This is a genomic window from Roseovarius sp. 10, from assembly GCF_033100315.1.
Taxonomy (GTDB): domain Bacteria; phylum Pseudomonadota; class Alphaproteobacteria; order Rhodobacterales; family Rhodobacteraceae; genus M30B80.
The window spans coordinates 120,988-176,806 of sequence record NZ_JAWLVH010000003.1 but is presented as its reverse complement, the minus strand read 5'-3'; the positions used below and the strand labels follow the sequence as shown (position 1 = coordinate 176,806).

Annotated in this window: 52 protein-coding genes (2 of these 52 running past the window's edge); 21 read left to right on the top strand and 31 right to left on the bottom strand. The window is 56.2% G+C overall.

All coding sequences use genetic code 11. The features are described 5' to 3' along the window. Positions 1-583, bottom strand: partial view of a sugar transporter gene (locus tag RYZ18_RS11300; RefSeq protein WP_317656897.1) — the 5' portion only. 560 nt of this gene lie to the left of the window's left edge; 583 of the gene's 1,143 nt are visible here — the first part of the coding sequence; it begins with the start codon at positions 581-583; the stop codon falls past the left edge of the window. A gap of 31 nt (positions 584-614) precedes the next feature. Here RYZ18_RS11300 and RYZ18_RS11295 point away from each other — a divergent pair, with 31 nt between their 5' ends. Then, positions 615-1,400: an ABC transporter permease gene (locus RYZ18_RS11295; RefSeq protein ID WP_317656895.1), complete on the top strand. Its 786-nt coding sequence runs from the start codon at positions 615-617 to the stop codon at positions 1,398-1,400. Here RYZ18_RS11295 and RYZ18_RS11290 read toward each other — a convergent pair. From RYZ18_RS11290 to RYZ18_RS11275, 4 genes are all read right to left on the bottom strand, one after another. Continuing rightward, entirely contained in the window at positions 1,379-2,428 is a 1,050-nt protein-coding gene (locus tag RYZ18_RS11290) for a glycosyltransferase (RefSeq protein ID WP_317656893.1), read from the bottom strand. The genes RYZ18_RS11295 and RYZ18_RS11290 overlap by 22 nt on opposite strands. Positions 2,429-2,498: 70 nt before the next feature. Further along, positions 2,499-2,969 carry a 23S rRNA (pseudouridine(1915)-N(3))-methyltransferase RlmH gene (gene rlmH / locus RYZ18_RS11285; RefSeq protein ID WP_317656891.1) on the bottom strand — a complete coding sequence of 157 codons (471 nt, stop codon included), beginning with the start codon at positions 2,967-2,969 and terminating at the stop codon, positions 2,499-2,501. 6 nt (positions 2,970-2,975) lie between these two features. Then, complete coding sequence (rsfS, locus tag RYZ18_RS11280; RefSeq protein WP_317656889.1) at positions 2,976-3,371, bottom strand: ribosome silencing factor; 396 nt, start codon at positions 3,369-3,371, stop codon at positions 2,976-2,978. A gap of 191 nt (positions 3,372-3,562) precedes the next feature. Further along, complete coding sequence (locus RYZ18_RS11275; protein ID WP_317656887.1) at positions 3,563-4,762, bottom strand: TsoY family (seleno)protein; 1,200 nt, start codon at positions 4,760-4,762, stop codon at positions 3,563-3,565. Positions 4,763-4,978: 216 nt separating this feature from the next. Between RYZ18_RS11275 and smc the strand changes: the two genes are divergently transcribed. Next, positions 4,979-8,443: a chromosome segregation protein SMC gene (gene smc / locus RYZ18_RS11270; protein ID WP_317656885.1), complete on the top strand. Its 3,465-nt coding sequence runs from the start codon at positions 4,979-4,981 to the stop codon at positions 8,441-8,443. Here the strand turns inward: smc and cbiB are convergent. The 3 genes from cbiB to RYZ18_RS11255 are packed head-to-tail and all read right to left on the bottom strand — an operon-like array spanning position 8,440 to position 11,339. Beyond that, entirely contained in the window at positions 8,440-9,369 is a 930-nt protein-coding gene (gene cbiB, locus RYZ18_RS11265) for an adenosylcobinamide-phosphate synthase CbiB (protein WP_317656884.1), read from the bottom strand. The two genes, smc and cbiB, sit on opposite strands and share 4 nt — an antisense overlap. Beyond that, positions 9,366-10,325 carry a threonine-phosphate decarboxylase gene (locus tag RYZ18_RS11260; protein ID WP_317656882.1) on the bottom strand — a complete coding sequence of 320 codons (960 nt, stop codon included), beginning with the start codon at positions 10,323-10,325 and terminating at the stop codon, positions 9,366-9,368. The genes cbiB and RYZ18_RS11260 overlap by 4 nt, the downstream gene beginning before the upstream one ends. A gap of 33 nt (positions 10,326-10,358) precedes the next feature. After that, positions 10,359-11,339, bottom strand: a complete 981-nt coding sequence (locus RYZ18_RS11255; RefSeq protein WP_317656880.1) for a glutathione S-transferase family protein — start codon at positions 11,337-11,339, stop codon at positions 10,359-10,361. 204 nt (positions 11,340-11,543) lie between these two features. Between RYZ18_RS11255 and RYZ18_RS11250 the strand changes: the two genes are divergently transcribed. The 4 genes from RYZ18_RS11250 (at position 11,544) to RYZ18_RS11235 (ending at position 14,882) form a co-directional block, all read left to right on the top strand. After that, positions 11,544-11,888: a hypothetical protein gene (locus tag RYZ18_RS11250; protein ID WP_317656878.1), complete on the top strand. Its 345-nt coding sequence runs from the start codon at positions 11,544-11,546 to the stop codon at positions 11,886-11,888. A 154-nt stretch (positions 11,889-12,042) separates the two neighbouring features. Continuing rightward, positions 12,043-13,044: an N-acetyltransferase DgcN gene (gene dgcN / locus RYZ18_RS11245; protein WP_317656877.1), complete on the top strand. Its 1,002-nt coding sequence runs from the start codon at positions 12,043-12,045 to the stop codon at positions 13,042-13,044. Further along, complete coding sequence (gene dgcA / locus RYZ18_RS11240) at positions 13,041-14,015, top strand: N-acetyl-D-Glu racemase DgcA (RefSeq protein ID WP_317656876.1); 975 nt, start codon at positions 13,041-13,043, stop codon at positions 14,013-14,015. The genes dgcN and dgcA overlap by 4 nt, the downstream gene beginning before the upstream one ends. Positions 14,016-14,021: 6 nt before the next feature. Next, positions 14,022-14,882: a D-amino-acid transaminase gene (locus RYZ18_RS11235; protein ID WP_317656875.1), complete on the top strand. Its 861-nt coding sequence runs from the start codon at positions 14,022-14,024 to the stop codon at positions 14,880-14,882. A 60-nt stretch (positions 14,883-14,942) separates the two neighbouring features. On the opposite strand, the gene RYZ18_RS11230 is transcribed toward RYZ18_RS11235, so the two are convergent. From RYZ18_RS11230 to RYZ18_RS11200, 7 genes are all read right to left on the bottom strand, one after another. Then, positions 14,943-16,055, bottom strand: coding sequence for a calcium-binding protein (locus tag RYZ18_RS11230; RefSeq protein WP_317656874.1), 1,113 nt, complete (start codon positions 16,053-16,055; stop codon positions 14,943-14,945). A 137-nt stretch (positions 16,056-16,192) separates the two neighbouring features. After that, positions 16,193-17,884, bottom strand: coding sequence for a DNA polymerase Y family protein (locus RYZ18_RS11225; protein ID WP_317656873.1), 1,692 nt, complete (start codon positions 17,882-17,884; stop codon positions 16,193-16,195). A gap of 71 nt (positions 17,885-17,955) precedes the next feature. Further along, positions 17,956-19,296 (bottom strand): lytic murein transglycosylase, encoded by a 1,341-nt coding sequence (locus tag RYZ18_RS11220; protein ID WP_317656872.1) that lies wholly within the window; start codon positions 19,294-19,296, stop codon positions 17,956-17,958. Between the two features lie 47 nt (positions 19,297-19,343). Further along, positions 19,344-21,602: a ribonuclease R gene (gene rnr / locus RYZ18_RS11215; protein ID WP_317656871.1), complete on the bottom strand. Its 2,259-nt coding sequence runs from the start codon at positions 21,600-21,602 to the stop codon at positions 19,344-19,346. A 44-nt stretch (positions 21,603-21,646) separates the two neighbouring features. Beyond that, positions 21,647-22,813, bottom strand: a complete 1,167-nt coding sequence (locus RYZ18_RS11210; RefSeq protein ID WP_317656870.1) for a CCA tRNA nucleotidyltransferase — start codon at positions 22,811-22,813, stop codon at positions 21,647-21,649. After that, positions 22,810-23,418, bottom strand: coding sequence for a CoA pyrophosphatase (locus tag RYZ18_RS11205; protein WP_411567112.1), 609 nt, complete (start codon positions 23,416-23,418; stop codon positions 22,810-22,812). The genes RYZ18_RS11210 and RYZ18_RS11205 overlap by 4 nt, the downstream gene beginning before the upstream one ends. 7 nt (positions 23,419-23,425) lie before the next feature. Beyond that, the gene (locus tag RYZ18_RS11200; RefSeq protein ID WP_317656868.1) at positions 23,426-24,427 is read right to left on the bottom strand and encodes an Hsp33 family molecular chaperone HslO; all 1,002 of its coding nucleotides are present in this window, start codon (positions 24,425-24,427) and stop codon (positions 23,426-23,428) included. A gap of 262 nt (positions 24,428-24,689) precedes the next feature. Here RYZ18_RS11200 and RYZ18_RS11195 point away from each other — a divergent pair, with 262 nt between their 5' ends. Together RYZ18_RS11195 and galE are read left to right on the top strand one after the other, a co-directional pair. Beyond that, positions 24,690-25,946 (top strand): glycosyltransferase family 4 protein, encoded by a 1,257-nt coding sequence (locus RYZ18_RS11195; protein WP_317656866.1) that lies wholly within the window; start codon positions 24,690-24,692, stop codon positions 25,944-25,946. Positions 25,947-26,021: 75 nt separating this feature from the next. Further along, a complete protein-coding gene (gene galE, locus RYZ18_RS11190; protein WP_317656864.1) occupies positions 26,022-27,035 on the top strand; it encodes a UDP-glucose 4-epimerase GalE in 1,014 nt (337 codons plus the stop codon). On the opposite strand, the gene RYZ18_RS11185 is transcribed toward galE, so the two are convergent. Then, positions 27,032-28,252, bottom strand: a complete 1,221-nt coding sequence (locus RYZ18_RS11185) for an argininosuccinate synthase (RefSeq protein WP_317656862.1) — start codon at positions 28,250-28,252, stop codon at positions 27,032-27,034. The two genes, galE and RYZ18_RS11185, sit on opposite strands and share 4 nt — an antisense overlap. A 131-nt stretch (positions 28,253-28,383) precedes the next feature. On the opposite strand from RYZ18_RS11185, the gene ilvA reads away from it, so the two are divergent. After that, complete coding sequence (gene ilvA / locus RYZ18_RS11180; protein WP_317656861.1) at positions 28,384-29,622, top strand: threonine ammonia-lyase IlvA; 1,239 nt, start codon at positions 28,384-28,386, stop codon at positions 29,620-29,622. A gap of 10 nt (positions 29,623-29,632) precedes the next feature. On the opposite strand, the gene RYZ18_RS11175 is transcribed toward ilvA, so the two are convergent. Continuing rightward, positions 29,633-30,031: an Hpt domain-containing protein gene (locus tag RYZ18_RS11175; protein ID WP_317656859.1), complete on the bottom strand. Its 399-nt coding sequence runs from the start codon at positions 30,029-30,031 to the stop codon at positions 29,633-29,635. Between the two features lie 154 nt (positions 30,032-30,185). Between RYZ18_RS11175 and RYZ18_RS11170 the strand changes: the two genes are divergently transcribed. Beyond that, positions 30,186-31,499, top strand: a complete 1,314-nt coding sequence (locus RYZ18_RS11170) for a SpoIIE family protein phosphatase (protein WP_317656857.1) — start codon at positions 30,186-30,188, stop codon at positions 31,497-31,499. Here the strand turns inward: RYZ18_RS11170 and RYZ18_RS11165 are convergent. Then, on the bottom strand, positions 31,487-31,936 hold the full coding sequence (locus tag RYZ18_RS11165) for an NUDIX hydrolase (RefSeq protein ID WP_317656856.1): 450 nt from the start codon (positions 31,934-31,936) through the stop codon (positions 31,487-31,489). The genes RYZ18_RS11170 and RYZ18_RS11165 overlap by 13 nt on opposite strands. A gap of 157 nt (positions 31,937-32,093) precedes the next feature. Here RYZ18_RS11165 and RYZ18_RS11160 point away from each other — a divergent pair, with 157 nt between their 5' ends. Next, on the top strand, positions 32,094-33,065 hold the full coding sequence (locus tag RYZ18_RS11160; protein WP_317656855.1) for an SIS domain-containing protein: 972 nt from the start codon (positions 32,094-32,096) through the stop codon (positions 33,063-33,065). Between the two features lie 4 nt (positions 33,066-33,069). Here RYZ18_RS11160 and RYZ18_RS11155 read toward each other — a convergent pair whose 3' ends face one another. The 3 genes from RYZ18_RS11155 to RYZ18_RS11145 all read right to left on the bottom strand — a co-directional run bounded on the left by RYZ18_RS11155 (position 33,070) and on the right by RYZ18_RS11145 (position 36,085). Next, positions 33,070-34,374, bottom strand: a complete 1,305-nt coding sequence (locus tag RYZ18_RS11155; protein WP_317656854.1) for a UDP-glucose dehydrogenase family protein — start codon at positions 34,372-34,374, stop codon at positions 33,070-33,072. Positions 34,375-34,411: 37 nt separating this feature from the next. Beyond that, complete coding sequence (locus RYZ18_RS11150) at positions 34,412-35,431, bottom strand: NAD-dependent epimerase/dehydratase family protein (RefSeq protein ID WP_317656853.1); 1,020 nt, start codon at positions 35,429-35,431, stop codon at positions 34,412-34,414. An 81-nt stretch (positions 35,432-35,512) separates the two neighbouring features. Next, positions 35,513-36,085, bottom strand: a complete 573-nt coding sequence (locus tag RYZ18_RS11145; RefSeq protein WP_317656852.1) for a DNA-3-methyladenine glycosylase I — start codon at positions 36,083-36,085, stop codon at positions 35,513-35,515. A gap of 66 nt (positions 36,086-36,151) precedes the next feature. Between RYZ18_RS11145 and RYZ18_RS11140 the strand changes: the two genes are divergently transcribed. The 3 genes from RYZ18_RS11140 to phbB all read left to right on the top strand — a co-directional run bounded on the left by RYZ18_RS11140 (position 36,152) and on the right by phbB (position 39,224). After that, entirely contained in the window at positions 36,152-37,024 is an 873-nt protein-coding gene (locus tag RYZ18_RS11140; protein ID WP_317656851.1) for an EAL domain-containing protein, read from the top strand. Between the two features lie 159 nt (positions 37,025-37,183). After that, positions 37,184-38,359 carry an acetyl-CoA C-acetyltransferase gene (locus RYZ18_RS11135; protein ID WP_317656850.1) on the top strand — a complete coding sequence of 392 codons (1,176 nt, stop codon included), beginning with the start codon at positions 37,184-37,186 and terminating at the stop codon, positions 38,357-38,359. A 142-nt stretch (positions 38,360-38,501) separates the two neighbouring features. Next, on the top strand, positions 38,502-39,224 hold the full coding sequence (gene phbB, locus RYZ18_RS11130; RefSeq protein ID WP_317656849.1) for an acetoacetyl-CoA reductase: 723 nt from the start codon (positions 38,502-38,504) through the stop codon (positions 39,222-39,224). Between the two features lie 58 nt (positions 39,225-39,282). Here the strand turns inward: phbB and RYZ18_RS11125 are convergent, their stop codons facing one another. The 3 genes from RYZ18_RS11125 to RYZ18_RS11115 form a co-directional block, all read right to left on the bottom strand. Then, positions 39,283-39,447, bottom strand: a complete 165-nt coding sequence (locus RYZ18_RS11125; protein ID WP_317656848.1) for a YdcH family protein — start codon at positions 39,445-39,447, stop codon at positions 39,283-39,285. A 116-nt stretch (positions 39,448-39,563) separates the two neighbouring features. Further along, positions 39,564-40,331, bottom strand: a complete 768-nt coding sequence (locus tag RYZ18_RS11120) for a tRNA1(Val) (adenine(37)-N6)-methyltransferase (protein ID WP_317656847.1) — start codon at positions 40,329-40,331, stop codon at positions 39,564-39,566. Continuing rightward, positions 40,328-40,543 carry a DUF2007 domain-containing protein gene (locus RYZ18_RS11115; RefSeq protein WP_317656846.1) on the bottom strand — a complete coding sequence of 72 codons (216 nt, stop codon included), beginning with the start codon at positions 40,541-40,543 and terminating at the stop codon, positions 40,328-40,330. The genes RYZ18_RS11120 and RYZ18_RS11115 overlap by 4 nt, the downstream gene beginning before the upstream one ends. 68 nt (positions 40,544-40,611) lie before the next feature. Here RYZ18_RS11115 and RYZ18_RS11110 point away from each other — a divergent pair, with 68 nt between their 5' ends. Continuing rightward, positions 40,612-41,613 carry a polyprenyl synthetase family protein gene (locus RYZ18_RS11110; RefSeq protein ID WP_317656844.1) on the top strand — a complete coding sequence of 334 codons (1,002 nt, stop codon included), beginning with the start codon at positions 40,612-40,614 and terminating at the stop codon, positions 41,611-41,613. 3 nt (positions 41,614-41,616) lie between these two features. Here RYZ18_RS11110 and RYZ18_RS11105 read toward each other — a convergent pair whose 3' ends face one another. From RYZ18_RS11105 to RYZ18_RS11095, 3 genes are all read right to left on the bottom strand, one after another. Further along, positions 41,617-42,441, bottom strand: coding sequence for a 4-(cytidine 5'-diphospho)-2-C-methyl-D-erythritol kinase (locus RYZ18_RS11105; protein ID WP_317656842.1), 825 nt, complete (start codon positions 42,439-42,441; stop codon positions 41,617-41,619). After that, entirely contained in the window at positions 42,438-44,129 is a 1,692-nt protein-coding gene (locus tag RYZ18_RS11100; RefSeq protein ID WP_317656840.1) for a tetratricopeptide repeat protein, read from the bottom strand. Before RYZ18_RS11100 ends, RYZ18_RS11105 begins: the two co-directional genes overlap by 4 nt. A 110-nt stretch (positions 44,130-44,239) precedes the next feature. Next, the gene (locus RYZ18_RS11095; RefSeq protein WP_317656839.1) at positions 44,240-45,892 is read right to left on the bottom strand and encodes an electron transfer flavoprotein-ubiquinone oxidoreductase; all 1,653 of its coding nucleotides are present in this window, start codon (positions 45,890-45,892) and stop codon (positions 44,240-44,242) included. 181 nt (positions 45,893-46,073) lie between these two features. Between RYZ18_RS11095 and RYZ18_RS11090 the strand changes: the two genes are divergently transcribed. After that, complete coding sequence (locus RYZ18_RS11090; RefSeq protein ID WP_317656838.1) at positions 46,074-46,391, top strand: DUF2834 domain-containing protein; 318 nt, start codon at positions 46,074-46,076, stop codon at positions 46,389-46,391. 3 nt (positions 46,392-46,394) lie between these two features. Here RYZ18_RS11090 and RYZ18_RS11085 read toward each other — a convergent pair whose 3' ends face one another. Beyond that, a complete protein-coding gene (locus tag RYZ18_RS11085; RefSeq protein ID WP_317656836.1) occupies positions 46,395-47,381 on the bottom strand; it encodes a quinone oxidoreductase family protein in 987 nt (328 codons plus the stop codon). Between the two features lie 137 nt (positions 47,382-47,518). On the opposite strand from RYZ18_RS11085, the gene lysA reads away from it, so the two are divergent. Both lysA and RYZ18_RS11075 read left to right on the top strand, forming a co-directional pair. After that, entirely contained in the window at positions 47,519-48,784 is a 1,266-nt protein-coding gene (gene lysA, locus RYZ18_RS11080; RefSeq protein WP_317656834.1) for a diaminopimelate decarboxylase, read from the top strand. A gap of 39 nt (positions 48,785-48,823) precedes the next feature. Beyond that, positions 48,824-51,268, top strand: a complete 2,445-nt coding sequence (locus RYZ18_RS11075) for a DUF4175 domain-containing protein (RefSeq protein WP_317656833.1) — start codon at positions 48,824-48,826, stop codon at positions 51,266-51,268. Here RYZ18_RS11075 and RYZ18_RS11070 read toward each other — a convergent pair. After that, positions 51,262-51,987 (bottom strand): zinc-ribbon domain-containing protein, encoded by a 726-nt coding sequence (locus tag RYZ18_RS11070; RefSeq protein WP_317656832.1) that lies wholly within the window; start codon positions 51,985-51,987, stop codon positions 51,262-51,264. The two genes, RYZ18_RS11075 and RYZ18_RS11070, sit on opposite strands and share 7 nt — an antisense overlap. Positions 51,988-52,186: 199 nt before the next feature. Here RYZ18_RS11070 and RYZ18_RS11065 point away from each other — a divergent pair, with 199 nt between their 5' ends. The 3 genes from RYZ18_RS11065 to RYZ18_RS11055 are packed head-to-tail and all read left to right on the top strand — an operon-like array spanning position 52,187 to position 54,467. Continuing rightward, complete coding sequence (locus RYZ18_RS11065; RefSeq protein ID WP_317656831.1) at positions 52,187-52,867, top strand: cell division ATP-binding protein FtsE; 681 nt, start codon at positions 52,187-52,189, stop codon at positions 52,865-52,867. A 14-nt stretch (positions 52,868-52,881) separates the two neighbouring features. Beyond that, positions 52,882-53,757: a cell division protein FtsX gene (locus tag RYZ18_RS11060; RefSeq protein WP_411567121.1), complete on the top strand. Its 876-nt coding sequence runs from the start codon at positions 52,882-52,884 to the stop codon at positions 53,755-53,757. Next, positions 53,754-54,467: a lysophospholipid acyltransferase family protein gene (locus RYZ18_RS11055; protein WP_317656829.1), complete on the top strand. Its 714-nt coding sequence runs from the start codon at positions 53,754-53,756 to the stop codon at positions 54,465-54,467. The genes RYZ18_RS11060 and RYZ18_RS11055 overlap by 4 nt, the downstream gene beginning before the upstream one ends. Here RYZ18_RS11055 and RYZ18_RS11050 read toward each other — a convergent pair. Both RYZ18_RS11050 and RYZ18_RS11045 read right to left on the bottom strand, forming a co-directional pair. Next, entirely contained in the window at positions 54,464-55,426 is a 963-nt protein-coding gene (locus tag RYZ18_RS11050) for an acetyl-CoA carboxylase carboxyltransferase subunit alpha (protein WP_317657295.1), read from the bottom strand. The two genes, RYZ18_RS11055 and RYZ18_RS11050, sit on opposite strands and share 4 nt — an antisense overlap. Before the next feature lie 99 nt (positions 55,427-55,525). After that, positions 55,526-55,819 carry the 3' portion of an L-malyl-CoA/beta-methylmalyl-CoA lyase gene (locus RYZ18_RS11045; protein WP_317656828.1) on the bottom strand. It continues 666 nt past the right edge of the window, so the window shows 294 of its 960 coding nt (coding positions 667-960); the start codon falls outside the window, past its right edge; the stop codon is at positions 55,526-55,528.

Here is a 55,819-nt window from a genome sequence, read left to right as displayed (position 1 = left end):
GGTTCTCGCGTGCCGCCAAATTCAATTCATTGATCAAAGTCTCACTTTTGGAAATGACCGCCTCAGACAGCGCCAAGGCCATTTCGGGCGAAAAAGCGCGCAGACGAAATTCGATCAGGCCAGAGGCGCGGTCATAGGACAGGCTTGTCATCCGCCGCCAATAGCGAAGCAGATCGGTGGCCTTGGCCTCGGGGTTTAGACTGAAGAGCGGATCACGGCTGTAAGCGGCGCTGTAATGGGCGATCATGTCCAACTCTTGATCCAGACGCATGGCTAGATCGCCGCTGCGGATGAATTCATAAAGAATATCGGCATCGCCCCGCGGTGCGGTCAGCCCGCCCAATTGCACCAACCCGCCAAGTCCCGTGCTTTGCAGGCTGCTGCCTTCTTCTTGGCGCACAGTAAAGCCTGCAATCACCTGATATTGCGGGGTGGCAAAGACCCAAAGATAGATCGCCAAGAGGCTAAGGGGTAAGACCACCCCAAAAAGGCCGCCTGCTGCGGCGATCAGATGCCGCGGTCGCATCTGTGCGGGGCGTGCCGTGGGGCGCACTTGGATGATGCGTTTGGGCTGATCTACCATTGCTTCACCATTTTGCGCCACACTGCGCGCTATGAGAAAGCCGCAAACGATATCGAACCGTTTCCCTGCTCTTCGGGTGATCCTTGCTTTGATGCTGCGCGAGATGTCTACGCGCTATGGTCAAAGCGCGGGGGGCTACTTGTGGGCGGTGGTCGAGCCTTTGGGCGCAATCTTCATCCTTGCTGCAGGCTATGGAATGATCTTGTCGGCCCCGCCCTTGGGGGTGTCTCATATTTTGTTTTTGGCCAGCGGGTTTTTGCCCTTCTCTCTGTTTCAGTCGATGCAGCTCACCGTGGCGCGCAGTTTGATTTTTTCTCGCCCCTTGCTGAATTATCCAGTGGTGGGATGGTGCCACGCGGTGGTCGCGCGCGGCCTGTTGAACGGGCTGACAGGGTTGTTGATTGCGGCAATTGTGTTGGGGGTGGTTTTGGGCATCAGCACCGCCCGCGCAACGCCAGATGCGCAATTGATCCTTGCGGCGTTGGGTTTGTCCTTGGTGTTGGGTGCGGGGGTGGGGGTGTTGAATGCCGCCCTGATCGGGCTTTGGCCCGTTTGGGAGCAAATTTGGTCGGTCGCAACGCGGCCCTTGTTCTTTGTTTCGGCGGTGTTCTTTTTGCCCGAAACCCTGCCAAACTGGGCGCAGGATATCTTGTGGTTCAACCCGTTGATCCATGTGGTGGGCTTGATGCGCGATGGTCTTTATGGGTTCTACAGCCCCGCCATTACCCCGCTCTATGCCTGTGCCGCGGGGGTGATCCCTCTTGCCGTGGGGCTTTTGGTGCTGACGCGGTATCATCATGTGATTTTATCGCGCTGATATCGCGCAATCAGCCGCGCGGGATCACGCGATAAGTTGTGCAAAAGCCCATCCCAAATGGCTAAGGCCAAGAGCGTCAGATAGGCCCCGCGATTGCCCACTTGGCGGCGTGCCTTGAGGATCCATTTGGGCAGGATCACGAGAAGAACAGCCCAGAACCAAATCCCCGCCGCCTGACGATATAGGATCATCAGGTTCCGATGATAAAAATAGGCTTTCCAGACTGGGTAAAACCCGCCGCCCGCGCCTGAAAATGTTTTGCAGGCATGGCGAAAGCGGATTTGCGGTAAAAAGACACCCGAAAACCCCGCTTTGGTCGCGGTGAGGGTATAAATTCCATCTTCGCCTGAAACAAAGAGTTTGGGGTTTGGTGTCCCAATTTTGGTGACAATCGCACGGCTTACAAACAGCCCAACAAAGGACGTCACATCAATCGGGTGGGGTGCGGTTTGGTGATAGGCGCTATGCGGGATATGAAAGCCCGCCCGCCCATATCGCGCAGTTGCCCAAAACCTACCCCAATCCCAGAACGGGTTTTGAGAGGGGCGGTTCATTTCCATAATCGTGCCATCAGGCGCATAAACTGCGGCGGCAATCATATCTGCGCCGCGGTGATCCGTGCTGTGAAACGCTGCAATGGCACCTGTTTCTGGCCATGCGTCATCATCCATGATCAATAGCCAATCGGGATCAAGGGCGGACATCGCAAATTTGATGGCTGTGGCAAAGGCCCCCGCCCCGCCTTGATTCCGCGCCATTCGAATTGGCAGAACACGGGGGTCGGGATTCGCGCAAAGCATCGACCAAGTTTGATCGCTTGAGGCATTATCGACCACAACTATGGCGGCCAGATCACGAGATGTGCTTTCCAGAAGTGCATCAAGTGCGCGCGATAAAGACGCGAGGCGATTATGCGTTGCAATCACCGCCACCAACCGACCCTTAGGCGGTGCATTCCCGTCTGGCCTTGGGCGCTGGCCCGTGGGTGCAGGGCTGCCCAAATGCAACATGGGTGTCAGGCAGGTCATCGCCAATCTTGGCCTCTCGCGCGAAATCTCAATCGCAGCCAAGTTCGGATATTTTGCTTAAAGAAAGGTTTCAGACGCGGTGATAAGGCGCGCCCGCAAGGATTGATGCGGCACGGTAAAGCTGTTCAGACAGCATCACCCGCACCAACATGTGCGGCCAAACCATACGGCCGAAGGAAATACGCCGTGCGGCTTCGCCGCGTAGGTTTGGCTCAATGCCATCTGCCCCGCCAATGATCAGCGCCAAATCGCTTGTTCCTTGATCACGCACTTGACCAAGACCTGTGGCGAATTCTGGAGAGCTTAGGGTCTCGCCCCGCTCGTCTAGCGCCCAGATCATCGCGGATTTTGGTAAAGCACGGCGCAGCAAGTCGCCTTCGGCTTTCATGCCCTGATTCTTTTTATCTTCCACCTCAATGACATCGCCTAAAGTCAGGCCAAGTGCGCGGCCTGTGCGATCAAATCGCGTGAGGTATTCGGTAATCAGATCATGTTCGGGGCCTTGCCGCAGGCGGCCGACACAACAGATGGACACGCGCATGGCCGATTAGGCCTGCGCAGTGCCATTGGGCAGCCACATCTTTTCGATCTGGTAGAAATCCCGCACTTCGGGGCGGAAGACATGTACGATCACATCGCCCGTGTCGATTAAAACCCAATCACCTGCGTCTTTGCCCTCGGTTTTGGACAAAAGCCCGTAATCTTGCTTGAGGCGATCCACCAAATTGGTCGCTATAGCGGCCACTTGCCGTGTCGAACGCCCCGAAGCCACGACCATATAATCGGCCATTGAGGATTTCCCCGCCAGCTCGATTGTGATTACGTTTTCAGCTTTGTCATCGCTCAGAGAGTCAAGCACTTGGTCTAGCAAATCCTTGCCACCAATGCGGGGTGCATGCGTGTCGGCATGCGGCGCAATCTCTGCGGTGTCAGTTACCGCCATTCTCGGTCCAGTCAGGACGAAGGCCCTCCGTTTCATGGCGTCAGTCTAAGATGGGCAACCATCTGGCGCTGACGAATAGGGCAAGGATACCACTGCTTTGGGATGATCTCAATGCAAAGGATAATATGGGATTTATACAAATGAAACGGGCCGCGATGTGCATCGCGGCCCGTAACCTCGTGGGGTGTGTTTTATTCAGCAGGCGCAAGTGCTGCGGCGCTGTTCTTTGCGAAATGCTTGCGCGCAAGGATCAGAACCAAGGCGATCATTCCGAATTGCAGGCCTAGGGCCAATGCGCTGAGCACCCAATAGGCTGCGTCAAATTTTGCGATCATGCCTGTGGCGACCAGACCTTTGTTGATCCAAAAATGACCCAAGACAGACATTGCAACGCCGGGGCAAACAAGGGCGTATGAGCCTGCAGAGGCTTCGGTGCCATTGATGAAGCGGCCAAGATAGCCCACGCTGGCCAAGGCCATGATGCCAAAGAGTGCGATCAGAACTTCAATCGACAGCATGCGTGTCAGGAAGGTAAATGTTTCACCCGCACCGCCATGGATGTCGAAATGAACGTGCAGGCCATGCGAGATCCGCATCATCGCAATCGAAACAACAGTGATCAGCGGAATGATGACCATCAGCGTGGGGGCGGCCTCAACATTCAGACCGTTCTCCATGATTGAGCGCAGACCCAATATCGCGGCGACAAAAGCGATCAACAGCGCCGCTGTGATGAAGAAGGTTCCCAGAATAATCGAGACCCCTGCCGTCAGTTGTAGGTTCGACATTGCGGCGGGGGCAGCAAGGCCAACACCGATCATAGACAGCGCAAATGCGGGCAGAACTTGGGCAAAGGAGTTGTTCGCGGCACATTTGAAACCGCCATTGGCAAAGCGCGCCTTGAGGAAATCAGCGATCATGCGGAATGCCAGAATGCCGATCATCAGGAAGGCGGCCATGGCTGCGGGGAATAGATATTCCACAATGCTCCATAGCCCTGGGACAAAGGTAAGACCCAGAAGAAAGCCAACATTAACCGTCATCGCCAAGGCAAGAGGCAGCGCCAAAACTTGGCTCCCTGCGTTTGAAGCGGCAAAATCTGAATAAGACGCTGCTGCGCGGAACGCAGAGAAGCGCCCAAGGTTCCAGATCAACAGTTTGATGTTCAAGAACCCAAAAACTGCGACCCCCGCCATGGCGCCCAAGACCATAGCCTGCTGCAAAATTGACCCTGTCGTCAAAACCGCAAAGTTGTTTTCGAAGATCGGAACGGGTTGGTCAGGATGCGGCACCCAAAACATCAGCCACATAAAAAACGTAACGGCCAATCCCCCCGCACCGAGCGAAGCAAGGAAGTAGAGCGGTGAATATCGATTTTGAGCGAGTGACATTGTTAGTCCCCTTTGATGAACTTTGTTAACTAATTTCTGAACTAGTCGGTTTAGTTTAGCAACGGATGAAATGTCGCAGGGCAGAGAATTGGCTAAATTTGACTATATCTTGTGGAAAACTGGTTAAACTTATCCACATCGTGGGGTTCGTGATTGACTCTGCGATGGCAGCGGCGAGACAGTAACACTGGATAAGAATCACCGAAGGGTCTGCCTGTGCGGTTTTCCAGATTACGCTTGAACGGCTTTAAAAGCTTTGTTGACCCGACCGAATTGGTAATTTCGGACGGTCTTACGGGCGTGGTTGGCCCCAATGGCTGTGGCAAGTCTAATCTTCTGGAAGCGTTGCGGTGGGTCATGGGCGAGAATCGCGCCTCGGCGATGCGCGGCGGCGGTATGGAAGATGTGATTTTCGCGGGGGCGGCAACACGGCCTGCGCGTAACTTCGCAGAAGTATCCCTTAGCATCGATAATCAAGACCGTCTCGCACCCGCAGGGTTTAACGAGGATGACACCCTTGAGGTCGTGCGCCGTATCACCCGCGATGCAGGATCTGCCTACAAGGCCAATGGCAAAGACACGCGTGCGCGTGATGTGCAGATGCTGTTTGCGGATGCCTCAACAGGCGCGCATAGCCCCGCCTTGGTGCGGCAGGGTCAGATTTCGGAGTTGATCAACGCAAAACCACGCGCAAGACGGCGGGTTCTTGAGGAGGCTGCGGGTATCTCGGGCCTCTATCAGCGCCGTCATGAGGCCGAGCTAAAGCTGAAGGGTGCAGAAACCAATCTCACCCGTGTTGATGATGTGATTGAACAACTGGCGGGGCAATTATCCTCGCTTGCTCGGCAGGCGCGTCAAGCCGCGCGGTATCGCGAGGTTGGGACAGAGCTGCGCCAAGCCGAAGGGATGCTGTTATATTTGCGTTGGCGAGAGGCAGATCAGGCCCGCGCGCGCGCTGAGGAAACCTTGCGCTTGGCCGTGCAATCTGCGGCGCAGGCTGAGGCGGCCGCGGTCAAGGCCGCCCAAGCGCGTGAGGAGGCCGAAGCCGCCCTTCCCCCTAAACGGGAGGAGGAGGCAATCGCTGCCGCAATTTTGCAGCGGCTGACTGTAGAGCGCGAAACGCTGCAAGCCGAAGATTTCCGTGTTCGCCAAGCGATTGAAGGATTGGAAGCACGGATTGAACAACTGACCCGTGACATTGGTCGCGAAGACAGTCTTAACACGGATGCAAGCGAAACAGTGGCCAAGCTGATGGAGGAGCGCGAAGCCCTCTTTGAGGCACGTAAAGGCCATGATGAGGCGTTGAAGGCCGCGTCACTTGCAGCCGCTGATGCCGCTGAGGTTTTGGCCGATTGTGAAACGGGCCTCAGTCAGCTGACAGAAGACGCAGCGCGTCTTGCAGCGCGCCATCAATCCGCAGAGCGCATTGTTTCTGACGCCCGCGCCGCCCTTGAGCGGAACCGCGCCGAGGCGGAAAAGGCACGGCTTGCGGCGGCGGAAGCCGAGGCGCGCTTGGCCGAGGTGAGCCACGATGTAGACACAGCACAAACCGCTTTGGCCAGTGCGACAGAGCAGGCAAACCAAGCTGAGGCTGCATTGGCACAGGCCGAAGCAGATCGCGCCACCGCCCAAAGCGAAGAGGGCGAGGCCCGCGCCGCTTTGGCTGAGGCCAATGGCACGCTGAGCACGCTTGAGTCCGAAGTGCGCGCATTGCGCCGCCTGCTTGAGCGTGAACAGGGCGCGGCGGAGCAATTGCTGGATCATGTGAAGGTGGATGTGGGTTTTGAGGCCGCCGTTGGGGCGGCCTTGGCCGATGATCTCAAGGCCCCGATCCGCGCAGATTGTCTGGCAACACGGCTGACAGGGTGGCTTGGTCTGGATCAATATGCCAATCCCCAACCCTTGCCCCAAGGGGCGATTTGTTTGGCCGATGTCACCCGCGCGCCGCGCGTATTGGCGCGGCGTTTGTCGCAGGTCGGTATTGTCGATGCCGCAGATGGGGCGCGGTTGCAAAAGGATCTTTTGCCAGGTCAGCGCTTGGTCAGCCGCGAGGGCGATCTCTGGCGGTGGGACGGCTATAGCCTTGCATCTGAGGACAGCTCAAGCGCGGCTGCACGGCGCTTGCAGCAGGTTAATCAACTGGAAAAGTTGGATCGGGAATTGACTGCGGCCAAGGATGCCGCCGATGCAGCCCGCAGCCGCCATGACGAAATTTCAGCACGTCTCACTGCCGCAAGCGAGGCAGATAAAACTGCCCGCCAATCGCGCCGTGATGCCGATAGCGCCATGGCCGAAGCCAGTCGCCTCTTGTCGCGCGCCGAAGCAGAGCGCAATATTTTGGCAGGTCGTCTTGAAACATTGACCCAAGCCGTCAGCCGCCATGGCGAGGAAGCCGCAAGTGCCGAGCGGCAATTGGTTGAAGCTGAGGCGGGGCAAAAAGCCCTTGAAGACCTCACGACAATGCGCGCGCGGGTTGAAAGCGCGAAATCGACAGTCGAGGCTGCGCGCCTGACGATGTTGGCCAAACGCACGGCGCATGATGAGATCAAACGCGAAGGCGAAGCGCGGGAACGCCGCATTGATCAAATTGCAAGCGAAGTAGATGGGTGGCAAAAGCGTCTTGATACCGCAAAGTCCCGCATGGCGGAGCTGAATACCCGCCGCATTGAGGCTGAGGCTCAATTGCAAGATGCGAAGAACAAACCCGACCATCTTGCGGGCCAGCGCGCAGAATTGGCGCAAAAGATCAAAGATGCCGAGGCGCGCAAGGCGGCTGCCGCAGATGCGTTGAGCGTTGCAGAAGGTATTGCGCGCACCGCGACATCAGCCGAGCGCGATGCCGAACGCAGCGCCTCGGATGCCCGCGAAGCCCGCGCGGCTGCCGAAGCGCGGCGCGATGGTGCGGCAGAATCCGTTGCCCATGCAGCGGAGCGCATCCATGAGGAGATAGAAGTCACCCCTGATGCGTTGTTAGAGCAATTAGAGACAGACCCGACCGATATGGCCTCGGCTGAAAAGCTTGAAGGTGATGTTATGCGCCTGCGCCGTCAGCGCGATGCGCTTGGTGCGGTTAACCTTCGGGCTGAGGAGGATGCGCGCGAAGTCCAAACCGAGCATGACACGTTGCTGTCAGAAAAGCAGGATCTTGAAGCGGCCATTTCAAAGCTACGTTCGGGGATTGCGGCCTTGAACAAAGAAGGGCGCGAGCGTCTTTTGGCAGCCTTTGATGAGGTCAACCGCAATTTTGGACAGTTGTTTAGCCACCTGTTTGGCGGTGGTGAAGCGCGGCTTGTTTTGGTCGAAAGCGATGATCCTCTCGAAGCGGGGCTTGAGATCCTGTGCCAACCGCCGGGCAAGAAACTCTCGACCTTGTCACTGTTGTCGGGGGGAGAACAAACCCTTACCGCGCTTGCGCTTATCTTTGCGGTCTTCTTGGCCAATCCTGCGCCAATCTGTGTGTTGGACGAGGTGGATGCGCCTTTGGACGATGCCAACGTGACCCGTTTCTGCGATATGTTGGACGAGATGACCCGCCGCACCAAAACGCGCTTCTTGATCATCACGCACCATGCTGTGACGATGGCGCGGATGGATCGCTTGTTCGGCGTCACAATGGCCGAGCAAGGTGTCAGCCAATTGGTCAGTGTTGATCTGAAAAAGGCTGAGGCTTTGGTCGCCTAGGCGGCCAAGACCGCCAGAAGCACGACAGCCATCACAAATGCGGCCCATGATTTCCAAAGGATCGTAACCGCGTTCGAAATATCGCTGCGTGTGGCCTCTGCCCGTCCTGCGGCGTTCAGGCTTGGGTGATCGCTGAGATGCCCATGATAACTGCGCGGGCCTGCCAATGTGATATCAAGCGCGCCTGCCATTGCGGCTTCGGGCCATCCTGCGTTGGGGCTTGGGTGCTTTGAGGCGTCCTCTCGCATCACCGCCCAAGCCGCAGGTTTGCCGCAAACAGCGGCAATCAGTGCCCCGCTGAGACGGGCAGGGATGTAGTTGAGGATGTCGTCAAACTTGGCGGCAGCAAACCCAAATTCCTCATGTCGCGGGGTGCGGTGGCCAATCATGCTGTCGGCTGTGTTCACGAGTTTATAGAGCAACACGCCAGGTAGCCCGAGGATGAGAAACCAAAAGGCAGGGGCAATCACCCCGTCTGAAAAATTTTCAGCCGCAGATTCAATCGCGGCACGGCTGATTTCGCTTTCACCCAATTCAGCCGTGTCCCGCCCTACGATATCGCTGAGCGCGCGGCGGGCTTCGGGCAGCGACAGGCCCAAAGCATCGCGCACGGCCAAGACATGGGATATGAGGCTGCGCTGTGCGATGAGGATGGCTGCAAGCAGGATTGAGATCACCTCCCCAAAGGGCAAGAGGGCGATTGTGGCCCCAAGCCCCAAAGCGCCAAGGGACAAAAGCGCCATAACCGTCACGCCTGCGCTGCGTGCAGCCGCGTTTTCGGTGTTGTAGCGGCGATCTGCCCCAGCAATGATCCGCCCCATCACCACGGCAGGATGGGGGATACGCTGCCACAGCATGCGTGGTTCGCCAAATAGGGCATCAAGGCCAAGCGCCAGAACCAAGAGGGCAGCGGTTTCCGTGATCATGCCAATGCCTTTTCCAACCTTGTCCAGTCCTCGGGTGCATGGGGTAAGCCCAGTCTGATCATAGAGGTGGAATAGGGAAAGATGCGTGTCCAGATGTGATGCTGCGCAAGCTTGGATTGCAGGGCCGCAGCGTTGCCAACATGGAACAGTCTAAACAGGCTTGTGCCGCACGGATCATTTGCGCCCGCCGCCGCCATCAGCGCATCAAGCCGCGCCGCATCTTGCGCCAATCTACGGCGGGTGTCCTCGGCCCATGCGGGATCACGCAAGGCCCGCGCCCCGATCACAAGGGCGGGGCCTGAAACAGACCATGGGCCCATTACCGCCCGCAAACGGGCAATCGTGTCGGGCGCGGCGATGACAAAGCCAAGGCGCAGACCTGCAAGGCCCCAGAATTTCCCAAAGCTTTTAAGCACAATATCGCGACTGCTTTCTGCGATTTTGGGCAGGTGGCTGGCCTCAGGTATCACATCGCAGAAACTTTCATCATAGATGCGGATTTTGTCACCGACTGGTGCAGGCGCGAGGCGACCATCGGGGTTGTTGGGGTGGACATAGATCTCAAGCGCGGCGCTGCCTTGGGTTATCGTCCAACCTGCACCCTCGAAACTGGCCGCCCATTCATTATAGGTGGGCATGGTGATTTGCGCGGATTTGTCCAAATCCCCAAAAATCGTGGGCAATCGCGCAATTGCCGCAGAGGCGCCATGTGTTGGCAGAATATCAAGATATGCGGGAACCGACCAAAATGCGCGCGCGGCGGCAATCAGCGCAGCCTCAGCCCCCTGATCGGGCAGGGCGTGCCATGCATCGGCAGGCAGGTCACCGATTGGATAGGGGGAGGGATTGATCCCTGTTGAAAGATCAAGCCAATCTGCGCGCGCCCCACCATATTGGGCAGCGGCGGCATCAATTCCGCCCCCATGGTCGCGGCTATGTTGCGTTTTGGTCGTCATGCCGCCTTAGATAGGCGATTTGTCCCGCCCCGCCTAGAGGTGGTCGCGCTCATGTGGGGCGTTGAAATCCAGCACAGGGTTAATCGGCAGGATGCGTGCGGGATTAATCATATCGTGGCTGTAATGGTAATGGCGGACGATATGATCAAAATGCACCGTATCTGCCACACCCGCCCATTGATATAGCTCGCGCGTGTAGCCCCAAAGATTGGGGTAATCGATGATCCGCTTGCGGTTGCACTTGAAATGCAGGTGATAAACCAGATCAAAGCGGATCAACGTGGTAAACAGTCGCCAATCCGCCTCAGTGATACGTGCGCCGATCAGATAGCGGTTGCGACTGAGGCGATCCTCTAACCAATCGAGCGCGTGAAACAGGGTCTGCACAGCGTCATCATAGGCCGCCTGTGAGGTCGCGAACCCTGATTTGTAGACGCCGTTATTCACCTCGTCATAAATGCGCGCATTCACTTGGTCGATCTCTTGGTGCAGTTCTTCGGGGTAGAAATCCTGCGTGACGCCTGTGATCCCGTTAAAGGCCGAATTGAACATTCGGATAATTTCCGAACTCTCATTCGAGACGATTTTCTCGCGCTCTTTGTCCCACAGGATTGGAACTGTAACGCGGCCCGTCATGTCGGGCGTGTCTTTGAGATAGACATCACGGGCGAAAGGCAGGCCGTAGAGTGTGTCCCCCGTAGCCCCGTCAAAATCTGTCGAAAATGTCCACCCATCGCCCAGCATATCGGGGTGCACAACGCTGACGCTGATATGGTCAGTCAGGCCCTTGATGGCGCGGAAGATCATGGCGCGATTGGCCCAAGGGCACGCATGCGAAACATAAAGGTGATAGCGCCCCGATTCTGCCTTGAAGCCGCCTTCACCCGAGGGGCCTGCACTGCCATCTTCGGTCACCCAGTTGCGAAACGAGGCCACACTGCGCTGGAATGCGCCGCCTGATTTTTTGGTGTCATACCAAACATCTTGCCATGTGCCATCGACCAAAAGACCCATTGGTTCCACCTCGTCTCGCTGTTTCCTGTTGTCTCAGACCTAATGCGTGTGGCCTTTTCGTCCAACCCTAGGTCATGCAGAGGCACTCTGCGTATATGCACAGAACCCATGTTGCAAATTGGCAACGAATTTGCAGGTTGGTTAACCCGATGTTGACCAAAACCAACCATGATCCATGTTACAGTGGGAATTGATAGGTGTGTTATGAACGATTTCTTGCCCAAAGATGTCGTAGATGGCCTGCGCCACGCGAAGATGCGCGATCTCAAGCGCCGTGCGACCCGTTCGGTTCAGATCGGGGATGATGTTTATGCAATCCTAGAATTCACGCCCTCAGGTTTCGCGGTTGACGCGGAAACCACCCCGCATTTGCGCGGTTTGGTGGATGTTTATGAAGGCTCTCGTCACCAGTGTCAGGCCTTGATTATCGCCTCAGAACAAGATGGCGATTTGATGCGCTATGAATTCAAGCGCAACACCGCTGCCTCTGATCGCGCCGCTTTGGATTTTGAAGAAGTGACGCCACAGGTTTCGGGATACTTGACCTGATTCGACTGAATTGGCGCAATAAGCCACCGATTGTGGCCTGCTTTTCAAGAAATTCGTGCGAAAATTGCGCGCAGGTCGCGTGATTTTGCGAAAGAATTTCTGACGGCTTGGATTATCCTGTGACAAAGCTTCACCTCTTTGTCGGAGTGCCAAGATGATCAAGACCCCTTACCTTTTGTTTTTGGGCGATGCGCCCGACCCTTTGGCGGCCAAAGTGGCGCGAGGTATTCGTGATTGGCGTCCTGAGAACGCAATAGGCCAATTCCGCATGGAAGGGTGTCAGGCCGATATGCGCTTGCCTGATATGACTTTGGCCGAGGCGCGCGCCGCTGGTGCGGAAACCCTCGTGATTGGCGTTGCCAATCGTGGCGGGGTGATCTCGCCCGCGTGGAAAAAGGTTTTGATCGCGGCTCTAGAAGAAGGGTTTGATCTGGCCTCTGGGTTGCACAATCTGTTGCGTGATGAGCCTGATTTGGTCGCCGTTGCCAAGGCGACAGGGCGCAGTCTGCATGATGTGCGGGTGCCAAATGTGCAATATCCCATTGCCAATGGCGTTAAACGCAGCGGCAAGCGTTGCCTTGCCGTTGGCACGGATTGCTCGGTCGGAAAGATGTATACGGCGTTGGCCATGGATGCCGAGATGAAGGCGCGCGGGTTGAAATCCAGTTTCCGCGCCACGGGCCAGACAGGTATTCTGATTACAGGCGAAGGCGTGCCATTGGATGCGGTCATTGCGGATTTCATGGCAGGGGCGGTGGAATGGTTGACCCCTGATAATGACCCAGATCATTGGGATATGATTGAGGGACAGGGCAGCCTGTTCCACATTTCCTATTCTGGTGTGACCATGGCTTTGGTGCATGGGGGTCAGCCTGATGCGTTGATCCTGTGCCATGAACCAACCCGCCCCCATATGCGTGGTCTGCCCGATTATGAAATGCCAAGCCTTGAGGCGCTGCGTGATCTGGCCCTGACACTTGCACGCCAGTCTAATGCAGCGGCGCAAGTGGTGGGGATCTCAATCAACACAGCAGCATTTGGCGAGGATGAAGCCTTGGCCTATCTGGCAGAGGTTGAAAAGCGTATGGACTTGCCTGCTGTCGATCCTTTCCGCCAAGGTGCTGCACGTCTTTGTGACGCATTGGAGGCGATATGAGTTTTACCATCACGGCCACGCCCGAAACCTTTCGCTTGGCCGAGGTTTTTACGATTTCACGCGGCTCGCGCAGTGAGGCGCAGGTGGTCACAGTCCATATCAGCCGCGATGGGATCACGGGGCGGGGCGAATCTGTGCCCTATGCGCGCTATGGCGAAAGCATTGCCTCGGTCGTGGCGCAAATAGAGGGGCTGCCTGCAGGGATTGATCGTAAAAGCTTGCAGGACACATTGCCCGCAGGGGCCGCGCGAAACGCAGTCGATTGTGCGATGTGGGACTGGGACGCAAAATCAACGGGGCGGCCCGTTTGGGATTTGGCGGGGCTTGCGACCGCGCCGCGCGCTGAGATTACAGCCTATACCCTGTCGCTTGATACGCCCGAGCGCATGGAGGCTGCGGCAGCGCGCCATCAATCCCGTCCGCTGCTTAAGATTAAATTGGGCACGCCCGATGACATGCCCCGTCTTGAGGCGGTGCGCCGTGGTGCGCCACGCGCGCGGATCATCGTGGATGCCAATGAGGGATGGACTGTGGACAGCTACAGCGATCTTGCGCCGCATCTGATCCGTCTCGGGGTCGAGATGGTGGAACAGCCGCTTCCTGCGGGTGCCGATGATCTTTTGGCTGAAATCGCCCGCCCCTTACCAGTTTGCGCCGATGAGTCCGCCCATGATCGTGCAAGCCTGCCTGATCTGGTGGGCAAATACGATATGGTGAACATCAAATTGGATAAAACAGGCGGTTTGACAGAGGCGCTTGCGTTGCGCGATGCGGCTGTGGCGGAGGGCTATGGGATTATGGTGGGCTGCATGGTCGGCAGTTCTCTTGCTATGGCCCCTGCGCTTCTCGTGGCACAAGGCGCGGCAATTACCGATCTTGACGGGCCGCTTCTTCTGGCAGAAGACCGTGAGCACGCTTTGACATTTGACGCAGACGGGGTGCATCCTGCGCGTCCAGAATTATGGGGATGAGTTGAGATGACGCGCATCGTATATGTGAACGGCGAATATCTGCCCGAGGATCAGGCCAAAGTTTCGGTGTTTGATCGAGGGTTTCTGTTTGCCGATGGCGTCTATGAGGTGACCAGCGTCTTGGATGGCAAACTTATTGACTTCGAAGGCCACGCAAAACGCCTTGCCCGCTCCTTGAACGAATTGGATATGCGCGCGCCATGTGACAGTGATCGCTTGCTTGAAATTCATCGCGAACTGGTCACGCGCAATGCCTTGGTCGATGGTATGATCTATCTACAGATCACCCGCGGCGCACCCAATGATCGCGATTTTGCCTATCCTGCCCCCGAGACAGAGCCAACCTTGGTGCTGTTCACCCAGTCCAAACCAGGTTTGGCAGAAAGCCCAATGGCAAAGACAGGGATGAAGGTGATCTCTGTCGAAGATCAGCGATGGGGGCGGCGCGATATTAAGACTGTGCAGCTCCTTTACCCTTCAATGGGCAAGATGATGGCAAAGGCGGCTGGCTGTGACGATGCGTGGATGGTGGAAGATGGTGCTGTGACAGAAGGCACGTCAAACAATGCTTATATCATTAAGGATGGCACGATCATCACCCGCAATCTTGGCACTGAAATTTTGCATGGGATCACCCGCGCAGCGGTGCTGCGTTTTGCGCGTGAAGCACAGATGAAGGTAGAAGAACGCCCCTTCACAGTCGCCGAGGCGCAAGCCGCAGATGAGGCATTTATCACCTCGGCCTCAACCTTCGTGATGCCTGTGGTTGAACTGGATGGAACGCCGATTGGCACAGGCAAACCTGGCCCTGTGGCGACACGTTTGCGCGAGATTTACCTTGAAGAAAGCCGTAAAGCGGCAATCTGAACAGGCCAAAAAAGAAGGGCGCCAGAGATGGCGCCCTTTTCAGTTGGAGTGAATTGCACCTTAATTTGTCAGGGTAATTGATCCCGCGGTAATTTGCGTAGGCGTAATGTTTTGCAAGGTCGCGACCAATGTGCCTGGCCCACCACCAAAGGACACAAGAACATTGGTGTTTGCGCCGTCTGCCACCAATTGCAAACTCGCCCCTGTCAGATCAGCCGAAGAACCATCTGCATTGGTCAGCAGCACTTGTAGCGTTTCGTTCGCGGTGAAATCGGTCACAGTCACAACATTTTCTGTCAGTAGCGCGGCCCCTGCCGCTTTGGTCACTTGAACGCCGAAGGCATCAACACCAGAGCCGCCTGTCAGAACATCGCCATTGTCGCCGACCAAGACATCACCCTCAGAGCCGCCATTCAACGTATCCGCATTCGCCGCGCCTGCCCCTGTATTGTATTCGTCCAAGGCGGCCAAGGAATCTGCACCGCCACCGCCGATTAGGGTGTTGCGTCCGATCCCATCCACCAGACTGTCGGAGCCAAAGCCGCCATCAAGGCTGTCATCTCCCACACCGCCAAAAAGCGTGTCATTGCCTGTGAAGCCTAGCAATGTGTCATTGCCTTCGCCGCCCCAAAGAAGGTCGCCATCGCCTTCACCGACAATCGAGTTATTGTCCGTGCCGCCAGTAATCGTGTCCGAACCTGCGCCGCCCGCGAGACTGTCATCGCCGCCATTACCCTGCATTTCGTCATTGCCGAAGCCGCCAAACAGCGTGTCATTGCCAAAAGACCCAAGCAGCGTGTCATCGCCGATATCGCCGAAAATTTCATCATTGCCAGCGCGGCCCGTAACGCTGTCATTGCCGGCGCCGAGGCGAATGAAGTCATCCCCATTTGACCCAGTGATCGTGTCATCACCGTCTTTTGCGAAGAGGGCCCCTGCGTCAGACATGGTTCTGCTATCTGCGCCATCTGTGAGATTGATATTGGGAACACTTGCCGATCCAGCGCCCGCACCTGAGCCCGCACCTGCGCCAGCGCCTCCACCTGAGCTGGCACCAGAACCTGCGCCAGCGCCATTTGATGATCTGTTGTCGTCATCGTTATTTTCATCGGTAAGCACAGCATAGCCGATGCCCGCAGCCAAGATTGGCGCCATCAACAAAAGAGCAAGCATAGCATAAACCCCTAAATGCCATTATTCGGCCACAATCTTATATTTTTAGACATTATTAACCAAATAAAAAAATCCAATCCTTGGAAACGGATTGTTCGCAAATCAGCAATGCATTGAAATTATTTGAGTTTCGCCTTTTAGGTGAAGTCACCCTGAGCAAACCAACCGCCTGTTATCGCGCCCCCATGGGCATAAAAAAGCCATAATCTGGCGCCTTGCTCGGTGGTAATGCACCAATAATCCCGCAATCCAGTGCGCCAATTGGGGTCATCAAGCCACCATTCTGGCGCGATTCTTTCAGGGCCGATATAGGATTTCACAGTGAAATTTTGTCGCCGCCAGGCAAAGCGAAATGGCGGTTCTGGGCTGTCGGGGGCATCAATAAATTCGGGCTTGAATAGGGTTAAAGGGCGCGGAAGATGCGCGCGTGGCCATAGGCCCTCAAACGGGTCTGACCATGCGGCCGCAAGAGACTTCTGTGATTTTTCGGGCAGATGACTGTCCGCAGGATGGGGTCGGGTGATTGCTTCTAGCCCAATCCTTGTGCCAATGCGCGTGATCAGATCGTCCAAGGCGCTGCGCGCCGCATGGGCGCGCGCGGCACGATCCCCGCCTTGATGTGGGATGGCATTGCGCGCTTCGGTTTGCAGCGCCTCAAGGCGGATCATGTCAAAGGCTGTAGAAGGTTCTAAATCTTTGAGGCCTTGTTCCATCTGTAATTTCAACAGGCTGTAAACGGTGCGCGCATCGGTATGGCTGCGCGCAAGCCGCAAAGTGATATGACGGCGCGCTTCGGTCATTTCGGCAAGATCAAGACGTAGGCTGCGCAGATCTCGCCCTGCTTTGTCGAGCTTTTGACACAGCGCTTCGGTTAAACGCAGGATCGCTGCATCAAGATCATCACTTGTGCCAATGGGTTCGGGAAAGCTCATGCGCACCGCGAAATAGGGCGTGCTGCGCGCGGGCGAGACAGGTTCGGCAAGACTTCCCAAAGCTTGGTCAAGGCGCTGGAGCAAAAACGGGCCAAAGCGCCGTGCCAGACCTGCGCGGGGTTGCGCAAGCAGATGGTGAATCTGATGCAGGCCAAGCCGTGCCAACCCGTCTATCGTTTCGTCCCCAAGCCGCAAAGCGGCGATAGGCAAGGGCAAAACTGCCGCGCGGGTTTCCAAAGGGGGGGCGATATGTATGGGCATCTCTTTGCTTTGGTGGGCGGGTGGCGCAAATTTTGGGCCCATGTCACGCCTGCGCAAAGCGGCGCGTGCCCGCGTGGCGCGCGCTTCTTGGCTGATGGCATCACCACGGGCTTGATGCGCTCTGCCACGACCATGTCCAAAGCGGGCCAAGGCCCAAGCTGCCCCGCGCGTATCGGCAAGCCCGATTTCCGCACTCAGGCCCAATGCCGCGAGATCGGCGCAAATGGTCTCGGCCATGGCGGTTTCCCCACCAAAAAGATGAGCGCAGCCAGAAATATCCATCACCAGACCATCTGTCCCCTCCGCCGCGATCCAAGGCGAAAATTTCTCTGCCCATCGACACAGTGCCTTGTGAAAGGCTTGTTCTTGCGCGGGGTTTTGACTGCGGGTGATCAGATTTGCACATAGCGCCATAGCGGCGCTTAACGCCTGTCCACGGTAAAGCCCTGCGGCTTGTGCTTTGGGGCAGAGCGAGGAGAGAACTTGCCGATTGCCCGCTTCCGCAATCACGGCAAGTGGTTGCAGGCTCGTGCCGCGATGCAGGCGCAAGATTTGCTCCGCAGCAAGATGCGGCAAATAGATCGACAAAATGCGGCGCGTTTTGGCACGGGCCATTTGGGGGGCGGGGGCGGACATTCGAAATCATCCATCAAATGTTCACATTTTGTTCTTATTTAGTCCGCGCCTCAGAAAGAGTCGAGTCCCACCTATTGAAGGCGGCGTAAAAGATCGGGGCTGGCATAGCCATCAGGTAGGAGGCCGTTGACAATTTGATAGGCGCGGATTGCTGCCACGCTATTGGGGCCAATCCGCCCATCGACCCCGCCTGTATCAAACCCTGCCGCGGTGAGTAGTGTTTGCAATTCTGCACGCTCACTCCGCGTTAGGACGCGGTCATTGCGGGGCCATGTGGCGCGAAACCCGTTTGAACGCCCCACGATCCTATCTGACAAATGACCCAGCGCGATCACATAGCTATCAGCGGGGTTATAGCGCTCTAGGACACCAAAATTATCGTAGACCATAAGCGCCACACCATTCGCCCCAGCGGGGAGGAGCAGCGCAGAGGGCCCATGATCTGGCAAGGGCGTGCCATCCGCGAGGGTGACCGCGCGGTTGCGCCAAAAACTGGCGCCGCGTTTTTCCTCACGGCTGGCAAGGCGATAGTCAAATCCTTGTGGCAAGCGCACCTCTAACGCCCAAGGTTGCCCGCGCCGCCATCCTGCTTCGCTCAGGAAATTGGCGGCTGAGGCCAAGGCATCGCGCGGGTCATCGCCCCAAATATCTGCGCGGCCATCGCCCGTGTAATCCACCGCATAGGCCAGATAGCTGGTTGGCATGAATTGCGTATGCCCCATTGCCCCTGCCCATGACCCTGCAAAGGCGCGGGGGCTGACCGCCCCGAGCTCTAGGATTTGCAAAGCGGCGAGAAGTTCGGCTTCGAAATAGGCGCGCCTGCGCCCTTCCCATGCCAGCGTGGCCAATGCGCGCAATGTGTCTGTGTTTCCACGGAAACTGCCATAAGATGTCTCAACCCCCCAAACGGCGACAACCACCTCTCCAGGAACGCCAAATTGAGATTCGATCTGCGCCAAATCTTCGCGCCACCTTTGATAATTGGCCCGCCCGCCTTCGATGCGTTGTGTGGAAACGGCGCTGTCGAGATAGTCCCAAATGGGGCGCACAAATTCGGATTGATTGCCATCAAGACGCACAACCTCATCTAACGGGGTCATTCGGCCAAGGGCGGCATCTACCACTGCGGGCGAAATACCTTGTGCCACGGCGCGGGATGCGAAATCTGCGCGCCATTGAGAAAAACTTTCGCGGGGTGCAGGGTTGGATTGGGTGCTGAGCGTGGCAGGTCGTGGGTAAGGCAAGGGTGAACTGCTGACCGCTAATCCCTGAGCCAAGCTCACCTCTGCGCCAAGCAATATCAAAATGGCGGCCATAGGCGCGCACCATTGCAAGGCGTTTTGCTTCACCTGCATTTTTCTTCCCCGATACAGACCAGCAACAGCCCGCTGGCGCTTGGTTTTGCCGCTCATGGACAAACCTAGCGCGCAGAATGCATTCCGCCTAGGGGCAATCGAGATTAGGATTTTCGCTTTTTCAATTTGCGCAATTTACGCTTTTTGGCTTCAGCTTGGCCCGATCTGCGCCCGCCAAAGCCGCGCTTGCCGCGTTTGCCGCCTGTGTTGGGGCGGTGTTGCGTGCCGTGAATTTCTAGTAGCTCAAGACCGATGCCGCCTGTGACGGGCAAGGCCTCCGTCAGGCGCACCAAGACGCGATCCCCAATGCCTAAGGTTAAACCCGTATCCGCACCCATCAATGTCTGGGTGTCTGCATCAAAATGGAAAAACTCGCGGCCCAAGCTGCGCACGGGCAATAAGCCGTCTGCGCCTGTTTCATCCAGTTTCACGAATGCGCCGAACCGCGCCACGCCTGAAATGCGACCTGTGAATTCAGCCCCTACGCGATCCTTGAGATAGGCGGCCAGATAGCGGTCGGTCGTGTCTCGCTCGGCCACCATCGCGCGGCGCTCAGCTTCGGAGATTTGTTTGGCGGTGGCGTCCAGCGTTTCGATATCTTCGGCGCTCAAGCCATCCTTGCCAAAGCCGTGAGACGAGATCAGCGCCCGATGCACGATCAAATCTGCATAACGGCGAATGGGGGATGTGAAATGGGCATAAGCCCGCAGAGCAAGGCCAAAATGGCCGAAATTTTCGGGGTGGTAATAGGCCTGCTGCATTGAGCGCAAGGTTGAGATATTGATCAGCTCATCGTGATCCGTGCCCTCGGCCTGCGCCAAAAGCGCATTGAGATGGCGGGTCATCAACACCTGACCTTTCGCCAAAACAAGCCCCGCTGTGGCGGCTGTCTCGCGCAAAGCGTCCAGCTTGTCGGGATCAGGTTCTTCGTGAACGCGGAACAAGAGCGGCGATTTTTTCGCAATCAAAGTTTCAGCTGCGGCGACATTGGCCAAAACCATGAATTCTTCAATCAGGCGATGCGCGTCTAGCCTGTCGCGGAAGGCCACGCTTTCAACCTCGCCTTCTTCGGAGAGAATGATACGCCGCTCTGGAAGATCAAGGTCAAGCGGTTGGCGGCGCGCCCGCGCCGTTTTGAGTGCCTCATAAGCCGCAAAGAGGGGTGCGATGACGGGCTCCATCAAAGTCTCGCAACGCGGGGTTGGGGCGCCGTCTTGGGCGGCCTGCGCCTCTTCGTAGGACAGAGATGCGACCGAGCGCATAAGCCCGCGATGAAAGCTTTGCGCCTTTTTCTCACCTGTTGCATCAATGACCATGCGCACGGCAAGACAGGGGCGCAAAACGCCCTCATGCAAAGAGCAAAGATCCCCCGACAATCGGTCAGGCAGCATCGGCACAACGCGATCTGGGAAATAGGCAGAATTACCGCGCTTTTTTGCCTCGCGATCAAGCGCACTGCCCGCGCGCACATAATGCGCGACATCGGCAATCGCGACCCAGATGATATGACCGCCTTTGTTCTTCGGGTCAGGGTCTGCATGCGCATAGCACGCATCATCATGGTCGCGCGCGTCTGAGGGGTCGATGGTCACGAATGGCAGATTGGTCAAATCTTCGCGACCTGATTTTGATGCTGGTTTGGCTTTGTCAGCCTCTGCGATGACCTCGTCTGGGAAATTATCGCGCAGCCCATGTTCATGGATAGCAATAAGGCTGACCGCCTTCGGCGCGCTTGGATCGCCAAGCCGTGTCACGATGCGCGCCCGCGGCAGGCCCATGCGGGACTTTGGCCCTGCAAGTTCGGCCTCAACCAACTCGCCATCTTTTGCGGATAAGGTGGCATCTGAGGCTACGCGCCATTCTTTGTCTGATCCTTTGGTGACGGGCAAAATACGCCCACCTTCCGAGGTTGTGCGGAAAATACCAATGAATTTGCGGGGATTGGTGCCGATGCGCCGAATAAGGCGCGCGAGGTAATTGTGGTCTTCGCCATGAACCTCTTGCAAACGAGCAAGGATACGGTCGCCTTCACCCAAGGCAGGATCAGCCTCACGGGGAACATATAGAATTTTTGGCGCGTCCCCCTCGCCCTGCCATTCCATCGGACGGCAGAATTGATCCCCTGCGCTATCTTCGGCCAAAACTGTCAGGATGGCCACGGGTGGTAATTTATCGGGGTCGGCATAGGTTTTCTTGGTGCGGCGCAGATGGCCTTCTTCTTCAAGCTCTTTGAGAAGGCGCTTGAGATCAATGCGCGCGGCCCCTTTGATACCAAAAGCCTTCGCGATATCGCGTTTTGAACTGGCATGTGGATGATCGGAAATCCATTGCAGGATTTCGCTTTTTGATGGGATCGCGCTCATGGCACTGCCCTAGCATGGTGTGGGCCTGCCGTCATGGGGTAATCTTAAAGCGCCAAAAGATCGCTGCGGGTCAGGCTAAAGCCTGAGGCAATCCAACGTGCTTCTAATTCAGCAAGGGCTTTGCCCAAGTCTGGCCCCTGCAATTTGGGCATGAGATCGGCTGCGCGAATTGGAAACTCGGCCTGTGCGCCCAATGTTGCGGCTGCCCATTCCGACAGATCAAGCGGGGTTTCAAAGAAGGCATGGCGCAGCATCAGCGCCGCGTGGGCCATTGTCTCACCATGGCGATAGCCCAATTCCGCGCCCGCCATGTTGCCCGTAGCTGTTTCGCGCAAAACTGCCACATTTTGGGCCATAGATTTGGACAGACGGAGTTCCGTTTGCAGATCTTCCCCCCCAATCGCGGCAAGCCTAAGGGCGGGATCAGGTGCAAAGCCGCGCTCGGCCTCAAAATGCAAAACTGGCCCTAAGGCGCGCAGATTTGCGCCTGTGATGCAGTGGTGTAAAATTCCCGTTTGCTCCATCGCGGCCAAGGCGGGTGCGGGGTTCTGGGCGCAGAGAAGCTTGATCATCTCTGCCCCAATCCGTTCGCGCGATAACTGGTCTAGCCCGTCTGCCAGTACCGCACAGGCCGCGAGTATGTCCGGGTCAAACCCTGCATCTGGCGGTGCATAATGCGCATGAAATCGGAAGAAGCGTAAAATACGAAGATAATCCTCACGGATGCGGTGATGCGCCGACCCGATAAAGCGTAGCAGACCCCTGCGCAGATCCTCCATGCCTTGGCCCGTGGGATCAGATATCGCACCGCCCGCATCAACATAGAGTGCGTTGATCGTGAAGTCCCGCCGCATGGCATCCTCGATCAGGCTTGTGCCAAAGGCTACGGTTGCGCGGCGGCCATGGGCTTCGACATCTCGGCGAAAGCTGGTCACTTCATAACTTTCCCCTGATAGGATCAGGGTTACGGTGCCGTGTTCAACGCCCGTTTCCACGCATTTTACAGAGGCCGCTTGCGCCAATTCGATTACCTGCTGTGGGGTTGCATCTGTGGCGATATCAATATCCCCTACCGCGTGACCCATCAGGTGATTGCGCACCGCACCGCCCACAACATAGGCTTGGTGGCCTGCATCGCTCAAAAGTGCCAAGGCTGCTTGCGTGGTGCGATTGGAAAGCCAATCTGCGGATATGATAGGGGATTGGTTCATGTGATCCGATCCGCAAGAGATTTCAATATCCGCGCGGTCGCGCCCCAAATGTAATAGGGGCCATAGGGCACGGCATAGAATTTGCGCCACTGTCCCTGCCAGCGGCGGGCCTCGATACGGAAATTCTGCGGCTCCATCACGAAGGAAAGCGGGACGCGAAACACCTCGTCTACTTCGTTCGCTTCTGGCATTGCTGTAAAGGGCGTGGTGATTTCAGCCAAGATCGGGGTGATCAGATAGCCCGTGACTGTTTCATGCGGCAACAGATGGGACAGCACATTGACCTGTGCCGCAGGCAGACCGATTTCCTCATGCGCCTCGCGCAGGGCGGTATGATCGAGGCTAGCATCGGTTTCGTCCTGCTTGCCGCCTGGGAAAGCAATTTGTCCAGGGTGATGGGCCAAATGCGAGGCCCGTTTGGTCAATACAACCTGTGGCGTGGCCCCAAAGGCTTCGATGCCGAAAAGCACAGCGGCAGGGCGCAGTTTGCGTCCCGCAGGCAATTTGATGTCAGGGTTCAAATCATAATCGGAGGAGGGTTTGGCGGGCCGCTCAAGCGCCGCCATCAACTGATCTAGAGTGATCTTTCCCGCCGCCCCCGCCATTGGCCCTTTACGCCTCTGGCACGGGTTTTGTCGCCTCGAACCCAAGGGTTTCGGGGTCGAATTCATAATGCGCCCCACAGAATTGGCAATCGGCCAAGACCTGCCCGTCTTCCGTGGTCATATGTGCGATATCTTTAGCCGAATAGATCGACAGGCTTTGACGCACCCGCGCCTCTGAACAGGTGCAGCCAAACCGCACTGGCAGCGGATCAAAGACGCGTGGCGATTCCTCATGGAACAGGCGCAGCAAGAGATCCGTCTGGCTGAGAGAGGGGCCAATCAATTCAAACGTGTCTACAGTATCAAGAAGGATATTGGCGCGGTTCCAATTTTCGCCCTCATCCTCATTGAGAAGATCGGTTGCGGCCAAAAGCCCTGCTTCCCCTGATCCGCCTTCGCCAGTCACATGCGGGCTTGCTTTGGGCATATGCTGCAGCATCACGCCGCCTGCGCGCCAATTCTCCCCTTCCTGCCCTGGGGTGGAGGAGCGACCATAGCCCAACATAAACCGTGTTGGTAATTGCTCGGATTGCGCGAAATATGCTTCGGCACAACCGCGCAAAGCATCGCCCGTCAGAGGTGTGATGCCCTGATAGGGCGCGCTACCCGTGCCCTGATCCAAAAGAAGCGCGAAATAGCCCTTGCCCGCCTGTGGAAAGGGTGCGGCGCTGTTGTCAAATTTGTCTTTGTCATAACTTGCATAGGCGCGGATGCGGGCGGGTTTCCCCTCGCCTTCAGGGGCATAAAAATCTGTCGCGATCAAACGCAGCGGCCCATCACCGCGTAATTGCAGCGACAATTTCCAACGCAGTTTTATGGTCTGTCCGATCAAGGCGGTCAAAAGCACCATCTCAGCCACCATAGCCTCAACGCCTGATGGGTAATCATGTTGGCTCAGAATTTGATCCAGCGTCTGGTCAAGGCGCACCACGCGCCCCCGAATATCGGAAGCGTCTAATTGAAATGGTAAAACCACATCATCCCAAGCGGCATCCGCGCCAACAGTCATTCTCTTTCGTCCTTCGCCTAAAATAATCGCGCCTTTTTTGTCAGGGTCAGCCAAAGGCCGCACCCCGTCAACCGCGGTCTGCTTTCATATAGGTCGTCCAAGGGCAAGACCCAAACCACGCTTTGGGCCGCAAAGCCGCCATGCGGCTGCCACAATCTGGGCAAATTTCGATGGTCATTTACGGGCCATAACTTTGATTTGGCTCTCATTGCGCGTGGCTTGCGCAAAATCCGCCTCAGGCTGCGAACGGGGTAAGGCGCATATGAAAATTTTGATGGTGCACCAAAATTATCCCGGTCAGTATCGAGAAATATTGTCTTGGCTGATTGCACAAGGTGGGCATGAAATTGTGTTTCTGACCCAAAGACAGGGCATTGCACCGCGCGATGGGGTGAGAATTGTCAGCTATCCAACCCATCACAGACCCTCTGACGGCGCCTATGCCTTTAGTAAATATTGGGAAGAATGTTGTGGCAATGGCTATGGCGCGGCCGTTGCGATGCAAGCGATAAAGGCCGAAGGGTTCACACCCGACATCATCTTGGGACATATTGGTTGGGGTGAGTTGACCTTTGTGCGTCAGGTGTGGCCCGCATGCCCCGTCATTGGATATTTTGAATATTTCTTTCTCAATGAAGGCGGCAGCGTTGGCTTTGATCCTGAATATCCGTCTTCCAAAGACACGCCCTATATTATGCATGCGCGCAACGCGATGAACTTTGCCAATTTGGAAACGGTTGATCGAGGGGTTACACCCACGAAATGGCAGCACGATACCTTTCCCAAGAGCTTTCATTCTAAATTTTACACCTGCCACGATGGCATCCGAACGGACAGGCTTATGGCTGACCCAGATGCCACAATCGGGCTGTCTCGGCTTGCGAAGAAACTGACGCGAGAGGATGAGGTTTTCACCTATATGGCGCGCAATTTGGAGCCTGTGCGCGGTTTCCACCAATTCATGCGCGCTTTGCCAAAAATCCTAGAGGCACGGCCGAATGCAAGGGCGTTGATCATTGGTGGCAATGAGGCGTCATATGGCAAGAAATCGGATATCCAAGGGGGATATCGCGCGCAAATGGAGCAAGAAGTGGGCAAAGACCTTGATTGGTCGCGTGTCCACTTTTTAGGCCGTGTGCCTTATGCGGATTATCGCACCATTATTCAGCTCTCGCGCTGCCACATCTATTTGACGGTGCCCTTTGTTTTGTCCTGGTCTTTGCTTGAATCGATGTCGATGCAAGCCCCGATTGTGGCCTCTGGCACGGCCCCCGTGCGCGAGGTGATCAAAGATGGCAAGACGGGGCTTTTGGCGGATTTCTTGAACCCTGATGAGATCGCCGAAAAGGCGATCCAACTTTTGTCGGATTACAAACTCGGTGAGAAACTCGGCAAAGCCGCTCGTGCCCATGTGGTGAAGTTCTATGACTTTGAAAAAGTCTGCCTGCCTCAGCATCTGCGCCAGATCAATGCGCTGGTTCCAAAGGCCAAAGCGATAGCGTTGCCCAAGAGCAAATAGTGATCTGGGGTTTGACCGCGCGGGTGTTTTCTGACAGCAGGATTGACAATACCGCAGTTTCCGCACGGGTGATCCATGGCAGAGCAAATTCTGGTAACAGGTGGGGCGGGCTATATTGGTTCGCATGTCGTGGTCGCTTTGCATGAGGCGGGCTATACCCCCGTCATATTCGATAATTTTAACAACGCCCGCCGCGATGTGCCTGTGCGTTTGGCGCAGATCATGGGCACGGCCCCAAGCGTTATTGAGGGGGACATCCGCGACAGTGCCTGCCTTGATCAGGCCTTTCAGGAACATGAATTTGGCGGGGTGATTCATTTGGCCGCCCATAAAGCGGTGGGCGAAAGCGTTGCCAAGCCATTGGCGTATTTTGATAATAACGTGGGTGGTTTTTTGAACCTCCTCGGCGCAATGGAACGGGCAGGGTGTAAGCGCCTTGTGTTTTCGTCATCCGCCACAGTTTATGGTGAGCCTGATGAAACCCCAACACCCGAAACTGCGCCACGCCGTGCGATGAACCCTTACGGGCGCACCAAAATCATCTGCGAAGAAATGTTGCAGGATCTGTGTGCAGCTGATCCAGAATGGGCGGTGGGTGTTTTGCGTTATTTCAACCCCGCTGGGGCGCATGGCTCGGCGCTGATTGGCGAAGACCCTGCGGATATCCCAAACAATCTGATGCCTTATATTGCCAAGGTGGCCACTGGCGCATTGGCAAAAATCTCGGTTTTTGGAAATGATTATGACACTCCCGATGGCACGGGTGTTCGGGATTATATCCATGTTGAAGATTTGGCCGAAGGTCATGTTCTGTCTTTGGCGCAGTTGCGGCAGGGGCACGGGCATTTGGTCAATCTAGGGACGGGGCGGGGGTATTCGGTCTTGGAAATGATCGCCGCCTATCAGCGCGCTACGAACCGCCAGTTGCCCTATGAGATTGTCGCGCGCCGTGAGGGGGATGTGCCAATTTATTGTGCCAAAACAGAAAAAGCCCGCGATCTGCTAGGGTTTGAAGCAAAGCGCGGGCTTGATGAGATGTGCGCCAGTTCTTGGGCTTGGATGCAGGCCCAAGAGTGCGGGAACGATTAACCTTTTAGGCGGCGATTGCGCGCGGCCAACAGTTTCAAGCGCAGCGCGTTCAGCTGGATAAAGCCCTGCGCATCTTTTTGATCATAGGCGCCCGCATCCTCTTCGAAGGTCACATGGGCCTCGGAATATAGGCTGTGATCGGACCAACGCGCCACAGTGCGTGCCGCACCCTTATAGAGTTTGACGCGCACAGTGCCAGATACATGCTCCTGGCTTTTGTCGATCAGCGCTTGAAGCATTTCGCGCTCAGGGCTGAACCAGAAGCCGTTATAGATCAGTTCCGCATAGCGCGGCATGATGGAATCTTTCAGATGGCCCGCGCCGCTATCCAAGGTGATCTGCTCAATCCCGCGATGGGCCTCAAGCAAAATCGTGCCGCCTGGTGTTTCATAAATGCCGCGCGATTTCATCCCAACAAAGCGGTTTTCAACCAGATCAAGGCGGCCAATGCCGTGCTTGCCGCCCAATTCATTGAGCTTGGTCAGGATTGTGGCGGGGCTCATTGCGGTGCCATTGATTGCAACTGCATCACCGCGCTCAAACGTGATTTCCACCATTTCGGGCGTGTCAGGCGCGTCTTCAGGATGGACGCTGCGCTGATAGACGTAGTCGGGCGCTTCTTGTGCGGGGTCTTCGAGAACTTTCCCTTCAGAAGATGTGTGCAGCAGGTTTGCATCCACTGAAAATGGGGCTTCGCCGCGTTTGTCCTTGGCGATAGGAATTTGATTTTTTTCTGCAAAATCCAACAATTTTGTGCGGCTGGTCAAATCCCACAACCGCCATGGTGCGATGACTTTGATGTCTGGGTTCAGCGCGTAGGCGGCCAATTCAAAACGCACTTGGTCATTGCCCTTGCCCGTTGCCCCATGCGAGATCGCATCGGCCCCAGTGGCTTCGGCAATTTCAACCAACCGCTTGGAAATCAGCGGGCGCGCGATGGATGTGCCAAGAAGATAAAGCCCCTCGTAAATCGCATTGGCGCGGAACATCGGGAAAACGAAATCGCGCACGAATTCTTCGCGGAGGTCTTCGATGAAAATTTCGGACACGCCCAGCAATTCGGCCTTTTTGCGTGCGGGCTCCAGTTCTTCGCCTTGACCCAGATCGGCGGTAAAGGTCACGACCTCGCAGCCATATTCGGTCTGCAGCCATTTCAGGATGATGGATGTATCAAGACCACCTGAATAAGCGAGAACAACTTTCTTGGGCGCAGACATCGTTTAGCTCCGAATTTGAAAGGGATTGGCGCGCGATAACGGGTTTTGGCGAGGGACGCAAGTTGGCGCAGTATCCGCTTGGCGCATTGCGCAGGCTAGACAGGGGGCAATCTTTAAGGCAGGCCTAGGGAATGAATGATTTTAAAAATAATGCCAAAGCTGCAGAACAGGCAATGCGCGCCTTGTTTACGCCTACGCCTTTGCAGAAAAATATTTATCTGTCAGAGCGCTATGGCGCAGATATTTGGCTCAAGCGCGAGGATCTTAGTCCTGTGCGCTCGTATAAAATTCGCGGTGCCTTTAACGCAATGCGCAAGGCTTTGGCCGTGGATGCCACGCGCCGGCAATTCGTTTGCGCCAGCGCGGGCAATCACGCACAAGGCGTGGCCTATGTCTGCCAGCATTTTGGGGTTGAAGGTGTGATTTTCATGCCCGTCACCACCCCACAGCAGAAGATCGCCAAAACCCGTGCCTTTGGGGGGGGCAATGTGCGCATCGAATTGGTCGGCGATTATTTTGATGAGACATTGGCCGCAGCGCAGGGATTTTGCGCGCGCGAAGGTGCTCATTTCCTGTCACCTTTTGATGATGAAGATGTGATTGAGGGGCAGGCTTCGGTGGCTGTTGAGATGGTCGAGCAACTGGGCCGCGCCCCCGATTGCTTGGTGCTGCCTGTAGGGGGTGGGGGGTTGTCAGCGGGTATGTTGTCGTATCTCGGGCGCGATCAGGCCGTGACCTTGGTTGAGCCTGTGGGCGGCCCAAGTCTGACCGCAGCACTGACCGAGGGCGCGCCAAAGACGGTCAAAATTGAAGATACGTTTGTCGATGGCGCGGCTGTTGCGCGCATTGGTGAAAAAACCTTTGCGCGGCTCAGTCATATCAAGCCTGAACGCGTGCATTTGGCACCTGAAAACCGAATTTGCGTGACGATTCAAGAGATGCTCAACATCGAAGGCATTGTGCTGGAACCTGCCGGGGCCTTGTCGATTGATGTTTTGCCTGAAATTGCCGATGAGATTACGGGTAAGTCGGTGGTCTGTGTGACCTCTGGCGGAAATTTCGATTTCGAGCGATTGCCCGAAGTCAAAGAGCGTGCAATGCGCTTCTTGGGCGTAAAGAAATATTTCATCTTGCGTATGCCGCAGCGCCCCGGGGCCCTGCGCGAATTTTTGAACCTGCTTGGCCCAGATGATGATATCGCGCGATTTGAGTATTTGAAGAAATCCGCGCGCAATTTCGGATCGGTTTTAATTGGGATTGAAACGAAAGACGCCGCGCATTTTCCGGATCTAATGGCGCGGATTGAGGCGCGTGGATTTGCCTGTCGCGACATTACCAATGACGAGGTTTTGGCTGAATTTCTGATTTGAAAAGCGCGGTCTAAATCTCGGCGCCAAGTTGGGGGATATGGTGCGCCAGCGCCGCAAGACCGGTCGAAAGCAGTCGGGTCAAACTGTCGAGATCGGCCTGTGTTGCGAGCCCCTCACGATGTTCAAGTCTGTGGCAATATTCGCAAAAGCTAGTTAGGCCAAGATTACTGGCCGCCCCGCGCAATGCATGAAATGCACGTGCTGTGGCCATGTTTGGATCAGCGGATAAGGCGCTGAGGTCATTTTTCAATTCGGCGATAAACACCGCCGCCAAGTCGATGAATTCATCTTCGCCCAATTCGCTGCGCAAAATGGTGACATGATCAAGGTCAATGGCATTTGCGGCCAATCGAGATTGAATTTGACCCAGATGCGAGCGCGCGCCGTGATTTGTGGAAAATGCGGTCATCTTGCTGCCTTCGCCTTTTGCCTTGCCCCTCGATACGCCCCTAGCGGTTAAAGAAGTGTTTACGGCAGGGCTGAAGTTTACAGCCTGAGCGCCTACTCGCGTTTACGTTGTATTAGGAACAGGGCGCTAAGAGGGTCGGGCAAAGGAGATTTCCGTGACGATTCACGCCCTGACCAATCATAGGATTGCTGCGCGGCCCTCACGGTTGCCAACCCTCGCAGATATGCCTTCTGCGCGGGTATCGCCTTATGCGGGACACCCAATGCCTGTTCTGGTGATCGATGACAGTGCCGCGCAACGGCGGTTGATTTGCCATATGCTGTCCCAGTGGGGCTATGACCCAGTGCCATGCGAGACAGCAACCCATGGGCTTGAGGTGTTGAAACAGCGGCAAATGTCGCTGGTCGTCTGTGATTGGGTGATGCCAGAAATGTCTGGCCCAGAATTCTGCGCCCATCTGCGCAAGATTGAGACGGACGGGTATTCTTATGTCATCCTGCTGACCTCAAAAACAGGACGGGACGCGATTACGGCGGGTTTGGACTCGGGTGCGGATGATTTTCTTTCAAAGCCCGTGCATCCGCCCGAATTATTGGCGCGGTTGCGCGCAGGCGAGCGGATTTTGCAAATTCACAGCGAATTACAGCAGAAAAATGCGCTGCTCAGCCAAACCCTTGAGAAACTTAGCGTTCTTTATGTTGATCTGGATCGTGACCTTCAGGCGGCGCGTGATATGCAACAGGCCTTGGTGCGCGAACCATCTGTTAGCCTGCCTGAGGCACAGCTGTCGTTGATGCTGCGCGCATCGGGCCATGTTGGCGGTGATCTTGTCGTTTATTTTCCTGCAGGTGAAGACAAGATCGGCATGTTCTCTTTGGATGTCTCGGGTCATGGCGTTTCAGCAGCGATGATCACCGCGCGCTTGGCCAGTTTGCTCTTGCCGCATTCGGCTGAACGAAACCTCTGCCTGCGGCGCAACGGTGGCGCGGTGCAGGCCTTACCCCCTGTTGAGGTGGCGCAAGCCCTTAACCGTCTGATGCTTCGCGAGGATATGGGGGGGCATTACTTTACGTTGTGCTATGTGCTGTTCAATCTGAAAACTGGAACGGGCCGCTTTGTTCAAGCGGGCCATCCCTTGCCCTTCGTTTTACGCAATGGGGGCAGTGTGCAGGAAATTGGCACAGGTGGATTGCCCATCGGTCTTTTGGAGGACGCAGATTGGGTTGAGCAAGAATTCACGCTCACGGGCGGGGATTGTCTGTTTCTATATTCGGATGGATGGGTCGAATGCCCCAATCCGCAAGGGCAATTGTGGCAAGAGGCCGGTTTGGCTACGGCCTTGGCGCGCCATCAGGAGCGGCGCGGCCATGACCTACTTTCCGCCCTGACCTGCGATCTTGAGGCCTATGCGGGTGGTGATGAATTCGTGGATGATATCTCTGCCGCCATGTTGGCCTATCGGCCATAATGGGCCAGGAGTTGCCGCACAAAATGCCGATCCCCTGACACGGCCAATAGCGTTTCAGCCTCGTCCCACGGCAGGAAAATCGCGCTATGGCCTGCCTCTGTTGGTTCCCCCATGCGGCGCCCCAGTTGGGCATAGAAGATGTGGCACTGCTTATGTGCGTGATAGCCATAATCGGGCATGAATGTATGGCGATGAAACATCCCCAAGCGGCGAATTCCATGGATGCGATATCCCGTTTCTTCCAAAACTTCGCGATGCAAGGCTTGGATGGCGGTTTCGCCTGCGTCAATCCCGCCCCCAGGCAATTGAAATTCGGGGTCTGGATCCTCTTGGAATGTGGCCAGAATGCCATCACCTGCATCAATAATCGCATAGGCCCCCGCGCGGGGGCGGTAATATTGGTTTGGATCTGGCCAATTGCCAAAACGGCGGTTCATTTTATCCCCCTCAGGTGCGACTTGCTTTGAGCACGACTTTGACAGGTGTATCCCGTTCTCAAAACCCCTCAAATGCATGTCAGACCCTGTGCAAAGCTTGATTTTTTGTCTAAGTCAGACCACAGCACGCCACACCAACCAGATCGGGCAAGAGATTATGACACAGCAGGATAAATTGGCCGCGATCCGCGACACCGCCGCCCGCGTTTTGAAAATTGAGGCGGATGCGGTGATGGCTTTGGCCGCGCACTTGCCTGCTGATTTTGACGGCGCGGTTGAGGCCATGTTGGCCACGAAAGGCCGTGTGATCCTATCTGGTATCGGAAAATCGGGGCATATTGCGCGCAAGATCAGCTCAACCCTTGCTTCGACTGGTACACCTTCGGCTTTTGTCCACCCTGCTGAGGCAAGCCACGGTGATTTAGGTATGATCACCCCTGAGGATTTGGTGATTTTGATCTCAAACTCAGGTGAAACGGCTGAATTGGGCGATATCGTGGCCCATGTGGCGCGGTTTTCAATCCCGATGATTGGCATATCAGGGCGCGAAGACAGCACATTGATGCGGGCGGCGCAGTATCGTTTGACCTTGCCTGCCGCGCCTGAGGCTTGTGTGATTGGGATGGCGCCGACAACCTCAACGACCCTAACACTTGCCTTGGGCGATGCATTGGCCGTTTGTGTCATGGAGCAGCGCGGTTTTCGACCCGATCAATTCCGCACCTTTCATCCCGGCGGGAAATTGGGCGCACAATTGTCAAAAGTTGCGCAATTGATGCATGAAGGGGCGGCCTTGCCCTTGGTTCAGGTGACCACCCCGATGCCTGAGACCCTGTTGGTGATGACCGAGAAAAGCTTCGGTATCGTGGGGGTCTTGGACGGCGAAGGTCGCCTTGATGGGGTGATCTCGGATGGGGATTTGCGGCGCAACATGGCGCGGCTAATGTCCTGCACGGCTGGTGATGTCGCCACCAAATCCCCCCGCGTGACCGCCCCAGATGCCCTTGCCGCCGAGGCCTTGGCGGTCATGTCAGCGCATAAAATCACAGCCCTTTTCGCGTTGGATGATGAACAACGCCCTGTCGGTCTGTTGCACTTGCACGATTGCCTGCGGGCGGGTTTGGCTTAAACCTTTAGCGTCCTATCGCGTCATAGGTGGCAAAGCCTGCGGCTAGCGCATCTTGGCGGCTGTATATATTGCGCAAATCGGCCATGCGCGCCTGCGCCATGCCCTTGGACAAACGGGTTAAATCCAGCGCGCGGAACTCGTTCCACTCGGTTAGGATCACCAAAAGATCGGCGGCTTCCGCAGCGGTATAGGGGTCATCGCACCATGTCACATTTGGCAACAGATGCTCCCCTTCACGGCGGCCTTGCGGGTCGACCACACGCACGGTCGCGCCACCGCCCACAAGAGCGGGCACAATGGTAAGCGAAGGCGCATCACGCATATCATCGGTGTTTGGCTTAAAGGTTACGCCCAGCACAGCGATTTTCTTGCCATTGAAACTGCCATCACACAGATCACGCAGTTTTTCGATCATGCGCAGTTTAACTGCGTCATTCACGCGGATCACTGTTTCTACAATCTGTTGGGGGGCTGCAAAATCCTGACCGATCCGCGCCAAGGCTTGGGTGTCCTTGGGGAAACAAGACCCACCATACCCTGGCCCTGCATGTAGAAACTTATTTCCAATGCGCCCATCAAGCCCCATACCTTTTGAGACTTCCTTCACATCCGCGCCGACTTTTTCGCAGAGCGCGGCGATTTCATTGATGAAGGTGATCTTGGTCGCAAGAAAGGCATTGGCCGCGTATTTGATCATTTCCGCCGATTCCAGATCGGTGGTCACGATTGGAAAATCGCGCAGATACAGGGGGCGATAAATCTCTGCCATAACCTTGGCTGCGCGCTCTGATTGCACGCCAACCACAACGCGGTCTGGCTTCATGAAATCGTCAATCGCGGCCCCTTCCCGAAGAAACTCAGGGTTTGAGGCAACATCAAACTCCGCCTTTGGATTGGCCTGTGCCACAACCTCTTGCACCTTGCGGTTGGTGCCAACAGGCACAGTCGATTTTGTCACCACCACGGCATAGCCTGTCAGCGCGCGCCCGACTTCTTCGGCGGCGGCCATGACATAGGTGAGGTCAGCATGGCCATCGCCCCGCCGCGTGGGCGTGCCAACAGCAATAAACACAGCATCTGCCCCATCTACAGCGTGCGCCAAATCCGTTGTAAAGGACAGCCGCCCCGCCTCGACATTGCGGGCCATCAAATCCTCAAGGCCGGGCTCATAAATCGGAACCTCACCCTTATTCAGTTTAGCGATTTTTTCTGGGGCCTTGTCGACACAGATCACCTCATGCCCAAAATCCGAGAAGCAGACCCCCGAAACCAAGCCAACATAGCCTGTGCCAATCATTGCAATCCGCATGGTTTAATGTCCTTTTTTGGCCAATCTTGTTCTCGTCCTAGCAGCGATAATAATCGCGATACCAGTCCACAAACGCGGCAACCCCGTCTTGCACTGCGGTTTGTGGCTTGTAGCCTGTTAAGCGCATCAAAAGGCTTGCATCGGCCCATGTGGCAGGCACATCGCCTGCTTGCATATCCATGAAATTCTTTTGCGCCTCGATCCCAAGACGCGCTTCTATCGCGGCGATGAATTCCATCAAAGGCACTGATTGTGAGTTTCCGATATTCACAATGCGATGGGGCGCAACAGGTGAAAGGCTATCGCCTTCAGCAATCTCAGAGGCCGCGTTGGGGCGGGTCGGTATGGCATCAATCAGACGCACAATCCCATCAACCAGATCTGTGACATAGGTAAAATCACGGGCCATTTCGCCATGGTTGTAGACATCAATTGGCTTACCTTCGAGGATCGCCTTGGTGAATTTGAACAGCGCCATATCAGGCCTGCCCCATGGGCCGTAGACCGTGAAAAACCGAAACAATGTGGTGGGGATGTCAAAAAGATGGGCATAGGAATGCGCCATCACTTCGTTGGATTTCTTGGTTGCCGCATAGAAAGACATCTGTGTGTCGCATTTTTGCGTTTCGGCATAGGGCATCGTCTCATTCGCGCCATAGGCGGAGGAGGTCGAGGCGATTAGTAAATGTGCGGGCTTGTGATGGCGCGCGGCCTCAAGCACGCGGAAGGTTCCGATCAAATTGGCTTCGACATAGCTTTCGGGATTGTCGATGGAATAACGCACCCCCGCTTGCGCGGCGAGGTGGATCACCGCGTCAGGATGGAAATCGGCCATGAGCCCATCCATGACACCCGCACCCTCAACCCGATCATGCACAACGCGGAAATTGGGCGACTGGTTCAGCATCGCCTCGCGGCGTTCTTTGAGGGTGACATCATAGTAATCGGTCATGGCATCTAGGCCCAGAACCTCCCACCCATCGGCCAAGAGACGCTGCGACAGGTGAAACCCGATAAAACCAGATGAACCCGTTACCAATGCGCGCCGTGTGGCCATGTCATGTCCTCGATTGTCGTTTGGGTTTCCCTAACAGGGAAAGCCTTGAACCTCCAAGAGACAAATCCGCGCTTTTGGGGGCTATGTGATATTTGGCGCAAAGGCACAGGTTGCAAAATGATCATTCACAAGCCCACTGGCTTGCATGAAGGCATAAACTGTTGTGGGGCCGCAGAATTTGAACCCTGCCTGCTTTAGGGCCTTGGACAGCGCCGCCGAGGTTGCGGTTTGTGCTGGAACATCACCAAGGGTTTGGGGGCGGTTTATCTGCGGGGTGTGATCCACAAAACCCCAGATAAATTTTGAAAAGCCAATCTCAGCCTCAAGTTTGAGATAGGCCTGTGCATTTGTAAGGGTGGCCTCAATTTTACCGCGGTGGCGAATGACGCCTTGGTCTTGCATCAATCGCTCAATATCCGCCGAACCCCATTTGGCGAGTGCATGGGGATCAAACCCTGCAAAAGCAGCGCGAAAATTCTCGCGCTTTCGCAGGATCGTGATCCAACTTAGGCCTGCTTGGAACCCTTCAAGACACAAGTTTTCAAACAGCCCGCGGCTGTCATAGAGGGGCCGCCCCCATTCTTGGTCGTGATAGGCGATATAGTCGGGATCGCCCAAGCACCATGCGCAGCGAATTATCGTTGGATCATCCATAATCTGCCCCTTTGTTCACCTCACATTAAGAGTTGGCACGGCACATCTACAAGGCAGCAATTGGAGATGACCATGACCGTGCCGCGCAGTGATTTTGCAAATCCTGATTTGGCCAGCCCTTTCGCGGTTGCCATGACCGATATGCGGCGCGGGGCAATCGCCCTAGTCGAAGGGGCTTTGAGGCGGGGGGATGTCGCCTTGGCATTTCAGCCGATTATGCGGGCCCATGGGAAAGGCCCTGCCTTTTACGAGGGGTTGGTGCGCGTATTTGATGAGGCGGGGCGGCTGATCCCCGCCCGCGATTTTATCATGGAGGTTGAGGCCACAGAACTTGGCCGCAGGCTGGATTGCGCGGCCCTTGCGATGGGGCTTGCAGCTATACATGAAGCGCCGCATCTGCGTCTTGCGGTGAATATGTCAGCCCGCTCTATCGGCTATGCGCCGTTTCATAAAATTCTGGCCGCTCATATTGCCGCCCATCCGCAAGATTTGGAACGTTTGATCCTTGAGATCACTGAGACAAGCGCGATGCAGATGCCTGAATTGGTGACGCCGTTTATGCGGGATCTGCACGCGAAGGGGGTTAGCTTTGCCTTGGATGATTTTGGGGCAGGGAATACTGCCTTGCGCTATTTGCGGGACTTCTCGTTTGATATTCTGAAGGTTGATGCGCAATTCGTGGCGCATGTCGCCGATGATCCCGACAATCAGGTTTTATGTTCTGCGATCCAATCCGTGGCACGCCATTTTGATATGCTGATTGTGGCGGAAGGGATTGAAAACCCTGCCGATGCCGATTGGCTGTCGCGGGCGGGCTTTGATGGGTTGCAAGGATATGTATACGCCGTGCCCAGTTTGGAAAAGCCGTGGCTGAAGGAAACCGCCCCTAGTCATCCCTCTATTGCTGCGCCACGGCGGGTGCGCCCTGGGTCGCGTTAATCTGTCAATTGCGCAGATGTCTAGCAAGCGCGACAACAAAGTCTGTTGTCGGTTGAGCGATGAAGGCCTATCACTAGACCTTGAGGAAAGAATTTCGGCCCCGCGGCCCTCTCCTCTCCGCCACGGGGTCGGCAGGGATAGGTCAGGAAAGGACGTCTAATGACCAACGTGGTGATTGTTTCTGCTGCACGCACAGCGGTGGGTAGTTTTCTGGGATCATTCGCAAATACGCCTGCCCATGAACTTGGGCGCGTTGTGCTTGAGGCCATTGTGGCCCGCGCAGGGATTGATAAATCCGAAGTGTCCGAGACAATTTTGGGTCAAGTTTTGACAGCGGCACAAGGTCAAAACCCCGCGCGTCAGGCGCATATTAATGCAGGTTTCCCACAGGAAGCGGCCGCATGGAGCATCAATCAGGTCTGCGGTTCGGGCCTGCGTTCAGTCGCAATTGGGGCACAGCACATTATGCTGGGTGACGCTGCAATCGTTGCCGCTGGTGGTCAAGAAAATATGTCGATGAGCCCCCATGCAGCCTGCCTGCGTCAGGGCCAGAAAATGGGTGATTTGGCCTATATCGACACAATGATTCGTGATGGTTTGTGGGACGCGTTTAACGGCTATCACATGGGCCAGACCGCCGAGAATGTCGCCAATCAATGGCAAATCAGCCGCGAGGCTCAGGACGAATTTGCGGCTGCGAGCCAGAACAAGGCTGAGGCAGCGCAAAAGGCAGGTAAATTCGTGGATGAGATCACCCCTGTTACGCTGAAAACGCGTAAGGGTGAAACTGTTGTTGATAGCGATGAATATATCCGCCATGGCGCAACAGTCGAAGCGATGGCAGGCTTGCGTCCTGCCTTTGCAAAGGATGGCTCTGTGACAGCGGGCAATGCCTCGGGCCTCAATGATGGCGCTGCCGCGGTGTTGTTGATGTCAGAAGAAGACGCGCAGAAGCGCGGTCTAACCCCATTGGCGCGCATTGCCTCTTATGCCACTGCGGGTCTTGACCCTTCGATCATGGGTGTTGGCCCGATCTATGCGTCACGTAAGGCATTGGACAAAGCGGGGTGGGCTGCTGCTGATCTTGATTTGGTTGAAGCCAACGAAGCTTTTGCTGCGCAGGCCTGCGCTGTGAACAAGGATATGGGGTGGAACCCTGATATTGTGAACGTGAATGGCGGCGCTATTGCCATTGGCCACCCGATTGGTGCGTCTGGCTGTCGTATCCTGAACACGCTTTTGTTCGAAATGCAGCGCCGTGATGCGAAAAAAGGTCTAGCGACCTTGTGCATCGGCGGCGGCATGGGCGTGGCCATGTGCCTTGAACGCCCCTGAGGCAACTTATTGGGGTATTTCGCAAGGGGCGCTTTCGGGCGCCCCTTTTTGCATCCGCAAAATCATATGCGAAACAATGTTGCGCGCGCAGCATATCTATCGTAACAACGTTACACAGACCTAGGCCTGATCGGAGGAAGATATGGCAAGAGTAGCATTAGTAACAGGTGGCAGCCGCGGTATTGGGGAGGCAATCTCCAAGCGTTTAAAGGCCGAAGGCTATGAGGTTGCTGCAACCTATGCGGGCAATGATGAGAAAGCTGCGGAATTCACCAAAGCCACAGGCATCAAAACCTATAAATGGAATGTTGGCTCTTACGAAGATTCCGCTGCGGGTATCGCCAAGGTCGAGGCTGATCTTGGCCCAATTGATGTTGTTGTCGCCAATGCGGGTATCACCCGCGATGCGCCTTTCCACAAAATGACGCCCGAACAATGGCATGAGGTGATCGACACCAACCTGACGGGTGTGTTCAACACGGTTCATCCGATTTGGCCTGGAATGCGCGAGCGCAAATTTGGCCGTGTCATTGTGATCTCTTCGATCAATGGCCAAAAGGGCCAGTTCGGCCAAGTGAATTACGCCGCGACCAAGGCGGGAGATTTGGGGATTGTGAAATCTCTGGCGCAAGAAGGCGCGCGCGCAGGCATTACGGCCAACGCGATTTGCCCCGGCTATATTGCAACCGAAATGGTTATGGCGATCCCAGAAGAGGTGCGCGCGAAAATCGTTGCAGGCATCCCAGCGGGTCGCTTGGGTGAACCTGACGAAATCGCCCGCTGCGTGGCCTTCCTTGCATCTGATGATGCAGGGTTCATCAACGGGTCTACCATCTCCGCCAATGGGGCGCAGTTCTTCGTGTAATCACGAGGCTGATGAAAAAACCGCCCCTCACTCTGGTGGGGGGCGGTTTTCTTTTGGCTCAGCCGTTTAGGCGGGCAATTTCTTCTTTGATTTTCAGCTTTTGCTTTTTCAGATCGCGGATTTCTGATCCATCCATGCTTGGACTTCGTTGCGCTTCTTCCACGCGTTTGGAGAGGGTTTCGTGCTTCTTCTTGAGTTGCTGCAAATGTCCGTTCAGTGACATGGTCAAATCTCCTCTCGTTGATGTTCGACAAGATCAGTGCACCACGGATTGTGAGTCGTGTCACGCATTCCCTTCATAAAACTGTCATGATGCGCGGCAGTTTGCCGATGCTGGTCTTATGGCCAGTTGATCGCCGCACCTTGGCGCAGAACAGTGCGGGCGGCATCCGAATAGTCATCGCCATCCTTTTCATGGGCCGCGCCCGCATGAATGATGAAGGGCGGGCAGAGGGTGGCAGGTGTTTTCGCCAATTTGCGCGCGCGGATCACCACGCGCTTTGCGGTTTGCCCTGCGCGGGATTGCAGGGGCAAAATGGAAATCGCGCCAAATTTCTCGGCCTGAAGGGCCGCTAATATTTCTGGCAGACGTTCAGCGATGTGGATGAGGGTCAGCCATCCTTGTGGCTTTAGGCGTTTTTTTGCGCAGCTGATCCAGTCGTTTAACCCTGTTTCCTCGCGCCGTGCTGCTTCACGCCCTGCATCCTTGGCCCCTGTTCCATCCCCTGTCGCGAAAAAAGGCGGGTTGGCCATGACATGATCAAAAGTTTCAGTGAGATGCCGTGACAGCGTGGTTAAATCCGCAACCACGACCTCTAAGGGAAGGGCGGCATTGTCGGCATTGCGCTGTGCAAGCTGCGCATAGTTTTCCTGGCGCTCAACCCCGACCATGCGTAAGTCAGCAACACGCTTTCCCAAGGCTAGGCTGGCTGTGCCAACCCCGCAGCCCAATTCCAACACCGATTGACCCGCGCGCGCCGGACAGGCTGCCGCCAAAAAGATCGGGTCTGTGGCGGCGCGATAGCCTGTGCTTGGCTGGTAGATCTGAAGCGCACCATCCAAAAAACCATCGCAGGTCAGATCATCGTCCGAGAAAGGCACGCTCATGGGCTGACCTCTAAACCATTATCGCGCAATGCGATGCGCGCCATGTGCAAATCCTGCCGCCGCACCATCAATCGACGCGGCAATATGCCAATGGAGCCTTCAAGCAGGCTCATATTTACGTCAAACTCGAACACCTCTATACCCTCGCCAGATAAGATGACGGAGGCAAAGGCGATGACCGTTGGATCGTTGCTGCGCAGAACTTCATGCATCAGGTTGATTTAGGCCCCCCGATCGCGTCTGTCGAGAGAGGCTGCGGGTCACGGGAGAAAGAGAATTCATGTCGCTAGACCATGCCAGTGCAAAACCGCATGAGCGTTTGGCCGCCCATCTTGAGGCAGAAATGGGCGCTGTGGATCAGTTGATCCGTGAACGTATGGCTTCGCGGCACGCGCCACGCATTCCCGAGGTGACGGCACATTTGATTGATGCAGGCGGAAAGCGTATCCGCCCGATGCTGACTTTGGCGGCGGCCAATCTGTGCGGATATAAAGGCGAGGGCCATATTAAATTGGCCGCGACCGTAGAGTTTATCCACACGGCTACGCTGTTGCATGATGATGTGGTCGATGAAAGCAACCAGCGCCGTGGTCGTCCGACTGCGAATTTGCTTTGGGACAATAAATCTTCGGTCTTGGTCGGCGATTATCTATTTGCGCGCGCATTTCAGTTGATGGTCGAGCCGCAAAATTTGGATGTTTTGGAAATTCTCTCCAATGCGGCGGCAACGATTGCAGAGGGCGAGGTTCTGCAGATGACCGCCGCGATGGATATCACCACCAGCGAGGACACCTACATGCAGGTGATCCGCGGCAAGACTGCCGCCCTGTTTCAGGCGGCCACCGAAGCGGGCGCCGTTCTGGCCGGGCGCAGTGATGCAGATCGTGAGGCCCTTGCCCAATATGGCGATGCGTTGGGCGTTTCCTTCCAGATCGTTGATGATCTTTTGGATTGGGGCGGTGCTTCGGGGGCCATGGGCAAGAATACGGGCGATGATTTCCGTGAGCGGAAAATGACCCTGCCCGTCATTCGTGCGATTGCTAAGGCCGATGCAACCGAGCGTGAATTCTGGGCGCGCACGATTGGACGCGGGGATCAGGGCGAAGGGGATTTGGAACAGGCCTTTGCCATTTTGACCCGTCATGGTGCGCTTGAAGAAACCCGCGTTGAGGCCTTGCGGTTTGCGGATCACGCAAAGACATCTTTGGCCGGCCTTCCTGATCATCCCTTGCGCGATATGATGCGCGACTTAGCGGATTATGTGGTTGCGCGGATCGCGTAATCCTTAACGAAGAACTGCACCCGTTTTGACCCACCAGTGCGGCTTGTTGGCCGCGAGGTCTGCGGCTGCTTTTTCAGCGGCAACGGCGCTGTCATAAAGGGCAAAGCAGGTGCTGCCTGATCCGCTCATACGGGCCAGACGCATATCTTTGGTGCGGCGCAGTTCTGCCAAAACAGTGCCAATCTCTGGGCAAAGGTCGATGGCGGGGTCTTGTAGATCATTGCGTTGCGCGGCGATCCAAGTCCAAAAATCATCATGCCATGCCGACAGTGCGGGATTGGTCTTGGTGGTCAGCGCGGCAAATACAGATGGTGTGGCCAGTGGCAGATTGGGATTGACCAAAACCGCCCAAAGCGGTGGCAGCGTGGGCGCGGCGGTGATTTCATCGCCAATGCCGCGCATATAAACGGGCGCAGTCTCAAGGCACACTGGCACATCTGCGCCCAAAGATAGGATCGCATCGCGCGGGGGCAGATCGCATCCCCATAGGTCTGCAAGCCCCTGCAAAGTGGCCGCCGCATCAGCAGACCCACCGCCAATTCCAGCGCCATGGGGCAGGTTTTTGACCAGATGGATTGCAGCACCTTGGCCCTTTATGCGCGGGAAAAGACCCGCCGCTTTAAGCACCAAATTACGCTGATCTGTGGGCACACCCTGGGCAAAAGGGCCTGAAACTGTGAGGGTAAGTCCCTCTGCTGGGCTGATTTCAAGGTAATCTGCTACCTCAACAAAGCACACAAGCGAGTCGAGTAAGTGATACCCATCCGCCCTTTGGCCCACCACATGCAAAGCCAGATTGAGCTTGGCTTGTGCGGGGCGCAGGGTCATTTCCCTTCGACCTCGCGTTGCTGAACCGCATCCAGACCGAGCTCAAGTTTCAGTCTGATCCGCTCAGCATCTTCTTCGGTCGGTTCAAAGGACAGCGCGCGTTCCCATTGGAACCGCGCTTCGCGTTGACGACCAACCTTCCAATACACATCGCCCAGATGATCATTGACGATCGGGTCAGTGGGCAGCAATTCGACCGCACGTTCCATTGGCGCGACTGCCTCCTGATAGCGACCAAGGCGGAAATAGACCCAAGCAAGGCTGTCTACGATATAGCCAGACTCGGGTTCTAGCGCGACCGCACGTTCGATCATCGTCAACGCCTCGTCTAGATTGCGGCGTTGTTCCACCAAAGAATAGCCCAAGTAATTCAACACGGAGGCTTGGTCAGGGCTTAGGCGCAGCGCCTTACGGAAATCTGCTTCGGCTGCATCCCATTCATCGGTTTGTTCATAGCAAATCCCGCGCGCATAAAACAGGAACCAGAACCTTGGATCTTCTTGATCAATCAGCTCTACCGCTTGGCTATAGGCCGCTGCGGCCTCGGTGAACCGCTCGTCACGGCGCAGCAAATCGCCAAGCTGTGCATGAACGGCAAAGGGCTGTGGCTCTGCGGCAATCAGGTCTTGCAGGGTTGTGATCGCTTCATCACTGCGGCCTGTGCGGGCAAAGGCATCAGAACGGCCAATCGTTGCCTCAAGGGCTAAGGGGTGATCTGCAGGCACGGCACCATAGATCTCAACCGCCAGCTCAAACTGGCCCGTTTCCACCAACAGATCACCGCTTAAAAGCGCGGCCTCCAGATGGTTAGGGTCAATGTGATAGGCCGCTCGTGCGTAAATCAGCGGCAGGGTTGGCCCGCTCTCGCGCCCTAAGGCCTCGGCCAATGTGAAGAAAACCTCCGCTAAACCTTGTTGCGGGGTGACGACAAAATCATAGCTGCGGGTTGGATTGGTCGCGATGTCATCCCGCAGGGCCGCAAGGCTGGGATCACGATTTTGGGACAAGATGCCGTCCAACATCGCCACAGCGTCATCCGCGCGGTCAAGTTGCACCAAGGTTTGCGCATAGGCCCGCAGGATGCGTGATCCTGCTGCGCCCAGATTGAATTCCACGCCCTCATAAATCTGTGCGGCACCCTCAAAATCGCCGACCGCACCACGGGCGAGGACCAAGTGGTAATAGGCGAGATCGGCAAGCCCCTGATCCCCCGCAAGCCCATTAAAACTGTCGCTTGCGAGATCCATTTGGCCCTGTGCAAGGTAAAGCCAGCCCGCAATCAGATCATCCACCAATAGACCCGCGCCCCGCTCAGCACGGATGCGGGTGAATGCGGCCTCAACATCGCCTCTCTGCAAAAGGTCGACCAAGATCGCCAAATCTGCCAATTCACGGCTTGGATTGTCGTCCTTGATGGTGGTTGAAATCTCGGCGGCTCGTGACCAATCCCCCAAGGCCGCATGGGAAAGGATCGCATTGATGGCCAAATCCCCGTTCGTGCGATCTAAGGCTAGCAATTGATCCAGATAATTCGCTGCAACCCGATAGTTGCTTTCGTTCAGCGCATGGCGCGCAGCGAGATAGGCCCCCGCGCTTGTGTCACGGTTCACAATCTGCGCCTCGGCCTTGTGTATTTGCCCGCCGAGAGACAGGGCAAGGATCAAGGCTGAGGCTGTCAGGTGACGCATAGGGTGGCTCCCGTTTATATGTGACTGAGATTAGGGGCTTGATCGGATGAAAACAATGGCGCGACACCCGATAAAGATGCCGCGCCCTGCTGAATTAATCCGATTTTCAATCACATATTCGGGTAATTTGGCCCATCCCCACCTTGCGGTGTGACCCAAGTGATATTTTGCGAGGGGTCTTTGATGTCGCATGTTTTGCAATGCACACAGTTTTGGAAATTGATCACAAAGCGCGCGTCTTTACCCGCTTCCTCCACAACTTCGTAAACCCCTGCGGGGCAGTAGCGTTGTGCAGGTTCGGCATATTCGGGCAGATTAATTGAAATCGGCACCGAGGCATCCGCAAGACGCAGATGCGCGGGTTGGCTTTCTTCGTGATTGGTCATTGAGAAACTGACATTGGTCAGCCGGTCAAAGGACAAAACCCCATCTGGTTTTGGATAATCGATTGGCGCGAAATCCTTGGCTTTGCCCGTTGCGGCGGCATCGGTTTTGCCGTGACGCATTGTGCCAAAAAGATTGAGCCCCGTCAGGTTCGCAACCCACATGTCCAAACCACCAAAGCTCAGGCCGCCCAAAAGGCCAAATTTTGACCAAAGCGGTTTGACGTTGCGCACACGCTTTAGATCTTTGCCAATCGGGCCATCGGTGAGTGCCGTGGCGTAATCGTCCAGCCTGTCACTTGAGCGGCCCGCCTTGATCGCGCTATGCGCCGCTTCGGCGGCCGCAATGCCCGAGAGCATCGCGTTATGGTTGCCCTTGATACGCGGCACGTTCACAAGGCCCACGCCACAGCCCAAAATCGCAACACCTGGCGCGACAGGGTTTGGCATAGATTGATAGCCGCCTTCGGAAATCGCGCGCGCGCCATAGGCAACACGTTTTCCACCCTTCAACAACTCAGCAATCATCGGATGATGCTTGAAGCGTTGGAATTCCATGTAGGGGTATAGATGCGGGTTCTCATAGTTCAAATGCACCACGAAACCCACATAAACTTGATTGTTATCAAGGTGATATACAAAGCTGCCGCCGCCTGCATTATTTCCAAGCGGCCAACCCATCGTATGGGTCACAGTCCCCTCGCGGTGCTTGGCGGGGTCAATTTCCCAAATTTCTTTCATCCCAAGGCCGAATTTCTGCGGTTCTTTGCCCTCGGAAAGGCCGAATTTTGAAATGACCTCTTTGGTCAGTGAGCCGCGCACGCCTTCGCCCAAGAAGACATATTTGCCGTGCAGCTCCATCCCCGGTTCAAAGCCGTCTGAGGGGGTGCCATCCGCATTCAGACCAAACACGCCCGCAACGACCCCTTTGACAGACCCGTCATCCGCATAAACCAATTCAGAACAGGCCATGCCGGGGAAAATCTCAACGCCCAAGCCTTCGGCTTGCTCAGCCAACCAACGGCAGACATTGCCCATCGAAACGATGTAATTGCCGTGATTGTTCATCAAGGGTGGCATCAGCATATTGGGCAAACGAATGCCGCCCGCTTCGCCGAGCATATAGAAATTATCTTCGCGCACTGGCACTGTAACAGGCGCACCTTTGGCTTTCCAATCAGGGATCAGCGCGTCAAGCCCTGCGGGGTCAAGCACCGCACCTGACAGGATATGCGCCCCAACCTCTGACCCTTTTTCAAGCACGACCACACTGAGATCGGGGTCAAGTTGCTTGAGACGGATCGCGGCAGATAGGCCTGATGGGCCTGCGCCAACGATGACGACATCATATTCTACGGATTCGCGTTCTATATCCGCCATGGGTCTCGTTCCTTCCGACAGTCGGGTGGTCTGGGCGTAAAGTGTCAGGAACAGGTAGCGCGATCTGGGTCAGGGGGTCAATTGATACGCGACAATATATTGTCGCGTTACGACTGAATAATTTGCAAAACTTGCGCGCGTGCTATCTGCTGCGCAGAAGATGGGTAAAAGGGGAAGCCGAATGTCGAAACTGCGAATGATCTACCTAGGCTTGGCTATTTTGGGAACGATTTTGCCAATGCAATATTTCTTGCCATGGTTGGCCGCGAATGACTGGTCGATTATGGCGATGGTGGATGCGTGGCACGCCAATGATGCTTCATCAGGTCTGGTCTGGGATTTGACCATTGCCGCTGTCACCCTGACCGTTTGGATATTGGTTGAGGGGATTGCGCGGCGCGATTGGGTGTCGCTTTTGGCAATCCCCGCGATTTACGGGATCGGGGTCAGCTGCGGCCTGCCGCTTTATTTGTTCTTGCGCTCCCGCCACGAAGTCTGAGGCCTAGTCCAACGTCAGGATGGTTGATCCTGTGGTGGCCCGCGCTTCTAGCGCATCATGGGCTTTGGAAATCTCCTCAAGCGCAAATCGCTGATCAATGCGGATTGTCACATCGCCTGCCGTGACCTTGTCGAACAACTCGCGCGCCATGGTTTGGCAGGTATCGTGATCCGCGATATGGGTGAACAATGTGGGGCGTGTGATCTTGAGCGATCCTTTGCCCGCCAATGTCGCGAGGGATACGGGCGGCACAGGGCCTGAGGCATTGCCGAAGGAAATCATCATCCCCAAGGGGCGCAAGCAGTCAAGCGAGCCTTCAAATGTGGCGGCGCCTATGGAATCCATCACAACATCAACGCCTGTCCCGCCAGTGATCTCGCGGGTCTGCGCGGTGAAGTCCTCGGTGCTATAGTTGATGCAATGGGTCGCGCCATGTGCAAGCGCCAGCGCGCACTTTGCGTCAGACCCTGCAGTTCCGATCAATTCGATCCCTTCGGAGCGTGCCCATTGGCAGGCAATCAAACCAACACCGCCTGCCGCCGCGTGGAACAACACCCGATCCCCGCGCTTGATCTCGGTGGTGCGGCGAAACAGGTAATGCGCGGTCAGACCTTTCAGCATCATTGCCGCGCCCTCTTCGAACGAAATCGCATCTGGCAGAGGGCAGACTTGCGCGGCAGGCATGACGCGGGCCTCGGTATAGGCCCCGGGCGGTTGCGCTGCATAGGCCACGCGGTCGCCTTCTTTGAGATGGGTTACACCTGCGCCAACCGCCTCGACAATCCCTGCGGCTTCCATACCCAAAGCATGGGGCAGCGCCATTGGATACAAGCCAGAGCGTTGATAAACATCAATGAAATTCAGCCCAACGGCTTTGTGGCGGATTTTAACCTCGCCCGCCTGTGGGTCACCCACGGGCCGTTCAACCAATTTCAAGACCTCAGATCCACCATGTGCCTCGATGATGACGGTTTTTGCCAGATCGCTCATATGCGTTTCCCTTTGGAGAAATATCGTTGCACGGAACCTAGGGCGCAGACCCCTGCCCGTCCAGAGAGGGTTTGAAACCGCGCGCAAGGGTGATAAGCGCGAGGCGCACCCAAAAGATGCCGCGCGGAGGTCGGGCAATGGATCATTTTCTGTATAAGAACGGCGAGCTTTATGCCGAGGATGTTGCCGTGCGCGAAATCGCCGCTCAGGTTGGCACGCCGTTTTACCTCTATTCCACAGCCACGCTGACCCGCCATTACAGTTTGTTCAAAGACGCGCTTGCGGGCTTGGACAATCTTGTTTGTTTCGCCGTGAAATCCAACTCAAACCAAGCGGTATTACGCCATTTGGGCAATTTGGGCGCGGGTATGGATGTTGTGTCTGGCGGCGAATACGCCCGCGCACGCGCTGCGGGTGTTGATGGATCGAAAATCGTGTTTTCTGGCGTGGGTAAGACCCGCGCAGAGATGCGCACTGTTCTCGAAGGTGGCATTCGGCAATTCAACGTGGAATCGGAGCCTGAATTGGCGGTTTTGTCCGAGGTCGCACAAAGCCTTGGCGTGACGGCACCGATTACCATTCGTGTTAATCCCGATGTTGACGCGAAAACGCACGAAAAGATCGCCACAGGCAAATCTGAAAATAAATTTGGTATCCCCATCGCCCGCGCCCGCGAGGTCTACGCCTATGCAGCAAGCCTGCCTGCGATAGATGTGATCGGGGTTGATGTGCATATTGGCAGCCAGCTTACCGACCTTGCCCCGTTCGAGTTGGCTTATAACAAAGTGGCCGATTTAACGCGCGCTTTGCGTGCGGACGGGCATAATATTCGCCGTCTAGATTTGGGGGGAGGCTTGGGTATCCCCTATGAGCGGTCAAATTCTGCGCCGCCTTTGCCCGTTGAATACGGGGCTTTGATCAAGCGCTGTGTTGGGGATTTGGGTGTTGAGGTTGAAATCGAACCTGGCCGCTTGATTTCAGGAAATGCAGGGATTTTGGTGTCCGAGGTGATCTATGTGAAATCGGGCGAGGGGCGCGATTTCTTGATCTTGGATGCGGCGATGAATGATCTGATCCGCCCTGCGATGTATGGCGCGTGGCATGACATCATCCCCGTGATTGAGGCCGAAGCCGCCGCCGAGCAGCGCCCCTATGACGTGGTTGGCCCTGTCTGCGAGACAGGCGACACATTCGCCAAAGCCCGCAATCTGCCGAAACTTGTCGCAGGGGATCTTGTGGCCTTTCGGTCGGCAGGGGCCTATGGCGCGGTTATGTCGAGCGAGTACAACACGCGGCCTCTGATCCCAGAGGTTTTGGTGAAAGACGATCAATTCAGCGTCATCCGCAAACGTCCAGAGTTTGACGAAATCATCAACCGCGATATCGTTCCTGAATGGCTATAATGCCAGAACCCGCCTGATTGGGTTGGAATCAGGCCGCAGATGATGGGGCTGATGGACGAGATCGACAAAACCGCACAGGTGATACAGCAGATCCGCTGGCCCCTGCGCCTGACATGGGCCGCCATGATCTGGGAGCGCGGCTTGGGTGCCTTTTGGCCGTTTTTGTCCCTTGTTGCGCTGTGCTATGCGGTTTGGGTTTTCGCGGGGGCGGCTCTTTTGCACCCTGCGATTTGGATTGTTTTGGCGGGCTTATTTGTCACAACGCTGTGGCGCGGGGTTGCCGCATTTCAATGGCCCCGCCGCGATGCAGCCCTTGCACGGCTAGACCACAGCCACCCTCATCGCCCGATTAGCGCATATTTGGATGAAATATCGGTCGGCCGTGGTCAAATCCGCACTGCGGCCCTGTGGCAGGCGCATTTGGCGCGGATGCAGCGTGATCTTGCGGGGCTCGAGGCGATCAAACCCGCTCCACACTTGGCCCGCCGTGATCCTTATGCGCTGCGCTTAATTGCGCTGACCGCTTTGGCGATGGCGCTGATTTTTGGCGACGCCGCGCGTGAGGTGCAACCGTCTCAAGGATCAGAGATTGCAGTAGGCCCCAGTTGGGAAGCATGGGTTGAGCCGCCGCGCTACACGGGGCTGCCCACGCTTTACCTGCAGGATTTACCACATGCGGATGCAAGCGCGATTGAAGTTGTCACGGGCACGCGTCTGATTTTGCGCATATATGACAGCGCAGATGCGATGGAGGTCACCCATAGCTTTGGCGATCAGGCAGGTGCTTTAGCCGATGATCTGATCATCTCGCAATCAGGGGATGTCGCGATTGGTGACGCAGCATGGCGTTTTATCCTGACCCCTGATGCGCCCCCAAGCGTCACGATATTAGGGGCGCCGCAGCTTGAGGCACCGGATCAAACGGCGATTGCCTATCGCGCGCAGGATGATTTTGCGATTTTAGGCGGTGCCGCCTCCCTATCGCTTGATCTAGAGGCTGTGACTCGGCGCTATGGGTTGCGCGTTCCGCCTGAACCCCGCGATGATTTGGTCTTTGATTTGCCGATGCCGTTTTCGGGGGATCGGGCGGCTTTTTCGGAAACCTTGATCGAAGATCTCTCCAAATCCGTTTTGGCGAACTTACCCGTGACCCTCACTGTCACAGTCGAAGATGATTTGGGCCAAACGGGTCGCGCGACCTTGCAGGTGGCACGTTTGCCATCCCGAAGATTTTTTGACCCGCTCGCGGCAAGCCTCATTGAACAGCGCCGTGACCTTTTGTGGTCGGTTGAAAATGCGCCGCGCGTGGCGCAGGTTTTGCGCGCCATCACCTATGCGCCGCAGACCTATTTGGAGGATGAGGCAACCTATTTGCCCCTGCGCAGTGTCATTCGCCGCATAGAGGCGGCCCCTGCGCCCTTGGCTCGTGAAATCCGTGATGAATTGGCGGAAATCCTCTGGCAGGTGGCGGTAGATCTCGAGGAGATAGATTTAGATGATGCGTTGGCGGCCCTGCGCCAAGCGCAAGAACGCTTATCCGAGGCGATGCGGCGCGGGGCCAGTGACGAAGAAATCGCTCAGCTGATGGAAGATTTACAGCGTGCCATGGATGATTACATCCGTGAATTGGCGCAATCTGCCGAACCCAGTGACACCCCCACGGACAGCCCCGATCAAGGGCAAGAGGGGATGGAGTTGTCGATGAATGATCTGTCCCAGATGATGGATCAAATTCAGGAGTTGATGGAGCAAGGGCGCATGGCCGAGGCGCAGGCGATGCTAGATGCCTTGTCACAAATGCTTGAAAATATGGAAGTGACCCAAGGGCAGGGGCAGGGTTCCGCGGGCGAACGCGCGATGGAAGATCTGCGCGACACGTTGCGTGAACAGCAGGGTTTGGCGGATGATAGTTTTCGGTCTTTCCAAGATAGTTTTGGTCAGGGCGAGCCTTCTGACCAAGATGGGGAACAATCCCTTGCCGATCGCCAAGAGGCTTTGCGCGACAGCTTGCGTGAGCAGGCAGAAAACTTGCCCGGCCAAGGACGTGAAGAAGGCCAAGCGGCGCGGGATCGTTTAGACGAGGCGGAACGCGCGATGCGTGATGCGGCGCGCGCTTTGGAAGAGGGCGATATGGCGGGTGCTTTGGATCGTCAGGCGGACGCTATGGATGCATTGCGCGAGGGTATGGATCAGTTGGGGCGCGCCTTTGCCGATGAGGGCGGCACCCCCCGCGAGGATGATGCGCCACAGATGGGTGAGGCGCAGCAAGGTGGGCAGCAGCAAGGATCTGCGCGCCCATTGACCGACCCGCTTGGTCGCGCCACGGGGGGCGAAGGGGCGGGTGTGGCAGGCGGGCCATTGTCCCGCCAAGAGGCCGCGCGGCGTGCAGAGGAATTGCTTGAGGAACTGCGCCGCCGTTCTGGTGAAACCACGCGCCCAGACCAAGAGCGTGATTATCTCAGACGTTTGATTGAGCCTTACTGAGTGAAAGAGGCGATCAAGGCTGTAATCTGTGCCTGAAGCGCAGGCAAAGTTTCGCGCAGCCAGTCTAGGATTTGGTCGCGCAGTGCCTCTACACCATTGGCATATTGGGTGAGATAAGGCGCGGCGGTTGGCACAGCTTCGCCCAACTGGGCGGCATTGCTGTAAACGCCTATTGCAATCATGCCCACTCCCAAGCTCAGCAATAGACCTGCATTGCGACCCTTGCGGCGTGCGGCGTCAGGTGACGTTGCTTGGCTTGCGCTTTGCTGTTTCGGCGCGGGGCGTGGCGCAGCCTTTTGCGGCTGAAGCGAGGCGTTGATTTCCTCAATATCTGGCAACAGCGTTGCGCGATCTTTGGTTTGCGGTTCTGGAGTTCGCGGCTCTGGCGCGGCGGCATTGGTCGGCGCAGGGTCTTGTAGCGCCATTTCATCTTGCCGCTCCAAACCTTCGGCTTCTTCGCGGCGCAGGCGCTCTTCGCGCTCCGCCTCTTCGCGCAAGAGTGCCCTCAAGCTTGGATCAAGCTCACGGCGCGGGGCTTCGGGCGCGGGGCTTGAAGGTTCAGGGCTTGCAGGTGCAGCGCTCAACGGGTCAACCGCAACCGCACCAGACTGGAACCAATTGGTCGAACAATTGGAACATTGCACATCCCGCCCTTCAGCAGGGATTAGCGCGTCATCAATCTCGTAACGCGCGCCGCAATTTGGACAAGTCAGGCGCATATGGGTGGTATAATCCCTTTGAGTTCAATCTTTGCACGGGGGCCGCGTAACGCCTCTATATGGCGGTATTCTTCCCCATTTAGCAATGCTGCATGGGCAATCCAAGGCCGTGATGCGCAAGTATTTGTTGTAGTGCGATTGCAACAGAACACAGCATCGGGCATCAAAGGAAGGTGCTGGCTGTGCTGTGGGGAAATTCGTGATCGAATTACAAGATGTGTCTTATGGCTATGGATCTGACATGGTTCTGTCGCAAATGTCTTTGCGCTTGGCCAAAGGCTCGTTCCATTTTCTGACGGGCCCCTCTGGGGCAGGCAAGACCACCTTTCTCAAATTGTGTTACGGCGAATTACGCCCGCTTTCTGGGCAGGTTCGTTTGATGGGGCATGACAGTGCCACAATGGCCCGCGATGATCTGGCGCTTGCGCGTCAAAAGATCGGTGTTGTGCATCAAGATTGCCAGTTCTTGGATCATTTGGATGTCGCACAAAATATCGCGTTGCCGCTTTATGTGGCGGGGCGTGATATATCCGAGGCGGAGCGGCGCAATCTCACGCAATTGGTGAATTGGGTTGATCTGCGTCACCGCTCTGCCGCGTTGCCCCCTGAACTATCGGGCGGGGAACGGCAGCGCGCGGCATTGGCGCGGGCGATTATCATGGACCCTGATGTGATCTTGGCGGATGAGCCAACGGGCAATGTCGATTGGGAAATGGCGATGCGGCAGTTGCGCTTGTTGGTGGAGTTGAACCGCCTCGGCAAAGCGGTTTTGGTGGCGACACATGATCTCGCCTTTATCCGCGCGGCAAAGAAACATGTGGCTGCGCGGGTGTTGCGGATTGTGGGCGGTAAGCTGCAATTGGCGGGGGCAGATTTGTGAGCTTCCTCCTGAATATGCTGGCTGTTTTCTTCGGCGATGCAGCCTCGGATCGGGTAGTGCCCTCCACAGGCACGGCGGCACGCCTTACGATTTTTGCATCTGCAGCGATGGCCTTTTTGGCCGTATTCGCTTTGGCCCTATCCTTGGCGGCGGGGCGCGTTGCGGCGCGATGGTCTGAGGATTTAGCGCGCAGCAGCACCATTCGCGTGGCTGCCCCTTTGGCGGAGATGGACGCGCAGGTTGATGCAGTGCTTGCGGCCCTCGCGCAAACGCCCGGTGTTGCCTCTGCGCGAGCTTTATCCTTGGAAGAACAACGCGATCTGCTTGCCCCATGGTTTGGCAGCGATATGCCCCTTGAATTTTTACCTTTGCCACGGATCATAGATGTGACGGAAACGGCAGAAGGCTATGATGTCGAGGGCTTGCGCCTGCGTTTGGAAGCTGAGGCGCCTGATGCTGTTTTGGATAATCACGATACATGGCGCAGGGCGTTGATCTCGGCGGCGGGGCGGTTGCGCATGATGGGGTATCTGGCGCTGGCTTTGATCTTTGCCGCAACGGTTGCAATGGTCAGTTTGGCGGCGCTTGCGGCCAATGTGCAGGTGATCCGCGTCTTGCGATTGGTTGGTGCCCGTGATGCCTATATCGCGGGGGCCTTCGTGCGAAGATTTGCCTTGCGCAGTTTGATTGGTGGTGGATGCGGTGCCGCGCTTGGGATAGGCGCGCTGTTGGTTTTTCCAAATCAAGCAAGCGCGCAAAGCTTTATGGTGGGTCTGAGCTTTTCGGGTCTTGAGTGGCTCTTGCCCTTGATTATTCCCGTGATGATCGCTTTTGTGTCTTTCCAAGCGACCAAGGCTGCGGCCTTCCGAACTTTGCGAGGCATGCCATGATCCAATGGGTAAGATCCCTGATCTTTGTTGGTCAGATGTATCTGATGATCCCGTTTGTCGCGCTAGCCTTCGCCCCATGGGCGATTGTCTCGCGCCAAGGCGCTGTGGCAGGCGTGCGGTTTTATGCGCGCTATGTGCGGTGGACGGCGGCCCTCTTGGTTGGTCTGCGCTCAGAGGTGCGGGGAGATGTGCCTCAGGGTGAGGTGATTGTGGCCTCAAAGCATCAAAGTTTTTTTGATATTATCATCTTGACCTCGGTGCTTCCGCGCCCGCGATTTATCATGAAGAAATCCCTCAAAAACGCGCCTTTTTTGGGCTGGTATGCAGCGCGGCTTGGCTGTGTTGCGGTTGACCGCGGCAAGCGGGGGCAGGCCATTCAAGCTATGGTCGATGGTGTGCTGGCGGGCATGGGCGATGAGGGGCAGTTGATCATATTCCCGCAAGGCACACGTGTGGCCCCACGTGTCAGTAAGCCCTATAAGGTTGGGGTGGGCGTATTGGTTGAACGCACAAAAATGCCATGTGTGCCCGCGGCCACCAATGTCGGACTGTTCTGGCCCCGCATCGGTATTGCGCGCAAATCTGGTCTTGCGGTGGTTGAGTTTTTGCCACCGATCCCCGCAGGGCAAGATGTGCAGCAGGTGATGGCACATCTCGAACGCGAGATTGAGACCGCCTCAGATGCACTGATGGACGAAACGGGGCTTTAAGCCGCCAAGCCCTTCGAGCCCAAATCAAGATATTTCTTGCGCCGTGCAGCAATCAGCTTTTTGCGATCCATGCCCTTTGTTGCGGCAAGCATTGCCTCGATGGCCTGACCAACGGCCGCGATGGTTGCCGCTTTGTCGCGCTGCGCGCCGCCCATTGGTTCGGGGATGATGCGGTCGCAGACGCCCAGCTTTTGCAAATCCTGTGCAGTGAGGCGCAAGGCCTCTGCGGCTTCGCGCATCCGTTCGGCGTCTTTCCAGAGGATTGAGGCGCAGCCCTCGGGGCTGATGACCGAGTAAATCGAATGTTCCAACATGGCGAGGTGATCTGCGGTGGCAAAGGCCACGGCGCCGCCTGATCCGCCTTCGCCAATAATCACGCTGATCAAAGGCACGCCAATTTCGAGGCATTTCTGCGTTGACCGCGCAATGGCCTCAGATTGGCCGCGTTCCTCAGCCCCTTTTCCAGGATAGGCGCCAGGGGTGTCGACCAAGGTGACAACAGGCAGGCCAAATCGATCAGCCATATCCATCAAACGCACGGCTTTGCGATAGCCTTCGGGCCGCGCCATGCCAAAGTTATGTTCAATGCGTGATTTGGTGTCATTGCCCTTTTCGTGACCAATCACCACAACGGGGCGATCATTGAATCGTGCAATCCCCCCCATCACGGCGTGGTCATCGGCAAAGTTCCGATCCCCGGCAAGCGGGGTATATTCGGTGAACAGCGCGTTGATGTAATCGCGGCAATGTGGCCTGTCGGGGTGACGCGCAACTTGGCATTTGCGCCAAGGGGTGAGGTTTTTATAGAGATCCTTCAGGATATCATGCGCCTTTTTATCCAGCGCTTTTGCCTCTGCCTCGACATCCATTTCAGAATTGCCACGCGCCATTGCGCGCAACTCTTCTGCCTTGCCTTCAATCTCGGCCAAGGGTTTTTCGAAATCGAGATAGTTCATCACACCTCCGCAGGGCATGGCCGCATCAGCGGCATGGGTCGTTAATGGCTTATGCCTATATGGCTAAGCCTGACCAAAGATGCAACGAACAAGCGCGCTTGATTAGCCTTGCGCAATCATCTGTGCTTGTTTGACAATCACCTCAGCCTGTTTGATCGAGGCGATATCGACCAAGCGGCCCTTATAGACAGTCGCCCCCGCGCCGCTGCGCTTAGCGTCTTCCATAGCGGCCAGAATTTCCTGCGCCTCGGCCACCGCGGCCTCGGATGGGGTGAACACCTCATTGGCGAGCGCGATTTGCTTGGGATGGATGGCCCATTTCCCAACCATGCCCAAAGTGGCCGAGCGGCGGGCCTGCGCGCGATAGCCTTCATCATCCGAGAAATCGCCAAATGG

Excerpts from the sequence above, each read along its gene's own strand:
- RYZ18_RS11140 (WP_317656851.1), top strand. The coding sequence starts at position 36,152 with ATGACCATGACCGTGCCGCGCAGTGATTTTGCAAATCCTGATTTGGCC.
- RYZ18_RS11290 (WP_317656893.1), bottom strand. The coding sequence starts at position 2,428 with ATGACCTGCCTGACACCCATGTTGCATTTGGGCAGCCCTGCACCCACG.
- ilvA (WP_317656861.1), top strand. The coding sequence starts at position 28,384 with ATGAATGATTTTAAAAATAATGCCAAAGCTGCAGAACAGGCAATGCGC.
- RYZ18_RS11090 (WP_317656838.1), top strand. The coding sequence starts at position 46,074 with ATGTCGAAACTGCGAATGATCTACCTAGGCTTGGCTATTTTGGGAACG.
- RYZ18_RS11095 (WP_317656839.1), bottom strand. The coding sequence starts at position 45,892 with ATGGCGGATATAGAACGCGAATCCGTAGAATATGATGTCGTCATCGTT.
- RYZ18_RS11220 (WP_317656872.1), bottom strand. The coding sequence starts at position 19,296 with ATGAGCGGCAAAACCAAGCGCCAGCGGGCTGTTGCTGGTCTGTATCGG.
- RYZ18_RS11055 (WP_317656829.1), top strand. The coding sequence starts at position 53,754 with ATGATCCAATGGGTAAGATCCCTGATCTTTGTTGGTCAGATGTATCTG.
- RYZ18_RS11205 (WP_411567112.1), bottom strand. The coding sequence starts at position 23,418 with ATGGCGGGGGCGGCGGGAAAGATCACTCTAGATCAGTTGATGGCGGCG.
- RYZ18_RS11150 (WP_317656853.1), bottom strand. The coding sequence starts at position 35,431 with ATGGCCACACGGCGCGCATTGGTAACGGGTTCATCTGGTTTTATCGGG.
- rnr (WP_317656871.1), bottom strand. The coding sequence starts at position 21,602 with ATGAGCGCGATCCCATCAAAAAGCGAAATCCTGCAATGGATTTCCGAT.
- RYZ18_RS11135 (WP_317656850.1), top strand. The coding sequence starts at position 37,184 with ATGACCAACGTGGTGATTGTTTCTGCTGCACGCACAGCGGTGGGTAGT.
- RYZ18_RS11160 (WP_317656855.1), top strand. The coding sequence starts at position 32,094 with ATGACACAGCAGGATAAATTGGCCGCGATCCGCGACACCGCCGCCCGC.
- RYZ18_RS11155 (WP_317656854.1), bottom strand. The coding sequence starts at position 34,374 with ATGCGGATTGCAATGATTGGCACAGGCTATGTTGGCTTGGTTTCGGGG.
- RYZ18_RS11260 (WP_317656882.1), bottom strand. The coding sequence starts at position 10,325 with ATGACGACCAAAACGCAACATAGCCGCGACCATGGGGGCGGAATTGAT.
- RYZ18_RS11295 (WP_317656895.1), top strand. The coding sequence starts at position 615 with ATGAGAAAGCCGCAAACGATATCGAACCGTTTCCCTGCTCTTCGGGTG.
- RYZ18_RS11195 (WP_317656866.1), top strand. The coding sequence starts at position 24,690 with ATGAAAATTTTGATGGTGCACCAAAATTATCCCGGTCAGTATCGAGAA.
- RYZ18_RS11070 (WP_317656832.1), bottom strand. The coding sequence starts at position 51,987 with ATGCGCCTGACTTGTCCAAATTGCGGCGCGCGTTACGAGATTGATGAC.
- RYZ18_RS11175 (WP_317656859.1), bottom strand. The coding sequence starts at position 30,031 with ATGACCGCATTTTCCACAAATCACGGCGCGCGCTCGCATCTGGGTCAA.
- RYZ18_RS11165 (WP_317656856.1), bottom strand. The coding sequence starts at position 31,936 with ATGAACCGCCGTTTTGGCAATTGGCCAGATCCAAACCAATATTACCGC.
- RYZ18_RS11185 (WP_317656862.1), bottom strand. The coding sequence starts at position 28,252 with ATGTCTGCGCCCAAGAAAGTTGTTCTCGCTTATTCAGGTGGTCTTGAT.
- RYZ18_RS11125 (WP_317656848.1), bottom strand. The coding sequence starts at position 39,447 with ATGTCACTGAACGGACATTTGCAGCAACTCAAGAAGAAGCACGAAACC.
- RYZ18_RS11110 (WP_317656844.1), top strand. The coding sequence starts at position 40,612 with ATGTCGCTAGACCATGCCAGTGCAAAACCGCATGAGCGTTTGGCCGCC.
- cbiB (WP_317656884.1), bottom strand. The coding sequence starts at position 9,369 with ATGATCACGGAAACCGCTGCCCTCTTGGTTCTGGCGCTTGGCCTTGAT.
- phbB (WP_317656849.1), top strand. The coding sequence starts at position 38,502 with ATGGCAAGAGTAGCATTAGTAACAGGTGGCAGCCGCGGTATTGGGGAG.
- RYZ18_RS11275 (WP_317656887.1), bottom strand. The coding sequence starts at position 4,762 with ATGTCACTCGCTCAAAATCGATATTCACCGCTCTACTTCCTTGCTTCG.
- RYZ18_RS11075 (WP_317656833.1), top strand. The coding sequence starts at position 48,824 with ATGATGGGGCTGATGGACGAGATCGACAAAACCGCACAGGTGATACAG.
- dgcA (WP_317656876.1), top strand. The coding sequence starts at position 13,041 with ATGAGTTTTACCATCACGGCCACGCCCGAAACCTTTCGCTTGGCCGAG.
- dgcN (WP_317656877.1), top strand. The coding sequence starts at position 12,043 with ATGATCAAGACCCCTTACCTTTTGTTTTTGGGCGATGCGCCCGACCCT.
- rsfS (WP_317656889.1), bottom strand. The coding sequence starts at position 3,371 with ATGGCGGTAACTGACACCGCAGAGATTGCGCCGCATGCCGACACGCAT.
- RYZ18_RS11210 (WP_317656870.1), bottom strand. The coding sequence starts at position 22,813 with ATGAACCAATCCCCTATCATATCCGCAGATTGGCTTTCCAATCGCACC.
- RYZ18_RS11060 (WP_411567121.1), top strand. The coding sequence starts at position 52,882 with ATGCTGGCTGTTTTCTTCGGCGATGCAGCCTCGGATCGGGTAGTGCCC.
- RYZ18_RS11200 (WP_317656868.1), bottom strand. The coding sequence starts at position 24,427 with ATGACTGTTGGCGCGGATGCCGCTTGGGATGATGTGGTTTTACCATTT.
- RYZ18_RS11085 (WP_317656836.1), bottom strand. The coding sequence starts at position 47,381 with ATGAGCGATCTGGCAAAAACCGTCATCATCGAGGCACATGGTGGATCT.
- RYZ18_RS11105 (WP_317656842.1), bottom strand. The coding sequence starts at position 42,441 with ATGACCCTGCGCCCCGCACAAGCCAAGCTCAATCTGGCTTTGCATGTG.
- RYZ18_RS11235 (WP_317656875.1), top strand. The coding sequence starts at position 14,022 with ATGACGCGCATCGTATATGTGAACGGCGAATATCTGCCCGAGGATCAG.
- galE (WP_317656864.1), top strand. The coding sequence starts at position 26,022 with ATGGCAGAGCAAATTCTGGTAACAGGTGGGGCGGGCTATATTGGTTCG.
- RYZ18_RS11225 (WP_317656873.1), bottom strand. The coding sequence starts at position 17,884 with ATGTCCGCCCCCGCCCCCCAAATGGCCCGTGCCAAAACGCGCCGCATT.
- RYZ18_RS11115 (WP_317656846.1), bottom strand. The coding sequence starts at position 40,543 with ATGCATGAAGTTCTGCGCAGCAACGATCCAACGGTCATCGCCTTTGCC.
- rlmH (WP_317656891.1), bottom strand. The coding sequence starts at position 2,969 with ATGCGCGTGTCCATCTGTTGTGTCGGCCGCCTGCGGCAAGGCCCCGAA.
- RYZ18_RS11250 (WP_317656878.1), top strand. The coding sequence starts at position 11,544 with ATGAACGATTTCTTGCCCAAAGATGTCGTAGATGGCCTGCGCCACGCG.
- RYZ18_RS11255 (WP_317656880.1), bottom strand. The coding sequence starts at position 11,339 with ATGGGTCTTTTGGTCGATGGCACATGGCAAGATGTTTGGTATGACACC.
- RYZ18_RS11230 (WP_317656874.1), bottom strand. The coding sequence starts at position 16,055 with ATGCTTGCTCTTTTGTTGATGGCGCCAATCTTGGCTGCGGGCATCGGC.
- lysA (WP_317656834.1), top strand. The coding sequence starts at position 47,519 with ATGGATCATTTTCTGTATAAGAACGGCGAGCTTTATGCCGAGGATGTT.
- RYZ18_RS11100 (WP_317656840.1), bottom strand. The coding sequence starts at position 44,129 with ATGCGTCACCTGACAGCCTCAGCCTTGATCCTTGCCCTGTCTCTCGGC.
- RYZ18_RS11120 (WP_317656847.1), bottom strand. The coding sequence starts at position 40,331 with ATGAGCGTGCCTTTCTCGGACGATGATCTGACCTGCGATGGTTTTTTG.
- RYZ18_RS11145 (WP_317656852.1), bottom strand. The coding sequence starts at position 36,085 with ATGGATGATCCAACGATAATTCGCTGCGCATGGTGCTTGGGCGATCCC.